The following is a 56958-nucleotide window of genomic DNA, read 5'->3' as shown; positions in this document are numbered from 1 at the left end:
GTGGGCCGATGACGGCCGTATCCATCCGGGCGGCGTGAACGAAGAAGCCGACGGCCGAGCGCGGGCTTGCGAACCAATGGCGGACGTTTTCCTCCACCGGCAGAACCGCCTCCTTGCCGACGAGCGGCTCGCGGAGAATATTCGAGAAGAAGCCCGAAGCCGCCTTGTTCGGCGCGCCGGGGCGAATGCAGATGGTCGGAAGACGAATGCCGATGCCGTCGAAGAAGCCGCGGCGCGTGTAGTCGGCCAGCAGCAATTCGCAGATCGCCTTCTGCGTGCCATAGCTCGTGAGCGGCGTCGTGAAGAACTCGTCGCCGATCTTCTCCGGGAAAGGCTGGCCGAAGACGGCGATCGACGAGGCGAAGATGAGCCGCGGGAAATAGCGCTGGCGTTGCCCCTGGCGAATCGCGTCGAAGAGCGCACGCGTGCCGTCGAGATTGACGCGATAGCCCTTGTCGAAATCCGCCTCCGCTTCACCGGAGACGATCGCCGCGAGGTGGAAGATGACGTCCGGTCGCGAGGACACGAGCCGTTCGGCGCTGCCCTCCGAAGAGAGATCGATCGCGAGCGTCGCCGACTTGCCCGCGATCGGTGCCGGGATCGGCGGCTCGATGACGTCCACCAATGTCAGCCGGCTGACTTCATAGCCGAGAGCGCCCTCCGCGGCGGCCAGTCTTTCGACGAGTTTCCGGCCGATCATGCCGGCCGCACCGATAACCATGACATGCATTCGCGGCGAACCTCCTCCTGTTCGGCCACACCCGAAATCACTCCGGGTTCAGCGTGCCCTTCTGCTTCTGTTTCCTGCCGCTCGCCGCTCCTTGCATGAGCAGATCTTTCGTCGTCTCATAGATGCGCATGAGGTGCTGGCGGAAGGCGGCGATGACCACATCGCGATCATGCCGCCTCAGGGCCGCGACGATCTCGCTGTGATCCCGGTAGCTCGCCTCGATCGCACCCGCCCGGGACATGGCGCTGCGGCGGTAATCCATCATGTAGGTGTAGAGGTCGGTGACGAAGTCCGAGAGCAGCGGATTGCCGCAGGCACGGTAGATCGCCACGTGGAATTCGCGGTCGCAGATGAGAAAGCGCATTGCGTCATTGCCGCAATGTCTTTGCGTTTCCAACAGGTTTTCGAGCTTACGCAACGTCTCGTCGTCGACGTTGTCGGCGGCATCGCCCACCACCTTAAGCTCGATATGGAGCCGGGCTGCATGGACGTCTTCGAGATCGTAGCTGTCGATGGCGTTCGGCGAGGCGATGGTTACCGTCAGATCGCTGAGATCCACATCGGCGACGCGGCTGCGACTGCCCTGCGACACCTCGATGATACCGCGCGCCGCCAGCGTCCGGATGGCGCCGCGGACAGTCTCTCGGCTGACGTGGAGCACGCTGGCGAGTTCCCGTTCGCCTGGCAGTTCATCGCCCGGCCGCAGCATATTGGTCGCGACCAGCACCATCAGCTTGTCGGCAATCACCTCTCGCGCGGTGCGGCGCTCGAGTGCCCGCCCGATCTTCGGCATCTGCGTGAGGATTGGACTGCCGTTCACTCTCAGCGCCTCCACTGATCTACTGGTTGGTCCACCGGATCAGTGCGACCAATAGAGGGCTCAAGCGGACGTCGGGTCAACCCCTCTTCGTTGCCGCGCCGCACCAAAAATGCGGCGACATCTTGTGCAGCGCATATAGCCCGGCTGAGGGCTCACCCGTGGTCATGCTTCGTGATCTTGGTGAGAGGGCAGTTCGAGGCCGAATGTCTTCACGAGATCGTCGACCTGAGCCGGGGTCAGGTAACGTGGATTGAGATTGCGCAGCAGCAAGTAGAGCTTCGCGGTCTCCTCCAGCTCCTCGGTGGCAAAGACCGCCGCCTCGAGACTGTCGCCCGCAACGACCGGCCCGTGATTGGCCAGCAGCACGGAGGAATATCTTCCGGCGAGCCCGCGGATCGCATCGGCGACCGCCGGATCACCCGGGCGGTAATAGGGCACGAGCGCTGTTTCGCCGGCACGCATGAGGTAATAGGGCGTCATCGGCGGCAGCGCCGCGCGCGGGTCGATTTCGGGCAGCATGGTGAGCGCCACCGCGTGGGTTGAATGTAGATGGACAATTGCCCGCGCGTTGCCGCGCGTCTCATAGAGCGCAGTGTGAAGGGGAATTTCCTTCGTCGGCTTGTCGCCGGAAAGGAGCTGCCCCTGCGCATCGAGCCGCGAAATACGGGCGGGATCGAGGAAGCCGAGCGAGGCATTGGTCGGCGTCACCAGCCAACCGCCGTCGTCGAGGCGCAACGAGATGTTGCCCGAGGAGCCGGGAGTGAGCCCTCGCTCGAATAGCGAGCGCCCGTAGCGGCAGATTTCCTCGCGCAGACGTGTCTCGGACATGGTACATCCTTTCAGGCTCAGACGGTCGCGCCCTCGACAAGTTCGAAGCCAAGGTCGACGACCTGCGGAGGCGCGTTCGCGACGATGAGCTCGGCGGCTACCTGTCCTGACATCACCCGGGGCGTGCGGATGGTCGAGAGCGGCTGTGGCGTTACCCGGCCGATATCGAGACCGTTGTAACCGAAGATTGCCAGTTGCGAGGGGATCGAAATCCCGCGAGCAAGGCAGTGAAAATAGCCGCCGATCGCCATGTCGTCGTTCGAGAAGTAGACGGCATCGAGGTCGGGCGACCGGGCAAGCAGGTGTTCCAGACCGAGCCTCCCGCTTTCTGCGGACGAAGGACCCGCATTGATCTGCCGATCGACGAGCGCGCAGCCGGCCGCCTGCAACGTCTCGGTGAAGCCTGAAAACCGCTTGCCGGCGCGCGTATCGCGCTCGAGATCATGGCCGACGTAGCCGATCCTGCGATAGCCGCGCTTCAGCAGGAACTCGGCACTTGCCCGCCCGGCGGCGCTATTGGAGAAGCCGACCGCGAGATCCACGGGCGTGCCGTCCAGATCGAGCACTTCGGCGATCCGGCAGCCGCTCGCGCGCAGCATCTTCCGGGTACCTTCCGTGTGCTCGAGACCTGCGAGCATCACCGCCGCCGGCCGCCAGGCGAGCATGGCAGCGACGAGCGCCTCTTCGCGCCCCGGATCGTAGTCGGTAACGGCGAAAACGGCCTGGTGCTGGTTTGCCTCCAGCACACCGCTCGCCCCGCGCAGTACGTCGGGGAATACGATGTTCGACAGCGACGGAATGGCGAAGGCGACGAGGCGCGACCCGGCGGAAGCAAGCGTCCCGGCGATCCGGTTCGGCACGTACCCGAGCTGCTCGACCGCCGCCATCACCCGGTCTCTCGTCTTGCGTGAGAAGGAGCCGTGGTTGCGAAGGACACGCGAGACCGTGCTCTCGCCGACGCCGGCCGCCTGTGCGACCTCGGCAAGCGTCACCGTCGCCTGCTGCTTGGAATCGAACGTCACTTACAAACCTGCTTCTGTCTCATGCGACCGCGGCCTACCGGCACCAGCGATCCTCCATTCCATTCAATAGCGATTTTTTTTGGCAGCGCTACCATTTTGTGTTGGCAGCGCTGCCAAAATCAACTAGTGAGAAGATGGCAGCGGGCATCAGGGATCGGCAAAATTCACGACGGGAGGTGCTGTTATGTCAGTGAATATTGAGAATCGCGGATCGAGAGCCGCCGTGATCGGCCTCGGCTCGATGGGCTTCGGCATGGCGCAATCGATGAAGCGCGCCGGCCTCGACGTCACCGGCTACGATATCACCCAGGCCGTCGTCGAGCGCTTCGTCGCCGAAGGCGGCCGCGGTGCGCAAGCGCTGGCGGATGCCGTCGAAGGCGCCGATATCATCGTCTCGGTCGTCGTCAATGCCGCACAGACAGAGGCGGTGCTGTTCGGTCCGGAGGGCATCGCGAGAGCTATGGAGCCCGGCGCCGTTTTCGTTTCATCGGCGACGATGGACCCGGCTATCGCGCGCAGCCTTGCCGAACGGCTTGAAGCCCTGGGCCTCCATTATCTCGATGCGCCGATCTCGGGCGGCGCAGCCAAAGCTGCGAAGGGCGAACTGACGATCATGGCGTCCGGTACGCCCGAGGCCTTTGCCGCGGCGCGCCCGGCGCTCGATGCCATGGCAGCCAAGGTTTACGAGCTGGGTGATGCTGCAGGCATCGGCGCCGCCTTCAAGATGATCAACCAGTTGCTTGCCGGCGTGCATATCGCCGCCGCCTGCGAGGCCATCAGCTTTGCAGCCAAGCAGGGGCTCGATCTCGAGAAGGTCTACGAAGTGATCACTGCCTCGGCCGGCAATTCCTGGATGTTCGAGAACCGCATCCCGCATGTGCTCGCAGGCGATTACACACCGCTCAGTGCTATCGAAATCTTCGTCAAGGATCTCGGCATCGTCCAGGACATGGCGCGGGCAGAGCGCTATCCGGTGCCTTTGGTGGCTGCCGCGCTGCAGATGTATCTCGCCGCCTCCGGCGCCGGCATGGGCCGCGACGACGACTCTTCCCTCGCGCGACTCTACGCGCAGCTGTCGGGCGCCGAGTTGCCAGGCAAAAACAAAGAGCCGAACAAGTCGTAAAGGACAATCGAGATGCCCGCTTTTGCCGCCAATCTGACGATGATGTTCAGCGAGTGGTCGTTCCTCGATCGCTTCGACGCCGCCGCCGAGGCAGGCTTCACCGCCGTCGAATATCTCTTTCCTTATGAGGTGCCGCCGGAGGCGATTGCCGAACGGCTTTCGCGCAACGACTTGCAACAGGCGCTGTTCAATCTGCCGCCCGGCGACTGGGCGGCAGGCGAGCGCGGCATTGCGGCCCTCCCCGGCCGCTTCGACCAGGTGAAGGCGGATGTCGAACGGGCGCTCGACTATGCGGAAGCGACCGGCGTCAAACGCCTGCACCTGATGGCGGGGCTCGCCGATCCTGCCGACGCTTTGGCAGCGGCTGCCTACCGGCACTCCGTGGTCTACGCAGCGGAGCGTCTCTTGGATAGAGGGATCGATCTCCTGATCGAACCCATCAACGGCCGCAACATGCCCGGCTACTTCCTCAAAGATTTCGGCGTTGCCGAGTCCTTGATCACTGAACTCGGCATTGCCAATCTGAGGCTGCAGTTCGACATCTATCACCGCCAGATCATCCATGGCGACGTGACCATGGCGCTTCGCCGCCTGATGCCGATCACCGGGCACATCCAGATTGCGAGCGTGCCCTCGCGACACGAGCCGGATGGCGAGGAGCTCAACTATCCCTATCTCTTCGAAGAAATCGACCGGATCGGCTATAACGGCTTTGTCGGCTGCGAATACACGCCACGCAGTTCGACGCTCGACGGCCTTGGCTGGTTCAAACCTTTCGCAAGGAACTGAACGATGGCCATACTCCTGGGTTCTATCGCCGACGACTACACCGGCGCCTCCGATCTCGCAAACACGCTGACGAAGAACGGGCTCAGCACAGTGCAGACGGTCGGCATCCCCGCCCCGTCACTCGCCTTGCCGGACGTCGACGCCGTAGTCGTATCCCTCAAGATCCGATCCGTCGCCGCCGACGAGGCGGTGGCGGCCGCGTTGAAGGCGGAAAAGTGGTTGCGCGGCCGAGGCGCCGCCCACGTGCTTTACAAGGTCTGCTCGACCTTCGATTCCACCGACCAGGGCAATATCGGCCCGGTGACGGAAGCGCTGAGCGAAGCCGCAGGCGGCGGGACCGTCCTGGTCACCCCGGCATTCCCGGAAACCGGACGTACCGTCTATCTCGGGCACCTTTTCGTCAACGGCCAGCCGCTCAACGAGAGCCCGCTCAAGGACCATCCGCTGAACCCGATGCACGACGCCAATCTGGTGCGGGTAATGGCGCGGCAGTCGCGCGGCGCCGTCGGACTCGTCGACTTCCCGACCGTGATGGCCGGTTCTGATGCGGTGAAGGCACGACTGGATGCGCTAAACGCCGAAGGCGTAGCAACGGCAATTGCCGATGCGGTATCGGAAAGCAATCTCGAGACGCTCGGCGAGGTGGCGTGGCAGACTTCCTCGTCGACGGGCGCATCCGGCCTTGGGCTCGGTCTTGCACGGGCGATCGTTCGTTCCGGCCGCGCATCCTCGTCAGGTGCTGCGGCGGATGACGCCATCCGCCCCGTCGGGGGCCTGGCCGCAATCGTCGCCGGCAGCTGCTCGGCGGCAACGCTGAGGCAGATCGAGGTTGCCGAACGTTCGATGCCGGTGCTGCGGCTCGATACGGAAAGACTGCTTGACGGATCGGACGAGATTGCCGCGGCGATTGCCTGGGCCGGCGAGCGGATCGCGGCCGGTCCCGTCATCATCGCCGCAAGCGCCGCGCCCGATGTCGTCTCTCGCCTGCAGGCGCAATACGGGCGCGAGGCGTCCGGTCACGCCATCGAAGCCGCGACTGCGACCATTGCCAGCGAGCTCGTGGCGCGCGGCGTGAAGCGTCTCGTCGTCGCCGGCGGCGAGACCTCCGGCGCCACCGTCGACAAGCTTGCAATTCCCGCTTTCCTGATCGGCCCGGAAATCGCGCCCGGCGTGCCGGTGCTCCGCACCGTCGGCAATGAGCAGGGCGATATGCTGATGGCGCTGAAATCCGGCAATTTCGGCGGCGAGGACTTTTTTGCTGCTGCCCTCGCGATGATGCGATAGTTGCTTCGGCCATCGGCGACGGCGGTATCTCTAGAGTCCGCTCGAGAGCGGCAGCCTACTCACTCGGCAATTGCCGCGCTGCCCACTCGCTTTTCGGGATCACCTTGCCTATCGCGTAGCTGAAGGAGACGACCGACGTCGTCTCCCCGTCGACCTCGCATTTGAAGTCCACCGCGTACCATTTCGCACGGCTGCGGAAGGCGCCGCCATTGGCGCTCATGCCGTCGGCCGAAACAAATCCGCCTGAGGGACCGAAGGGCACGAGCATGTCCGGAAAGGCATCCGGTCTCTGTCGGCGGATCTGCTCCAGCGCCTCGATGGTGCAGAGCTGAACGATACGCCGCTTTGGCGGCAGCCGTCCGATCGCCTGCTTCACGCGCGGATCGGATAGCGCGTCCTTGTAGTAGAGTTCCTGCGCGTCTTTTAGCGCCGGGCCCTGACGTTCGGATGCGGCCGGCGCGGGTTTCGCCGCGTCTCCAGCCGTGCTTGCCTGGGGCGTTGGCTTTGCTCGGGGAACGGGCGCGCTCGGCGTTGCTGCTTGATCGGCGGCCGCATTGGCCGCGTCTTTGGCCTCAACGCGCAGTTGCGCAGGCGCTGCCCTCGTTTCCGACGGCTCGACCTTTGCAACGCTCTCCGCCGTTGCCGCAGCGGCGGGTGTCTGCTCCGGCTTCGGTCGCAAATCATCGCTCCGCTTCGGTGCCGCCGGAGGCAATTGCGGCTCGGACGGATTCTTCCTGTCGGCCTGCGCCGCCGCGGATTCGAACGCCTGTGGCTGCATGCGGGGCCGTTCCGGCCTCGGCTTGCTGCGTTCCGGCGGCTTCTCCTCCGCTTGCGACGGCGGTGGTACGAGCTCGACTTTCAAGCTCTGTTCCTTGGCCGGCGGGGCGTGCTCTGGCAATCGGACCAGCAGCAAGAACGCCAAGGCCAGATGCAGGGCGAGCGAGGTCGGCATGCCCCAACCGGTTTCCCCCCACATTTTCCTGACGACGTGTTGCATTGCTCAATAGCCCGCGGACGGTACGCGCGGAACCTAGAGCATTTTGCAGTCAGGTGGAATCACCTGGCGACCCGATAGGGCGTATCGAAGAAATGTTCCTCCAGATTGCAACCCTCGCCGCCGCGGTCGATAACGACGAAGTCGGAAACCCCGTGGAGCGGCGTCAGGATGCCGTGCCAGACATTGCGGGCGATATTGACGCCCTGGCCGGGTGCGGTCTCGAAAGCGATCGGCCGACCCGGCCGGCCGCCTTCGTCCGGCGCAACGACGACGAGGAATGTGTTCCTCGTCAAGGGGACGAATGCCTGGCTGCCGAGCGGATGGCGCTCGACCATGGTGAGGGTCAGCGGAAGTTCATAGGGCTCGCCACGCAGCAGGCTGATCAGTACGCGCGCGTCTGGCCCGGCCGTCTCGACGCTGGCAAGATCATGGTGACGGGTGCATTTGCCGCCGTTGATCGGAAAACTCTTTGCCTCGTCCATGGCGATCACATCCCCGAAAGGCGCGAAGGCGGCACGCGTCAGCGACCGGACCGGCAGGGTCGTGCCACTCTCCGGCAATTTTGCTTCTATTTCGCTCATCGGATCAGTATCGCCCTGAAATCATTGACATTGGTGCCCGTCGGCCCGGGTGTGAAGAGATCGCCGAGCAGGTCGAAGGCCGACCAGCTGTCGTTACGGTCGAGCAGTTCCGCCGCATCGATCCCGCGCTCGAGGAGCCGGGGGATCGTGTTGTCGTCGGCGAAGGCGCCGGCATTGTCTTCCGAACCGTCGATGCCGTCGGTATCGGCGGCCAAGGCAGAGATGCCCTGGACGCCATCGATGCCGCGCGCCAGCGACAGCAGGAATTCGCTATTGCGACCACCTTTGCCTGCGCCCCGAACGGTGACGGTGGTCTCGCCGCCGGACAGCAGGACGACAGGCTTTTGAAAGGGCCGCCCTTGCGTCGCCACCTCGCGGGCTATCGCGGCATGGACCAGCCCGACATCGCGGGACTCGCCTTCGATCGAATCCGACAGAATGAGCGCCTCGATCCCGGCGGCTCGCGCCTTGGCGGCTGCGGCTTCCAGCGAAACTCCGGCGGAAGCGATCAGCCGCACTTCGTTGCGGAGAAAGCGCGGATCGGATGGTTTCGGCGCGTCCGCAGCCTTCGACGCCAGCCAACGCAGAACGTTTTCCGGCAGAGATAAGCGATAGCGTTCAATAGTGTTCACGGCATCGAACCGGCTAGAATGGTCGGCAATCGTCGGACCGGAAGCGACGAGGGCCGGGTCGTCGCCGGGGATGTCCGAGACGACGAGCGAAACCACCCGGGCGGGATGGGCGGCCGCGGCCAGCCGGCCGCCCTTGATCATGGAAACATGCTTGCGCAGGGCATTCATTGCCCGGATCGGCGCGCCGGAGGCAAGCAGCGCGCGATTGACGGCAATCTCGTCCGCGAGCGAAAGCCCCGGCGGCGGTGACGGCAGCAGCGCCGAGCCGCCGCCGCAGATCAGGGCAACGACGAGATCATCCTCCGTCAGGCCGCCGACCTCGGTGAGAAGCCGGCGCGAAGCCATTAGACCATTCTCGTCCGGCAGGGGATGTGCGGCTTCGAGCACTTCGACGCGTTCGCAGCGAACGCCGAAGCCATAGCGGGTGACGACGGCGCCGCTCAGCGGCCCCTCCCACAGCCGTTCAAAGGCACGCGCCATCTGCGCGGCGCCCTTGCCGGCACCGACCACGACGGTGCGCCCTTTTGGCCGCTTCGGCAGGTTGGCGCCGATGACGCGCACTGGGTCGGCCGCGGCAACCGCCGCGGTGAACAAGGTCTCCAGGAATGCACGCGGATTGGCGGTAACGGCCATTCATCCCTCCCTTTCGAAAAATATCCGGGCGGCGGCTCCTCCTTCCGCCGCCCGGATGCACGATCGCCAATGGTGGATGGGGAAGCCCGACCGGCGGATCATGCGCTTCGCCGCACTTCACGCGACCGGGTGGTTCGCCATCCGCTCCAGTGCGCGGACCAATCCGGAATGGTCGAGACCGCTATCGCCATTGGCGGCGCAAATGTTGAAGAGTTCCTGCGTCGCCGCCGTATTCGGCAACGAGATGCCGAGGCTCTTAGCGCCCTGCAGTGCGAGATTCAGGTCCTTCTGGTGCAGCGATATGCGGAAGCCCGGTTCAAATGTCCGCTTGATCATGCGTTCGCCGTGCACCTCAAGGATGCGCGAGGAGGCAAATCCGCCCATCAGTGCCTCACGGACGCGCGCCGGATCGGCGCCCGCCTTGGAAGCGAATACCAGCGCCTCTGAGACCGCCTCGATCGTCAGCGCGACGATGATCTGATTGGCAACCTTCGTCACCTGCCCGTCACCGCAATCGCCGACGAGCGTGATGTTCTTGCCCATCAGCTTGAAGAGCGGCAGAGCGCGCTCGAAGGATTCCGGCGTGCCGCCGGCCATGATGCTGAGCGAGGCGTTCTTCGCGCCGACCTCGCCGCCGGAGACCGGCGCGTCGATATAGTCGGCCCCCGTTTCGCGAACCTTCCTGGCGAATTCCCTCGTGTCGATCGGCGAGATCGAGCTCATGTCGATGACAAGCTTGCCCTTGCCGAGTCCGTAATAGACGCCGTTCTCGCCGAAAAGGACATCCTTCACTTCCGGCGTGTCCGGCAGCATCAGGATGATCGTGTCGACGGACTCGGCAAGCGCCTTCGGCGTCTCCACGAGTTCCAGGCCGTGGTCAACGAGTTCCTGGCGCGGCGGGATCACGAATTTCGAGGTGATTATCCTGTGGCCGGCATCCTGCAGGTGACGCGCCATCGGCGTGCCCATGATGCCCAATCCAATGAAACCGATTGTCGCCATTATCTTCAGCTCCTGATCTTGATGATGTCTGCGGATGGCCATCGCTTGCGCTCGGCACTAAGCCAGCCAAGCCCCTCCGCGGTGGTCGTCAGCGGCTTGTACTCGCAGCCGATCCAGCCGTCGTAGCCGGCGGCCTCCAAGGCGTCGAAGACGAACGGGTAGTTGATTTCCCCGGTGCCCGGCTCGTTGCGGCCGGGGTTATCGGCCAGTTGGATATGCGCGATCTTCGCACGGTGGCGCCGATAGGTGCCGATCAACTCGCCTTCCGTGCGCTGCTGGTGGTAGAGATCGTACTGGATGAACAGGTTGTCGCTGCCGACCTCGTCGATGATCGACGCGGCTTGACCGACCGTGTTCAGAAAGAAGCCCGGAATGTCGAAGCGGTTGATCGGCTCGATCAGGAGCCGGATGCCTCGGTTACCGAGTTCGCTTGCCGCGAACCGCAGGTTGGCGACGAGCGTCGTGCGCAACACGTCGCCCGGCACGCCGTCAGGCGCGATGCCGACGAGGCAATTCACTTGGCTGCAGCCGAGCGCCGTCGCATAGTCGATGGCGCTTGCCACGCCCCGGCGGAACTCGTCGATACGATCCGGCAGGATGGCGATGCCGCGCTCGCCGCGCGCCCAGTCACCCGCTGGCAAGTTGTGCAGCACCTGCACGAGCCCGTGGCGATCGAGGGCGGCATGCAGCGCCATTTTCTCGAATTCATAGGGAAAGAGAAGCTCTACCCCCTCGAAGCCGGCCTTGGCGGCGAGCGCAAAGCGATCGAGGAACGGCGCCTCGTTGAAGAGCATGGTTAGATTCGCCACAAATCTCGGCATGGGCTACTCCTCCTTTGAAAATCGTTCAGTCGAGCAGGGCGGCAGCAATCGCGGTCGGAGCGTCCTCGCCTCGTTCGGCGAGTTCCTCGAACTCGACCACGGCATTGATGTCCACACCCATGGCGATGTTGGTGACGCGCTCCAGGATGAATTCGATGACGACCGGAACCTGGTGTTCCCGCATCAGCGCCTCCGCGCGCTCGAAGGCACTGGCGAACTCGTTGAGGCTCTTCACCCGGATCGCCTTGCAGCCAAGCCCCTCGGCGACCGCCACATGGTCGACGCCGTAGCCTTTTTCCGCGTCGCCGTCCGCGTTGATGTTGTCGAAAGCGAGGCTCACCTCGAAATCCATGTCGAAGCCGCGCTGGGCCTGGCGGATCAGGCCGAGATAGGAATTGTTCACGACGACATGCAGGTACGGCAGCTTGTGCTGCGCCCCGACGGCCAGTTCCTCGATCAGGAACTGGAAATCGTAATCGCCGGAAAGCGCCACGATCGGCCGATGGGGATCCGCCGCACGCACGCCGAGCGCTGCCGGCAACGTCCAGCCGAGCGGCCCTGCCTGCCCGCAATTGATCCAGTTGCGCGGCCGGTAGACATGCAGGAACTGCGCGCCGGCGATCTGGCTGAGGCCGATCGTCGTGACATAGCAGGTATCACGACCGAAGGCCTTGTTCATCTCCTCGTAGACGCGCTGGGGTTTCAAAGGCGTCTGATCGAAATGGGTCTTGCGCAGCATGGTGCGCTTGCGCTCTCGGCATTCCGCCGCCCACGCCGACCAGTCCCTGAGCTTGCCGGCGGTCTTCCATTCCGTCGCAACGTCGAGGAAGAGCTTGAGCGCCGCCCCCGCATCCGAGACGATGCCGAAATCCGGCGCGAAGACGCGGCCGATCTGCGTCGGTTCGATATCGACATGGATGAATTTGCGACCTGCCGTATAGGTCGGAATATTGCCTGTATGGCGGTTGGCCCAGCGATTGCCGACGCCGAAGACGAAATCCGACGCCAACAGCGACGCGTTGCCATAGCGATGCGACGTCTGAAGCCCACACATGCCGGCCATCAGCAGGTGATCGTCCGGGATCGTGCCCCAGCCCATCAGCGTCGGGATCACCGGAACGCCGGTGATTTCGGCAAATTCGACGAGCAAGTCGGAGGCATCCGCATTGATGATGCCGCCGCCGGCGACGATCAGCGGCCGCTCCGCTTCATTCAGCATCGCAATCGCCTTTTCGGCCTGCGCACGGGTCGCGGTGGGCTTATAGGGCTGGAGCGGCTGATAGGTCTCCGGATCGAATTCGATCTCCGCAAGCTGGACGTCGACCGGCAGGTCGATCAACACCGGACCGGGCCGGGCCGAACGCATTAGATGAAAGGCCTTCTGGAAGACGAAGGGAACGAGCGCCGGCTCCTTGACGGTGACTGCCCATTTGGACACCGGAGCGGCAATCGCGGCGATGTCGACGGCCTGAAAATCCTCCTTGTCGAGGCGCGCCCTGGGCGCCTGGCCGGTAATGCATAGGATCGGGATCGAATCCGCGGAGGCCGAGTAGAGACCCGTGATCATGTCGGTGCCGGCCGGCCCCGAGGTGCCGATACACACCCCGATATTGCCGTGCTTCGCCCTCGTATAACCCTCCGCCATATGCGAGGCGCCCTCGACATGGCGGGCCAGGATGTGGCGGATCGAGCCACGCGCCTTCAGCGCCGAATAGAGCGGATTGATGGCGGCACCAGGCACACCGAAGGCACAATCGATTCCTTCCTTCTCGAGAACGTGAACCGCCGCATCGATGGCGCGCATCTTGGTCATGGCAACTCCTCCTGTTCGAGTGAGATGCTAAACCATTCGGCGGCTCGATCAATGCAATTGTGGAAATCATTCTCATTATATGGAAATAAGGATTTTCAAGAAATTTGGGAAAATCGAACGCAATCGCTGTAGACCATGATGAGCGGAGCGGTTTGGAGTAAGCCATGGAATCGACGGTGAAAGGAAAGCGTGGGCGCAAGGCGGCGGTAAACTCGGTTCCGTCCTCGGTCCAGGTGCTCGACCGCGCTCTGTCGCTGCTCGCGATCATTGCCGAAGGCGATGGCGCGACACTGACATCGCTCTCGGAACGCACAGGCATGGCGCCATCCACGATACACCGGCTGCTGACCTCGCTTGCCGGCCACGGGATGACGACGCATGACGGCGACACCAGCAGTTGGACGATCGGCGTCAAGGCTTTCGAGATCGGCAATGCTTTCCTGCGCTTTCGCAAGCTTGGCACGATCAGCCGGCCCTACCTGCAGCACCTGATGGAGGAAAGCGGCGAAACGGCAAATATCGGCATCGAGGACGACGGTGAGGTCGTCTTCATCTCGCAGGTCGAGAGTCACGCGCCAATGCGCGCCTTCTTCCGGCCCGGCCGGCGCGGGCCGATTCACGCGTCGGGCATCGGCAAGGCGATCCTTTCCACCTGGTCCGATACGGAGATCGCCGCGGCATTGAGCGGCAGGGCGCTCGCACGCTTCACCGATGGCACGCTCAACACGCTGTCGTCCCTCATAGCCAACATCAAAGAAATCCGCTATCGCGGCTGGTCGATCGACGACGAGGAGCATACGCTCGGCATGCGCTGCATCGCCGCCCCGATCTTCAACGAATATGGCGAGGCGATCGGCGGCATTTCGGTGTCCGGCCCGACGGTCCGCATCGACGATAAGAAGCTCGCCAGCCTTGGTCCCGTCGTTCGCCGTACCGCGGACGAATTGACGCGCGCGATCGGCGGCCACAGACCGGAGGAGAGCTAACCGATATACAAGAGAGCATATTGACCCCGTGCGATCGGAACATCTCCCGACAGGGCGGGAGATGGCCGACAGGCCAGAGGGTCTAGCCGCCCTTCACAAGGGCGGCAACATACTCTTCCCAGGTTCAATCAGCGGGATCGGAAGATTCCGACCTTAACAGCGACTTCGACAGGCGAATAAAAATGAAGAGCAACTACTATTTTCCGGAAGGCGGGCACCCGCCGCAGACAAATCTCCTGACCGACCGAGCCGTGTTCACCGAAGCCTATGCGATCATCCCGAAGGGCGTGATGCGCGACATCGTCACGAGCTATCTGCCATTCTGGACGAATACGCGGCTTTGGGTGCTCTCGCGGCCGATGTCGGGCTTCGCCGAGACTTTCTCGCAATATGTCATGGAGGTCGGCCCATCCGGGGGAAGCGACCGGCCGGAAACCGACCCGCGCGCCGAGGGCGTGCTCTTTGTCGTCGACGGCGAGTTCCGCTTGACGATCAAGGGTCAGGCGCACCGGATGCAGCCCGGCGGCTATGCCTACATCCCGCCCGGCAGCGAATGGAGCCTGCACAACGACGGAACCACCGCCACCCGTTTCCATTGGATCCGCAAGGCCTATGAGAAGGTCGAGGGGCTTCCCGTGCCCGATCCGATCGTCACCAACGAACGCGAGATCGCGGCGACGCCGATGCCGGGCACGGATGGCCGATGGGCGACCACCCGTTTCGTCGATCCCTCCGACATGCGCCACGACATGCATGTGACGATCGTCACCTTCGAGCCGGGCGGTGTCATCCCTTTCATGGAAACCCATGTGATGGAGCATGGGCTTTATGTGCTCGAGGGCAAGGCGGTCTACCGCCTCAACTCCGACTGGGTCGAGGTCGAAGCCGGCGACTATATGTGGCTCAGGGCCTTCTGCCCGCAGGCCTGCTATGCCGGAGGGCCGGGAAAATTCCGCTACCTCCTCTACAAGGACGTTAACCGCCACATGGCTCTCGGAACCCCCGCTCGTTTCGCCTGAGGTCACTCACGGCGGGGCAAAAGCGCACCGCCGTTACGCCGGGATATTGCAGCCAGTGCAGTTCGGCCATAGCCTTCGAGGCATGGCGACACCGAAGCTTGAGACCTATCGCAAGAAGCGGGATTTCTCGAAAACGCCGGAGCCTGCCGGCAGCCTTGCCGGCGACGGCAATCGCTTCGTCGTGCACAAGCACCATGCGACATCCGACCACTATGATCTGAGGCTGCAGGTCGGCGACGTTCTGAAAAGCTGGGCGGTGCCGAAAGGACCGTCGCTCAACCCCGCAGACAAGCGGCTCGCCGTCGAGACCGAGGACCATCCGCTCGACTATATCGATTTCGAAGGCGTGATCCCCGAGGGCGAATACGGGGGCGGACCGATGATCGTCTGGGACATGGGAACCTGGGCGCCGATGGAGGACGTCGGGACGAGCTTGGAAAAGGGCGCCTTCAAATTCCGCCTCGCCGGCGAAAAGCTCAAGGGCGGCTGGATGCTGGCACGGCTGAAGCCCAGGCCCGGCGAAGAGGAAAAGCGCCACTGGCTTCTCTTCAAGGAACGCGACCCTGCCGCCGACTCGTCCACGGACATCCTCGCCGCCCGGCCGGAAAGCGTCAAATCCGGGCGGCGGATCGAGGAATTGGTCGAGAAGCCGAAACCGCCCGCCACACCCGCCAAGCTCAACCCCGGCGCTCTCCCGGGAGCTGTCAAAGGGCCGATGCCGGCGAGGATCGAACCGCAGCTTGCCACGGCCACTGCCACCCCTCCGGACAGCATCGAGAGTCGCGAGATCTGGCTGCACGAAATCAAGTTCGACGGCTATCGGACCATGGCGTACAAGGCCGGAGACGAGGTGCGCCTGATCACCCGCGGGGGCCTTGATTGGACGAAGCGCTACGGCGACCTGCCGGAGGCATTCCGCCGCTTGCCCTGTCGCGAGGCCCTCATCGACGGCGAGATCGTCGTGCTCGATGATCAGGGCATCAGCCACTTCGCGCTTCTCCAGGAGGCACTCTCGAACGGCGCAGAGAACAGGCTGGTCTTCTATGCCTTCGACATCGTCCATCTCGACGGCTGGAATCTCATGAACGTCCCGCTCGAAAGGCGCAAGGAACTCTTGAAGCAATTGCTCGAGGCGCACGTCTCGAGAAGCTGCGCCATCCAGTACAGCGACCATGTCACCGGCGAAGGCCGTGCCTTTTACGCGCAAGCCACCGAGTTGGGCCTGGAAGGGATCATCTCCAAGCGTGCCTCGGTGCCCTATCAGAGCGGTCGCTCCAAGACCTGGACCAAGACCAAGGCGCTCAAGGCGGAAGATTTCGTCATTGCCGGCTTTACCCTTTCCAAGCCCGCCGAAGGCATCGGCGCGCTGGCGCTGGGCGAATGGGTGGATGGGGAGCTGCAATATCGCGGTAAGGTCGGCACCGGCTTCGACGCCGCTATGCTCATGCAATTGCGGGAGAGACTGGAGCCGCTACGCGAAGGTGCGGCAAAACTCGAAGGGGCGCCGAAGGAAATCATCTGGGTGCGGCCGGTCACAGCGGCACGCATCCATTACGGCAACCGCACCGCGGACAACATACTCCGCCACCCCGTATTCAAGGGACTGCGCGAGGTCGAGCTTTCGGCACCTGCGGCCACGGGCCGCAAGCGCCTGATCTCCGACGCCGATCTCGCCGGAATCTCGATCACCAATCCGACCCGCCGGCTGTTCGGCAGGTCCGGGCCGACCAAGCTCGATGTCGCCGTCTATTATGCCGCGATCGGCGACTTCATGCTGCCGCACATCCTCGACCGCCCGGTCTCGCTCGTCCGCTGCCCGACCGGCAGACCCGAGAACTGCTTTTTTCAGCGGCATCCCTTCACCGGCATGCCGCGCTCGGTCGGAAGCTTCCAGGCGATGAGCTCGGAAGGCGAGCCGAAGACCTACCTCTCGGTCGACAATGCCAAGGGCTATCTCGCGCTGGCGCAATTCGGCGTGGTCGAGTTCCATGCGTGGGGCTCGCGACGGAAGCAGCTCGAAGAACCAGACCGCGTCGTCTTCGATCTCGATCCCGGCGAGGGCATCGGCTGGCGCGAAGTGGTCGAAGCGGCCGTGCACATCAAGGCCGAGCTCGAGGCGCTCGGCCTGGTTCCCTATGTCAAGACCTCCGGCGGCAAGGGCATACACATCGTCGTCCCCATCAAGCCTAGATTGGATTGGAAGAAGGTCCACAAATCAACCGGCGACATTGCCACCCGCCTCGCGGCCACTGCACCGGAAAGCTTCATCACCACGATGAGCAAGGGCAAGCGCGCCAGGAGGATTTTCATCGACATCCATCGCAATGCCCGCGGGCATACTGCCGCAGCTCCCTATTCCTTGCGTGCCCGGACGAACCTGCCGGCTTCTACCCCGCTCAGCTGGGCCGATCTTGAAACTATCGACGCTCCGGCGGATTTGAACTATTCTTCGCTGCCGGGCCTGCTGGCCACATCGGGCGATCCCTGGGCCGACATGGACGAACAGGCCAGGGACTTGCCGCTGCTGTCCAAAGCGGGGAAGTAACGTCATTACCGCACGGAGACGATTATGGCACCGAGGGCAAGTTGGAAAGGCTATTTGAGGTTGAGTCTCGTGAGCTGCCCGGTTCGGCTCTATCCCGCCACCAGCACGAAAGATCGCATCACCTTCAATCAGCTCCACAAGGATACGCATAACCGGATCAACATGAAGCCGGTGGATCCGGAGCGGGGCGTCGTCGAGCGGTCCGATCTCGTCAAGGGTTACGAATACGAAGACAAGAAATACGTCATCATCGAAGACGCCGACATCGAGAGCGTCAAGATCGAATCCAATCACACGATGAACATCGAAGCCTTCGTCGATGAAGGATCGGTGGATGTCATTTACCAGGACACGCCCTATTACCTGGCGCCGGACGGAGCGATGGCGGAAGAAACCTTCGTCGTTCTGCGCGAAGCCCTGCGGCGGACCGGCAAGCTCGCCATCGCGCGTCTCGTGCTTTCCAGCCGCGAACGGGTCATCGCCATCGGCCCGCGGGACACCGGCATGTTCGTCTGTACCCTGAGGAACCCCAACGAGGTGCGCGGCACGGCCGAGTATTTCGACAATATACCTGACGGAAATCCCGATCCCGAAATGCTGCAACTCGCCGAAGCGCTGATCCAGCAGAAGACCACGAGCTTCGATCCGAGGAATTACGAGGACCGTTACGAGATCGCGCTGATGAACATGATCCGTGAGAAGCTCAAGGGCCACAAGCCGGTCATTGCGGCAGCTCCCGAACGTGGCAACGTCATCAACCTCATGGATGCTCTGAAGGCGAGCCTCTCTCAGGCGAAACCCCCCGCGAAGAGCAAGCCCAAAGCCGAACAGGCGGCAAAACCGGCCGCCAAGGGCGCCACTTCCAAACGCGCCGCGGCAAAACCCGCCGGCAAGAAGAACGCCTGATGGCGGTTGCAGGCAAGACATTCGGCATCGTTGGCGCGCTTTCCGTCTTTCCACGGCGGCTTATCGCCCGGGAGGTCGAGCGCCAAGGCGGGAATCTCAGACGCGGGGTCACGCGGCAGACCACCCATGTCGTCTTCGGCCGGCGGCTGCTTACAAACGCGGCCGAGGCGGAGATCGAGGCGCGCTTCGAGCGGGAGATCTGCCACGGCCGGCGTGTCCTCAGCGAGAACGGTTTTCTGAGAGCTCTCGGCCTGGCAACCGGACCGGAAACCTCCGCGCTGACGCGCCAGTCGCTCATCGAGCAATCCGCGCTTGCACCGCGCCTTTTCGATCTCCTTTCGCTATTCGACGCCTTCGAGCATGACAGCGAACCCTATTCGTTCCGCGACCTGATCCTCGCCCGCAAATATGCGGGGCTGATCGCGAGCGGCGCCGGCTGGGGAGCGATCGCACGCTCGGTCCATCGCTCCGGCCACGTGGCCTCGTTGACAGCGCTCTCGCTGCACCACGAAGGCATGGACACGATTTATGCGCGCCTCGCTGAGGGCTTGAGCGAGCTCGACGGGCAAATGCTGCTCGGGCTCGATCTGCCTGGTGACGCAGAGCTCGAGGAGCTTTTCGTCGAGGCAGAGGCGGCCGAGGAGACCGGCGATTACGATGCAGCGGCCGCCTTCTACCAGCGCTATCTTGCAATCGACCCTACGGATTCCGTCACGGCTTTCAACCGCGCCAACTGCCTGCGCGCGGCCGGCCGTGACGCAGAGGCCGTGCACGAATATGTCCGGGCGCTGAAGCTCGATCCCTCCTTCGCCGAAGCCTGGTTCAATCTCGGCGGACTTATCGGCGAAGAGGGGCACGTCGGTTCGGCCCGCCGTCACCTCAAGAAGGCAATCGAACTGGACGCCGATTTTGCGGACGCGATATTCAACCTGGCGAAACTGGAATTCGATGCCGGAAACCTCCTCGAAGCGCGCAGCTTGTGGGAGCGCTATCTCGAGCTCGACAAGGATTCGGAATGGGCCCGCATGGCGGAGCGCGGCATGCAGTTCGTGAACCTTCACCTGTTATCCAAGACGGCCGGCTAAGATGGCCGGAAATTTCCTCTTCGACGGTCCTGAGGACGCGCCCGTCACCATTCTTCTCGCCCATGGCGCCGGCGCGCCGATGGACTCAACCTCGATGACGGCGACGGCTCTGGCGCTTGCCGGCGCCGGCTTCCGCGTCGCCCGCTTCGAATTCGGCTACATGGCGGCGCGGCGGGTATCTCCAGATCGCAAGCCGCCGCCGCGCGCCGAGACGCTGAATCCGGAATATTTGTTGGCCATTGCCGACCTCGGTGCAAAGGGCCCGCTCGTCATCGGCGGCAAATCGATGGGCGGGCGCGTCGCCAGCATGGTCGCCGACGCGCTTCACGCCGAAGGAAAGATCATCGGGCTCCTGTGCCTCGGCTATCCGTTCCACCCGCCGGGCAGGCCCGAACAGCTTCGCACCGGGCACCTTGCCGAACTCAACACACCGACGCTGATTTGCCAGGGCACCCGCGACGAGTTCGGCACGCCCGACGAGGTCAAGGGGTATGCGCTCTCGGACCAGATCGAAATCCTGTGGTTCGAAGACGGCGATCACGACCTCAAGCCGCGCAAGCGCGTCTCCGGTTTCTCGACCGCCGATCACCTGAAGACGCTCGCCGAGACGGTCGCTCGCTGGGTCGGCAGGCTCGCTGAGCGAGCCAGATGAAGCTTGCGACCTTCAACATCAATGGCGTGAACAAGCGGCTCGCTAACCTCCTCGCCTGGATTTACGAGGCCGAACCGGACGTCGTCTGCCTGCAGGAGCTCAAGGCCACGGACGATCAATTTCCAAGATCGGCGATCGAGGCTGCCGGCTACGGCGCAGTATGGCGTGGACAGCCGGCGTGGAATGGGGTTGCGATCCTCGCCCGTGACGCGGAACCGGTTCTGACACGCAGCACTTTGCCAGGCGATCCGTCCGACACGCAGGCCCGCTACATCGAAGCGGCCGTGAACGGCATCCTCATCGCCTCGCTCTACGCCCCGAATGGAAATCCACAGCCGAGCCCGAAATTCACCTACAAGCTCGCCTGGCATCAGCGCTTCGCCCGACATGCGGCAGAACTGATCGAGAGCGGCCTGCCAGTCGTCCTTGCCGGCGACTACAACGTCGTTCCCGAGCCGCGCGATATCTATTCGACCCGCTCCTACGACGACAATGCCCTCGTCCAGCCGGAAAGCCGCGCGGCCTTCCGAGACTTGCTCGAACAGGGCTGGACCGACGCCCTGCGCAAGCGCTATCCGAATGAAGAACTCTTCACCTTCTGGGACTATCGCCGCAACCGGTGGGAGCGCAATGCCGGCCTGCGCCTCGACCATATCCTGCTCAGCCGCAAGCTCGTGCGGCGTCTGACCGCCGCCGGCATCGACCGAGAGGTCCGCAGCCAGGAAAATGCCAGCGATCACGCCCCGGTGTGGGTCGCCTTGAGGGATTAGGTGCGCCCTGCTGCATGTCTCCTCAAATCGTTCTCGGTTTAAGGACAAAGACATGCAGCAACTCAAAGTTCTACAGCGACCTTTGCGCGTCTGACAAGACGCGCGGCGCTGTAGGGGCCGCATTTTTGTCTGGCGATCCCGCGCCAATGGTGCACGATAGCGTCGAGCGAAAATGGAGGCGAGCAATGACGAAGGCGAAGGTGGGTTTCATCGGGCTCGGGCTGATGGGCCAGGGCATGGCGGCGAACATCCTGAAAAAAGAATGGCCGCTTTCAGTCATGGCGCACCGCAACCGCGCGCCGGTCGAGGCGCTCGTTGCGGAGGGCGCGGAGGAGGTGAAGACGCCCCGCGAAATGGCCGAGCGGTGCGAGATCATCGTGCTCTGCGTCACCGGCTCGCCGGAGGTGCTCGCGGTCGTCGAAGGCGCGGAGGGCATCGCGGCTGCAGGGAGGCCGACAATCATCGTCGATTGCTCGACCTCCGACCCCTCGGTGACGACGAAGCTCGCCGCCGATCTAGCCTCGAAGGGCATCACGCTCCTCGATGCGCCGCTGAGCCGCACGCCGGCGGACGCCGCCGCTGGGACGCTGGACGTCATGGTCGGCGGTGCGGAGGAGGACGTGCGCCGCATTTTGCCGGTGCTCGAATGCTTCGCCGGCCGCATCATCCATACAGGGCCGACCGGCACCGGCCACACCATGAAACTGCTCAACAATTTCCTGTCGATGGGTTATGCCGCACTCTATTCCGAGGCGCTGATGCTCGGGCGCAGGGCTGGACTTACGCCGCAAGTCTTCGATAGCGTCATCCGCGGCGGACGCATGGATTGCCCGTTCTATCAGACCTTCTTCCGCTGGGTGCTGGAGCGCGACCCGAATGCGCACAAGTTCGCGATCCGCAACGGCTTCAAGGACATGAGCTATCTCGCAGCCTTCGCCAATGCCGCAGGCGTTGCCAACCCGATCGGCGCGGCGGTCCGCAACTCCTTCGCCCAGGCCGTCGGCGCCGGACGCGGCGATGACTACGTGCCGATGCTTTCGGATTTCATCGCAGAGGCGAATGGGACCAGCTAGCGCATCGGCCCCAAAAATCGGAGCGGATGTTCGGAAAGCTCGATGCGCAGTTTCAAGGACCATCAGCGATGTTCGCGCATCTGAAAAGACGCGCGGCGCTGTAGCCCCCGTCGTAGACAAAGGAGCTTCGAGCAGTGCTTCCGAGGGGCCCCTGCCGGTCGTGGGGTCGTGCCTCCAATCAGGCCGTGCGGCAAAGCGCGTTACGGCTCAGGAGAATGCTCCTGTTCTGATGCAGTGATGACAGAATTCCATCATCTCAGCCGTGCAATCTCTCAGGAATGCAAGGCCACCCTCCCTCTGCGGCTTTGACTGCACCCGGCCAATTGGCGAATGTGTCTCCGAAATGGAACAAACGTTCCGATCACACCAGTCATTCCAAGCTTTCGTGGAGGAGACATTCCGTGACCGCCCTGCCATTCGCGCTCAACCATATGACCGCTCCGGGCCTGCCGCTCGACGCGTTCTTCGCCCTTGCCAAATCGCTCGGCATTTCGGCCGTGGAGATTCGCAACGATCTTACCGGCAACGCCATTCTCGATGGAACGGAGCCTGCCGAGGTGAAGGCACTTGCCGAAAAACATGGGCTGACGATCCTATCGATCAATGCGCTGCAGCGCTTCAACGAATGGAACGAAGCGCGCGAGGCGGAGGCGAAGGAACTCATTTCCTATGCGCGCGACTGCGGAGCCAGGGCCCTGGTGCTGGTGCCCGTCAATGACGGCAGCGGCCAGGCAGATGGAGAGCGCCAGGCACATCTGCGCGCCGCATTGAAAGCGGTCAAGCCTCTGCTCGACGCCGCCGGTATCATCGGTCTCGTCGAGCCGCTCGGCTTCGAAATCTGCTCGCTGCGTTCGAAAACCGAAGCCGCCGAAGCGCTTCGGGAGATCGGCGGATCGTCCTTCCGGCTGGTGCACGACACGTTCCACCATCATCTTGCCGGCGAGGACGCCTACTTCCCGGATCTGACCGGTCTCGTACATATTTCCGGCGTCAGCGACGCGGGCGTTGCCGTCGCCGACATGCGCGATCCGCACCGTGTCCTAGTCGATTCTGACGATCGGCTCGACAATGCCGGCCAGATCCGCCGCCTTCGCGTTGAAGGCTACAACGGCCACTTCTCATTCGAGCCTTTTGCGCCTTCGGTGCACGGGCTGAGTGACCCGGAGAAGGCTGTCCGCAAGAGCATGGACTATCTCCGGTCGCAGGCTTGAGCGCGTGCGCTGAGGAAAGCGTGGAATCCGTCCGGACGCCGCAAGATGTGCTTGACGTCGCCCGGATAAAATGGAATACATATTCCGTAATGACAAACGACTAGTTTGTTTGTTCCGTTTTCATCGGGAGTGAGAAGGAACGTTGCTTCCGGGTGGGATGAGTTTGATCTGCAAGGATCGAATTTCCGGCCAGAGAAAATGGGGTGTAGCCGGGCACCGAATGTGGAGGAGAAAGAAATGAGGAAATTTATCCTGGGCACAGCGATGGCCGTCCTGATGTCGACGGCGGCGCATGCGGAGACCATCGGCGTTTCGATGGCGCTCTTCGACGACAACTTCCTGACGGTGCTTCGCAACGGCATGCAGGACTACGCCAAGGCGCTCGACGGCGTCGAACTGCAGGTCGAAGACGCCCAGAACGACGTCGCCAAGCAACAGAGCCAGATTCAGAACTTCATCGCCGCCGGCGTCGACGCGATCATCGTCAACCCGGTCGATACCGACGCCACCGCCGCCATGTCGAAGATCGCGGCCGATGCCGGGATTCCGCTCGTCTATGTCAACCGCGAGCCGGTGAACATCGACTCGCTGCCGGACAAACAGGCCTTCGTCGCTTCGAACGAAGTTGAATCCGGCACGCTGGAGACGCAGGAAGTCTGCAAGCTGCTCGGCGGCAAGGGCAAGGCCGTCGTGATGATGGGCGAATTGTCCAACCAGGCTGCCCGCATGCGCACCAAGGACGTCCACGATGTCCTCGCCACCGATGCCTGCAAGGGCATCGAGATCGTCGAGGAGCAGACCGCCAACTGGTCGCGCACCCAGGGCTCCGACCTGATGACCAACTGGCTCTCCGCCGGCGTCGAGTTCGATGCGGTCATCGCCAACAACGACGAAATGGCGATCGGCGCCATCCAGGCCCTGAAGGCTGCCGGCCGCTCGATGGACTCCGTCGTCGTCGCCGGGATCGACGCCACCCAGGACGCGCTCGCCGCCATGGCTGCCGGCGACCTCGACGTGACGGTGTTCCAGAACGCCGCCGGCCAAGGCAAGGGCTCCGTCGACGCCGCGCTCAAGCTCGCCAAGGGCGAACCGGTCGAAAAGAAGGTTTACATCCCCTTCGAGCTCGTCACCAAGGATAATCTCGCCGAGTACCAGGCAAAGAACTGACGCTCCTTCGGGGAGCGCGGCAGTACCGCGCTCCCCTTCGAAACAAGTCCCGCTCGAGGCCCTGGTTGGGCCGCACCACTAGAAGGCATCTTCCGCCCGCCGCGAGGACGTTCCGGTCGATTCCGGAAAATGGGAGGCAATGAGAATGACGCTCAGTCCCACAACGATGGCAGCCGTGCGCGCCAGCGGTGCCGTGCCCAATGCCGAATTTCTGCTGACCGCAGAAGGCGTACGCAAGGAATTCCCCGGCGTCGTCGCGCTCGATGACGTCCAGTTCAAGCTGAGGCGCGGCACCGTCCATGCCTTGATGGGCGAAAACGGCGCCGGCAAATCGACGCTCATGAAGATTCTCGCCGGCATCTATCACCCCGATCTGGGCGTGGTGAAGCTCAGGGGCGTCGATATCCAGCTGAAGTCGCCGCTCGACGCCTTGGAGAACGGCATCGCCATGATCCATCAGGAATTGAACCTGATGCCCTTCATGACGGTTGCCGAAAACATCTGGATCCGCCGCGAACCGAAGAATCGCTTCGGCTTCGTCGACCACGGCGAAATGCGCCGCATGACGGCGAAGCTCTTCGAGCGATTGAAAATTCATATCGACCCGGAAATCGAGGTCCGGCACCTCTCCGTCGCCAACCGGCAGATGGTGGAGATCGCCAAGGCGGTCTCTTATGAATCCGACGTGCTCATCATGGATGAGCCGACCTCGGCGCTGACCGAGCGCGAAGTCGCGCATCTCTTCGAGATCATCCGCGACCTGCGCTCCCAGGGCATCGGCATCGTCTACATTACCCACAAGATGAACGAGCTGTTCGAGATCGCCGACGAATTCTCGGTCTTCCGCGACGGCAAATATATCGGCACGCATGCCTCGAGCGACGTGACCCGCGACGACATCATCCGCATGATGGTCGGCCGCGAGATCACCCAGATGTTCCCGAAGGAGGAGGTGCCGATCGGCGACGTGGTTCTATCTGTCAAGAACCTGACGCTCGACGGCGTCTTCCACGACGTCTCCTTCGATGTGCGCGCGGGCGAAATACTCGGGGTCGCGGGCCTCGTCGGCTCGGGCCGCTCCAACGTCGCCGAAACCCTGTTCGGGGTGACGCCGGCAAGCTCCGGCACCATCTCGATCGATGGCAAGGACGTCGTCATCGACAGCCCCAACACGGCGATCCGCAACCGCATGGCTTTCCTGACCGAGGACCGCAAGGATACCGGCTGCCTGCTGATCCTCGATATTCTAGAAAACATGCAGATCGCCGTGCTGCAGGACAGGTTCGTCAAGAGCGGGTTCGTCACTGAAAAGGAAGTCACCGCCGCCTGCGAGGAGATGAGCCGCAAGCTGCGCGTCAAGACCCCCAACCTGCATGAGCGCATCGAGAATCTTTCGGGCGGCAACCAGCAGAAGGTGCTGATCGGCCGCTGGCTGCTCACCAATCCGCGTATCCTCATCCTCGATGAGCCGACACGCGGCATCGACGTCGGCGCGAAGGCTGAAATCCACCGCCTCGTCACCGAACTCGCCCGCAACGGCGTCGCGGTCATCATGATCTCGTCGGAAATGCCGGAAGTGCTTGGCATGAGCGACCGGATCATGGTCATGCACGAAGGCCGCGTCACCGGCTTCCTCGACAGGGCAGAAGCTACCCAAATCAAGGTCATGGAACTTGCGGCGCGCTGAGGCGCGCGAATGCTGACCGCAGGGAGGAACGAAAATGGACACTAACATTGCCGCACCCGGCGCGACCCCACCCCTGGCAGCGACGAGACGGCGCCTGCCCCCCGAACTGAACATTTTCCTGGTGCTGATCGGGATCGCACTCGTCTATGAGATTCTCGGCTGGCTCTTTGTCGGCCAGAGCTTTCTGATGAACTCGCAACGTCTGACGATCATGATCCTGCAGGTGTCGGTCATCGGCATCATATCGGTAGGCGTCACCCAAGTGATCATCACCGGCGGCATTGATCTCTCCTCGGGATCGGTGGTCGGCATGACGGCGATGATCTCGGCGAGCTTGGCTCAGGCATCCACCTGGCCGCGCGCGCTCTATCCTTCGCTGACCGACATGCCGGCAATCGTGCCGATCGCCCTTGGCGTCGGTATCGGCCTCGCTGCCGGTTTCATCAACGGACAACTGATTGCAAGGACCAAGATTCCGCCGTTCATCGCCACCCTCGGAATGATGGTGTCTGCCCGCGGCATCTCGAAATGGTACACCAAGGGCCAGCCGGTCTCAGGGCTTACCGAAGACTTCAACTTCATTGGCACGGGCATCTGGCCGGTCGTCGTCTTCCTCGTCGTCGCCCTCATCTTCCATGTCGCGCTCCGCTACACCCGCTATGGCAAGTTCACCTATGCGATCGGCGCCAATGTCCAGGCGGCGCGGGTCTCGGGCATCAATGTCGAAGCGCATCTGATCAAGGTCTATGCGATAGCCGGCATGCTGGCCGGTCTTGCCGGCGTCGTCACCGCCGCCCGCGCTCAGACCGCGCAGGCCGGCATGGGTGTCATGTACGAACTAGACGCGATCGCTGCGGCCGTCATCGGCGGCACCTCGCTGACCGGCGGCGTCGGCCGCATCACCGGCACGGTGATCGGTACGATCATTCTCGGCGTGATGACCTCCGGCTTCACCTTTCTGAGGGTCGACGCCTACTACCAGGAGATCGTCAAGGGCATGATCATCGTCGCCGCGGTCGTCGCAGACGTCTATCGCCAGAAGAGCCGAAAGAAGGCGTAAGGGCTAATCTCTCCCAGCGCAGTGCCTGGCCGGGGTGAAGAAATTCATCCCGGCTTTTTTCGCTGAATCAATGCCCGGCTCCGACGGCATCATGATGCAGGAAACGTCACGACGACCTTCAGCCCTCGACCGCCCGCTCCGTCTTCCAGCCGCATCGCTCCGCCGTAAAGCGCGGCGATCTCCTCGACGATCGGCAGGCCGAGCCCGGTGCCCGGCGACTCGTTGCCGCCGCCGCGGCGGAACCTCTTGAGCACGGCTTCGCGCAGGTCCGTCCTGATGCCGGGTCCATTGTCCTCGACTTCGAGCGCGACAAGACCGTCTCGACCTTCGACCCGCACGGTCACCTCCGCGCCGCGACCGGCATAGAGGAGCGCATTTCCGATGAGATTCTTCAACAACTCTCCGACGAGCAGCGGTTCGGCCCGGATGCAATGCTCGCCCTCGCCGGCGAAGCCGAGATCGATGTCAGCATCGCCCGCCGCAGGAACATGCTCGGCGGTGACCGCGCGCGCGAGCCCCGCAAGTTCGATGCGCTCCGTCCCACGCGCCTTTTCCTTCGCCGCCGCGTCGATCTTCGCCATCAGGAGCAATTGCGCGAGAATGCGCTCGGCGTTGGCGACCGCCTCGTCCGCCTTGAGCGCCGCGCCGCGTGCTTCCTCGAGGGTCGCCGCGCGCCGCGCCAGCGCAATCTGCGTCCGGATGATCGCAAGCGGGGTGCGCAATTGGTGGCTGGCATTGCCGGTGAAGTTGCGAAGCGCGTCCAGCGCCGACTGCAGGCGCACCATGAAGGAATTGACCGTGTCCACCAGCCCCTGCACCTCGTTCGGCACGCGCTCGCCGATCGGGTGGAGATCGTCCGGGCTGCGCTCGGCGATCGCATCGCCAAGGCGATAGAGCGGCCGCAGCGAGACGGTGACCGCAATCCAGACGATCACCGCGGCGCCCGCGATCATCAGCCCGAGGCGCAACGCGGAATGCAGCAGGATCGTCTGGGTGAGCTGGCGCCTGGCGATCGTCGTCTCGGCTACGGTGACGACGAAGGGTACAGAGTTGACCCCGGTCGAAGCAGAGCGTCGAAGCACTGCGAGCCTGATCGGTTCGCCGCGGAAAACCGCATCGGCGAAGCTCGTCGACGACTGCGTCCCCGTCTCCGCGAGCGAAGGCAGCGTCTGATAGCCGGTGATGAACTCACCCGGCGGACCGTCCACCCGGTAGAAAACCCTGTCCTGGGCCGCCGAAGTCAGCATTTCGAGCGCCACGTAGGGAATATCGACCTGCAGCGAGCCGTCCTCGGCGACCACGACTCGCTCCGCGATCGCCAGTGCCGAGCCGGCAAGGACTCGGTCTGACACGACATTCGCCGTTTTGACGGCTTCCCGATAGGTGTCCATCAGGGCTATGACGCCGATGACGGCGGTCGAAAAGAGGAGCCAGCCGAGCAGCCTGCGCCTGAGCGAATAGACCATGGTCCTCATTCGGCGCTGGCCGTCTTATCCAGGTAATAGCCAATGCCGCGGGCGGTGCGCACGGTCAGGCCATAGGGTGCCAGACGCTTGCGTAGCCGGCTCACATATTGCTCGATCGCATTGGCGCTCAAATCGTCGTCAAAGCCGGTGAGCGATTGCACGATCGCATCCTTGGCGACCACCTTGCCGGCGCGCATGAAAAGAAGTTCGAGCAATCCGAGCTCGCGCGCGGGAATTTCGATCGGCATGCCGCCAGCTGAAAAGCTGCGGGCGGTGAGGTCCAGAGAGACGTTGCCATAGCTGACGACGGAACTGCGCAAACCGGCCTGCCGGCGCAACAGCACGCGCACGCGCGCCTCGAACTCGCCGATATCAAAGGGCTTGATCAGATAGTCGTCGGCACCAAGGTCAAGTCCCTTCACCCGTTCCTCGGGCGAGCCGCGTGCCGTCAGGATCAGGACCGCTGCCCGGTTCTGGCGGGCGCGCATCGCGCGCAACACCTCAAGCCCGTCCATTTCCGGCAGATTGAGGTCCAGAATCACGAGATCGAAGTTCTCGGCTGCGGCGACCGCGTGCGCGGAAGCGCCGTCGCGCACTATGTCGACGGCATAGCCGCTGCCCCGCAACAGCGCCGAAAGGCCCTCCGCCAAGGCCTTGTTGTCTTCAACGAGCAAGATACGCAAATCGTCGCCTCCCCACTTCACTCTATCGGCCGCGCGCTTGCTTGTGAACGGCGGCGGCGTCAGGCATTGTGGAATTATGCGCTACTTGATTTCTTTCGCTTTTTGGTTGCTGCTCGCGCCATTTACGTCTGCTGCGCCGGTGCTCTTCCCGGCGGCTTCGGGAGATCCCACCGCACCCGTTCTCGTCGTCTATTCCTCCCTCGACGAACCGCTGGCGCGACCGATGATCGTCGGCTTCCAGAAGGCCAATCCGGATGTGGCGGTGCGCTATGAAGACATGCTGACCGGCGAGATCTACGACCGCATCGTCAGCGAGACGGACGCCGGAAGGAAGACGGCCGATTTCGCCTTCTCCTCGGCCATGGATCTCCAGGTCAAACTCAGCAATGACGGCTATTCGCAGCGCAGCGACCTGCCGATGAGCAGCCGCTGGCCGGCATGGGCGAACTGGCGCAACACGGCCTATGCCCTTACCTTCGAACCTGCCGTCTTCGTCTATCACAAGCCGAGCTTCGCCAACGAGACGCCGCCAGCCACACGCGCGGAATTCGTGGACTATCTGACGCGACAGGGCAGCGCCGTCTTCGGCCGCGTCGGCACCTACGACATCGAGCGATCGGGCGTCGGCTTCCTCTTCATGGCGCGCGACCAGGAACAGTTCGGCGACATCTGGAGCGTGATCCAGGCCATGGGTGCGGCCGGCGTCAAGCTCTATTCGACCAGCCAGGCGATCCTGGAGCGCGTTGCCGACGGGCGCTTCGTGCTCGGCTACAACATTCTCGGCTCCTATGCCGCCGACTGGGCCTCCCGCCATCCCGATGTCGGCATCGTTCTGCCAAAGGACTACACCGTCGTGATGTCGCGCATCGGCCTCGTGCCGCAGGCGGCCGCCTCTCCGGAGCTCGGCCGGCGCTATCTCGAGTTCTTCATGTCCAAGGAGGGCCAAACGATCATGGCGCGTGAACTGCAGATCCCCGCGGTCAGCCCCGAGGTTGCCGGCGAGAACACGGCCAATACGATGCGGGAGATGCTTGGGGGGCAGTTGAAACCCGTGCCGGTCAGTCCCGGCCTGATGGTCTATCTCGACCAGGTGAAGCGCGCCCGCCTGATCGCTCGCTGGAACGAAGCGCTCAGACAGCAGTGAAAAAATCAGCCGTCGCAACAAAGCGTTTACGCGGAGCGAAGTTGATGTCAGGTTAATGTCAGCTTTCTATGATGGGTTTACGTCGTCGGCGAGCCGTGGAGGCGGATTGCCGGCGGCGCATCGGGAGGAAGGCGCCATTCCGGTCGAAGACTTCCGTTCTGAGGTCAGCTGTCCGTTCTCCCGTTGGCAAAGAAACCACACGCGCGGGAATGAACTGCGCTCACGGAGGACCGACCTTGAAACACTTTTTCCTGGCATCCATTCTCGCCGGCGCATTGGCGCTGCCGGCCTACGCCGCTGACTACACCATCATCGCGCCGGCAAATCCTGGCGGCGGTTGGGACCAGACGGCCCGTTCGTTGCAGACCGTCATGCAGCAGGAGGGCGTTTCCGGCAACGTGCAGGTGCAGAACGTTCCAGGCGCAGGCGGCACCATCGGCCTTGCGCAGTTCGCGAGCCAGCAGAAGGGCAATCCGAATGCGCTGCTCGTTGGCGGCTACGTCATGGTCGGCGCCATTCTCACCAACAATTCGCCAGTCACACTCAAGGACGTGACCCCGATCGCCCGTTTGACCGGCGAGTACGAGGCGATCGTCGTTCCGGCCGCTTCCGAAATCAAGACCATGGCTGACCTGATCGAAGCGCTCAAGAAGGATCCGGGGGCCGTCTCCTGGGCAGGTGGTTCGGCCGGCGGCACCGACCATATCGCGGTTGGCCTGATCGCCAAGGCTGCCGGCGTCGACCCGACGAAGATCAACTACATCGCCTATTCCGGCGGCGGCGAAGCGCTTGCAGCGATCCTCGGCAGCCAGGTAACCGCCGGCATTTCCGGCTACGGCGAGTTCGAATCCCAGATCAAAGCCGGTGCTCTCCGACTGCTTGCCGTCTCCAGTGCCGAGCGCATCCCCGGGATCGAGGCTCCGACCCTCAAGGAATCGGGCGTCGACGTCGTCGTTGAAAACTGGCGCATGGTCGCGGCCGCTCCCGGCCTTACCGAAGAGCAGAAGGCCGCCGTCGAAGCCGACATCGAGAAGGTCGCCAAATCCGCCGCCTGGCAGGAAGTCCTGAAGACCAAGGGCTGGCAGGACACCTACCTCGCCGGCGAGGCCTTCGAAGAACAGCTCGCTAAGGATATTGCTGCCACCGAAGCCGTGCTTAAGGACATCGGACTGGTAAAATGACCAAGGGAACCCACCCTTCGACCCAGACGCGCCGCCCCGATTGGGCGGCGCTCACTATCGCCGCCGTCCTGGCGGTCGTCGCGGGCCTCATCTTCTGGGACGTTTCCCGCCTGATCGGTCTTGCCGGCTACTCCCAAGTCGGCCCGACCACAGTGCCTTATGCGATCGCCTGCTGTCTCATCGGCCTGGCGGTCTGGACTGCGGCCGAAGCGCTGAGGGGGGACTTCCCCGAGCGCGACCATCAGGAGATCGGCCCGGTCGCCTGGATCGTCGGCGGGCTCGCAGCGCAGATGCTTCTGCTCAACACGCTCGGCTTTTCGATCGCCACCGGATTCCTCTTTGCCCTTACGGCGCGCGGCTTCGGCAAGCGCAAGCTCTGGCTGTCGGTGCCGATCGGCATCGCCTTCAGCTTCGTCGTCTGGGTGATCTTCGCCAAGCTCCTGCAATTGTCGCTGCCGGCAGGACCGCTTGAACGCCTGTTCTTCTAAAGGGGCCCGACGACCATGGGTACTTTTGACTTCCTCTTGCAGGGGCTGTTGGTTGCTGCCCAGCCGATGAACCTGCTCTACGCGCTCATCGGCGTGACACTCGGCACCGCCGTCGGCGTGCTGCCGGGCATCGGCCCGGCGCTCACGGTCGCGCTGCTGCTACCGGTCACCTACCAGCTTGACCCGGCCGGGTCGCTGATCATGTTCGCCGGCATTTATTATGGCGGCATGTATGGCGGCTCGACCACATCGATCCTGCTCAATACGCCGGGCGAGAGCGCCTCGATCGTCACAGCACTCGAGGGCAACAAGATGGCGCGCGCCGGACGCGGTGGACCGGCGCTCGCAACGGCGGCGATCGGTTCCTTTGTCGCCGGCCTGATTGCGACGATGGGGCTTGCCTTCATTGCTCCCTACATCGTCAAGCTTGCGCTCGTTTTCGGCCCCCGCGAATATTTCGCGCTCATGGTCCTCGCCTTCGTCACCGTGTCCTCGGCCTTCGGCGACTCGGCGCTGCGCGGCCTCACCTCGCTTTTCGTCGGCCTCACCCTCGCCCTGATCGGCATCGACCAGTTGACCGGACAGACGCGCCTCTCCTTCGGCGTGCCGGACCTCCTGGACGGCATCGAAGTGACGACGGTTGCCGTTGCCATGTTCGCGATCGGCGAGAGCCTCTTCATCGCCGCCCAGGGCGATCGCGGGCCGGACAAGGTCGAGGCGGTCCGCGGTTCGGTATGGATGAATGCCGCGGACTGGGCGCGCTCCTGGAAGCCGTGGCTGCGCGGCACCTTCATCGGCTTTCCCATCGGCGCGATGCCGGCGGGCGGCGCGGAAATCGGCACCTTCCTCTCCTACGCCACCGAGAAGCGCCTGACCAAGCATCCGGAAGAGTTCGGCAACGGCGCAATCGAAGGCGTGGCCGGTCCGGAGGCTGCCAACAACGCGTCGGCCGCCGGCACGCTGGTACCGCTCCTCACGCTTGGCCTGCCGACCACGGCGACCGCCGCGATCATGCTCGCCGGCTTCCAGCAATTCGGGCTTCAGCCGGGACCGCTGCTCTTTGCCACCAACCCGCAGCTCGTCTGGGGCCTCATCGCCAGCCTGCTCATCGCCAACTTCATGCTGCTGGTCTTGAACCTGCCGCTGATCGGCCTCTGGGTGAGACTTCTGACGATCCCGAAGCCATGGCTCTACGCCGGCATCCTGTTGTTCGCCACGCTCGGCACCATCGGCGCCAACCCGTCCGTCTTCGAGCTCGGCATGCTGCTTGCCTTCGGCCTGCTCGGCTATGTCATGCGCGTCTTCGGCTATCCAATCGCGCCGGTCGTCGTCGGCCTCATCCTCGGACCGCTCGCCGAACAGCAACTGCGTCGAGCACTGTCGATCAGCCAGGGTGATGTCACCGTGCTCTTCACCTCGCCGATCGCGGCAGTGTTGCTGGTGATCGCGGCGCTGGCCTTCCTCGTGCCGCTGATCATGCGGGCACGCGGCCGCGGCGAAGTGCTGACGCAGCTCGCCGCCAGCGAAGACTGAAATCTCGCCTATCTCTGTTGCGGGCCCGGGTGGTCGACCGCCATCCGGGCCTGCTTTCATTGCATGGCTGGGCTGAGGTTTTGTGCATTGCGAAACATGCCTGCCAGACCCATCTTTTGCTCATCGAAGAGAAAGAAAGTGAGCAAAGAGATGACGAGCAACAACCGCATGGGCTTCATCGGCCGCGCTTTTGCCGTTCTGGGCGCTGCGACTGCCGCAGCCGCTGCCGTCGAAGGCCACCGCCGCCCAAGGGCACGGGATCTCCGCACCCTCGGAATCGACCCGGCAAACTTCCCGGACACGAGCCGCGGCTAACCGCGCGACGCGGCAGTTGCGCGGTTTTCCGTTGGCGGTGATCCGCCGCAACGAGATCCGCTAGCCAACGCCGTGCCCTGATCTGCCCTACACTTCGCGTATAGAGGAACAACTGCTGCCACTGGCTCGTTGAAAGGGACGGCCGCTCGACGGGCGGTCCCGAGCGAAGAGAGCGCCGTCATTCTCATGTATGATTGTGTGGTTGTGGGCGGAGGCCCCGCCGGTCTGGTGGCCGGCATCTATCTGGCGCGGCTCAATCGCCGGGTGGTCATCATCGATGGTGGGGAAAGCCGCGCGAGCCTCATTCCGCGATCCTACAATCATCCGGCGTTTCCGGATGGGATCCCGGGGCAAGTTTTGCTTCGCCGGATGTATGATCAGGCCAGCAAATTCGCCATAGAGCATGTCATTGGTCGCGCCGATGCAGTCGAGCGACGAGATCACTGCTTTGAAACGGCAGTCGCGGGGCGCAACCTGCTCAGCCAATCGGTGATCTGTGCGACCGGTCTTCTTGACATTCTTCCCCCCTGGCCGGACGCGACGAAGCTCGTGCGGAACGGCAATCTACGGCTTTGCCCGATCTGCGACGGATACGAGATCAATGGTGCGCCGGTCGTCGTCCTGGGAAATACCCGACGCGCAGTAAGGGAAGCGGAATTTCTGTTGTCATTCAGCGATAAGGTGACCATCGCCACCATGGGGGCCGAACTCGATGGGGTGAGCGAGGCCGACCTTGAGACATCCGTCCGGCTGGTCACGGATCGCCTTGCATCCCACCGCCCGGCGGCCGAAGATCGCCTTTCGCTGGAGTTCGTGGGCGGCTCTCGGATGGAGGACGTGGCGGTCTATTCCGCGCGCGGCTGCAAACCGCAATCCGATATCGCTCGGGCCGTCGGGGTCGAACTCGACGAAGAGGGACGAATACCGACCGATCAACATCAGCGCACCAACGTAGAACGCTTCTATGCGGCCGGCGACGTGGTCACGGGTCTGAACCAACTCGGCGTTGCGATGGCCCAGGCGGAAATTGCGGCCGTTGCTGCGCACAACGATCTGCGAAGGCTTTAAGAGCGCCAGTCCCAATTCGGGTTGTTAGTCACGGCTCATCAGGGCACCCTGACCTTGACCCGCCATGTCGCCATGGCATCCTGTCCGGATGATCAAGGCTGTGCTTCTGGATCTTGCCGGGGTCGTCTATGACGGCGAGAAAGCAGTGCCGGGCGCAACGGCGGCTGTTGACCGCTTGCGGGAAGCTGGCCTTCCCGTCCGCTTTGTCAGCAACACCACCCGCGCGACGAAGGCAGCCGTTCTTCAGCGCCTGGCGAGGCTCGGGATTGTAGTCGGGGGCGACGAGCTGTTCACGCCGGCCGAAGCCGCGTGTGGCTGGCTTCGCCAACATGGCCGGTCGCCGCACCTGCTCGTTCACCCCGATCTCGTTTCGGAGTTCCAGGACATTCCGCCCGCGGTCGGCAAGGCGATCGTCGTCGGCGATGCGGGTGACGCCTTCGACTACCGTGCGCTGAATGCGGCGTTCCGGGAACTCGTCGACGGCGCGGAATTCCTGGCGCTCGCCCCGAACCGGACCTTCAAGGACGCCGATGGAAAGCTGAGCCTGGATGCCGGAGCATTTGTCGCCGCACTGGAGTTCGCCAGCCAGAAGAAGGCGATCGTCCTCGGTAAGCCGGCAGGTGATTTTTTCCGCTCCGCTCTAGCTACCATACCCTGCGCGGCAATTGACGCGGTGATGGTGGGCGATGACGCGGAGACGGATGTCGCCGGGGCATTGAGAGCGACTATCGGTGACGCCCTCTTGGTACGCACTGGCAAATATCGGCAGGGGGACGAGGCTCGTTTCGAGCCGGCGCCAACGGCGACTCTCAACGATATTTCGGCGGCGGTGGAGTGGATTCTCGCGAAACGAAGCTCCTGCATGTCTCCTTAAATCGACCTCGATTAGACGAGACATGCAGCAATTCAAACTGTAGGCCGCCAGAAAAAAGCATGGCGCCGACCGTGAGGTCGACGCCATGAAGGCCTTGGGAGTATTTAAGCTACTTTGGAAACTTCCGTCGGGACGGAAGTAATCGTCTTCAGAACGCGGGAGGCGATCTGGTAGGGGTCGCCCTGGGAGTTCGGGCGGCGATCTTCGAGATAGCCACGGTAGCCATTGTTGACGAAGCTGTGCGGCACGCGGATCGAAGCGCCGCGGTCGGCAACGCCGTAGCTGAACTTGTTCCACGGCGCCGTCTCGTGCTTGCCTGTCAGGCGGAGGTGGTTATCCGGGCCGTAGACGTCGATGTGTTCCTGCAGGTTCTTGTCGAACGCAGCCATCAGCGCCTCGAAATAGTCCTTTCCGCCGACTTCGCGCATATAGGCGGTGGAGAAGTTGCAGTGCATTCCGGAGCCGTTCCAGTCGGTGTCGCCGAGCGGCTTGCAGTGCCACTCGATGTCGATGCCGTACTTTTCCGTGAGGCGCTGCAAGAGGTAGCGCGCCATCCAGACCTCGTCAGCGGCCTTCTTGGAGCCCTTGCCGAAGATCTGGAATTCCCACTGGCCCTTGGCGACTTCGGCGTTGATGCCTTCATGGTTGATGCCGGCAGCCAGGCAGATGTCGAGGTGCTCTTCGACGATCTGGCGTGCGACGTCGCCGACGTTCTTGTAACCGACGCCGGTGTAGTACGGGCCCTGCGGCGCCGGGTAGCCCTGCTCCGGGAAGCCGAGCGGGCGACCATTCTTGTAGAAGAAGTATTCCTGCTCGAAGCCGAACCAGGCGCCTTCGTCGTCGAGGATCGTGGCGCGGCTGTTCGAAGGATGCGGTGTCTTGCCGTCCGGCATCATGACCTCGCACATGACCAGCACGCCATTGGTGCGGACCGGATCCGGGTAAACGGCAACCGGCTTCAGCACGCAATCCGAGCTGCGGCCTTCGGCCTGATTCGTCGAGCTGCCGTCGAAACCCCAAAGCGGAAGCTGTTCGAGCGTCGGAAACGCGTCGTATTCCTTGATCTGCGTCTTGCCGCGGAGATTTGGTACGGGCGTGTAGCCATCGAGCCAGATGTACTCGAGCTTATACTTGGTCATTAGCGAATCTCTCTAACGTGGTGCTGCGAGGTTTGAGCAAATCCTGAAGCGGCTTCGAGACGAAATGCGCGTCTCGAACGCCAGGGATCGATCCCATGAAAGCATTAAGCGTGCCAATTCGCCGGCGGCCTCGACTCTTTTTTCGGCAGACGGTTCGATTGCGCCGGATCGCGGCGGCCGTACGTTGGCGAAAACGGTCGGAGAAAACCGAAATTCCATTGCCGGCCTCCCCTATGATTCTCCCGACAAGCTTGATTTTGCTGCGTATCCGGAGACGCCTGCTTCAGGAGCGGAGGAGCCAGCACTGCCCCAAAATGCGTCAGGCGCATGCTATTGCCTAAAAAATCACTCCATCAGGCAGCTCGCGGCTACACAGATTGCCCGATGCTCGCGAATCCGGCATCGATTTGAATATTTTTTCGGCATTTCGCGCAAATCATGTGCAATTTCCAGCGTGAGGTACTATGTTTTCGACAGGAACTCACGGGAGACCTGAGCATGGCGACGAATTTGCACGGCAAGTCCGCGACGATCCTGCAGTTTCCAAAAAGGATTCCGCGCAAGCCGGACGAGCGCTGGACGGAGGCAAAGGGAACGATGGACTTCGCTTCGTCGGAAGTATGCGCCGCGATCGACGGCTGCTGGTACCACGAAGACGCGTTGCGGGAGGAAACTACCAAACATTGAGCGAAGGGCCGATCCTGAGGACCCGCCCTTTAGGCGTGCCACACATGGCGCCGCCCCTCACCGCCGCCCGCCCAACTCGTCGATATGAGCGAGCATGTCGGCGGGATCCTCGAAGATCCGGTAGGCGCCTGCATCCCTCAACTCCTCACGCCCGTAGCCTCCACTCAAGAGGCCGATCCCGAGCGCCCGGCAGCGCACCGCCGCCAGCATGTCCCAGATGCTGTCCCCGACAACCACCGCGGCTTCGATCCGAACGCCCAGCTGCTCGGCAGCGGCGAGGAAAAGATCGGGATCAGGTTTGGCATATCTGACAAGGTCGCGCGTGACGACCGGGACGACAGCCGGGTCTGCGTCGAGCGCGGCGAGGTTGACGGCAGCCGTCTCAAGCCGACCGCTGGTCGCGATGGCGAAAGGTATCCTCGCATCGGTAAGCCAGGTCAGCAATTCGCGGGCGCCCGGAAGCGGCCGGATACGGTCCGCCTGCCGCTTGTAGGCCTCGGCGTGACGTCGGCGCAGGCGCGCCACCAGCTCTTCGTTGATCTCCAAAGCCGTCTCGCGCAAAAGCTGGTTGGTGAAGAGCCCGCCGCTCATGCCGATCTTACGGTGGATCCGCCAGACCGAAAGATCGATCCCTTCGTCGTCGAGCGCCTCCTTCCAGGCAAGGACATGCTGATAGACGCTGTCGACGAGCGTGCCGTCGAGGTCGAATAGGAACGCTGTTTCAACCCGCATACTGCTTCTCCCGCTTTTCCAATGGAGCCACTGGAGATATGGGGCAGCGTGCCCGCAAGAACAGGAGAAAACCGGGCTAGTCGCGGCGCAGAAAATGAAGATTGCCGGCGAGATCGGAGACCACCAGCTGGCGAGCATCCCAGAGGATCACGGAAACCGGCCGGGTCAGGCCGGCGAGAACGACGGTTTGTGCGCCTGACGGCCGGTCCACTCTCATCAAGCGCCCGCTCTCCTTCCGGAAACCTTGACCCTGTTCGTAAATCCCGTGCTCAAGCACCAGCATCGCGCCGTCCTGCTCGAAGCCGATCGCCACCGGCGCATTCAGTCCGTCGACTTCGACTTGCGGCTCCCCTCCGGTCGTCGGCACGGACACGATCTTTCCCGCGCCCGGCAGAAAAGGAAAGCCGCCGAAGAGCGCCACATGAAGGCGACCGTCGTGAAGGGCAATGCCGGTGGGTACGGCATCGACGTCATAGCTGCTGCCCTCCCCGAACTCCGTCGGCGAAAGGCTCTGCATGGCGCCCGCCGGCTGTCGAAGACGGCGGAACATTGCAAGCGTTTTCCTGCGGCCGTCGGGCTGCAGGTGCTCGACGCTGTTTCGCGCGGCGTCAACGACATAGAAGCCACGATCTGCCGGGACGAAGTCGAACGGGTTCCAGAAATCATTGCTGATCACACGAATCTCACCGGCGGTACTGACCGAGACCAGACTGTGATCGAGAGGGCTCTCGACCGATTTGACCGGAGTCCACCCCTGAGCGACAACGAACCCGTCGTTCAGTCGCATCACGCGGTAGGGCCCGGTCGGGTCGCCGATCACATCAAGTCCATGAGGGAATACCGGGCCGAACGCCAGGAGTTCGCCCCCTGGACCGCGCCGGTAGAGGCGTCCCGTTCGAAGATCGGTGACGAGCAATGCGTCGCCGTCGCGGGCAAGGCCGGAGAAGGCGGCGCCCGGAACGTGAACCGTCTCGAGCCGGTAGCCCGCCGCGACCGAGGGCCCGGCATTGGCGGCTGGTGCCAGGAACAGGAAGCCGGAAGCGATCAGGGCAAAGAGCGCACGCATCGAAAGCCGCCATTGGCTGCAAAACGGAATTCGGGATCATAGGCGAGACGATAGGTCGTCGTCAGATGGCGCGGGTCGCTGTTCCAGGAGCCGCCCCGAAGCACGCGATAATCCCCGCCCGTTGCGGATCCTTCCGCATAGGGCGCATAGACATCGCTCGTCCATTCCCAGACATTGCCGACGAGGTTGAGCACCCCCTCCCTGCTCGCACCCGCTGCAAAGGAATCGGCCGGCGCGGTCACCAAATAGCCGTCGCGGTCATCGCCGCCGCAGCAGCGATCGGCGCCGCCATTGGCGCGCATGTCGTCGCGCGGCATGTCGCCCCAAGGAAAGCCGTTGCCCTTCGTCCCCCGCGCGGCCCGCTCATATTGCTTTTCCGTCGGCAGCGTCAGGCCATGATGCCGGCAAAAGGCGTCGGCGTCGGCCCAGCTGACGCCGACGGCCGGTCGATCGTCGAGGCCCAGGACCGGGTGGCCGGCATAAAAGGCGGGACGGCGTCCGGTCTGCTCGACGAAGCTTGCATATTGCCGGTTGGTGATCTCGGTGCGGTTGATGGCAAAGGCGCGGCCCTCGACGACGCGACGGGGGCGCTCGTTCTCAGGGCCGTCGTCGCGGCCGAAGATGAAGGTGCCGGCGGGGATTTCTATCAGCGGATTGCCGGCGATTGGGCCGGTGTCGCCGGCGAGCGCCCGGGAAGCCAAGAGGAGAGCGATCGCCGCTGCTCGTGTGCAAGTGGGTTTCGGGCGAAAGGCGAAACCCCTCCCCACCCCCTCCGGCGGAGGGGCTCCGCCGCAGCACCGCCTCGCCCCTGTCGACGGATCCACAAGTGATTGGAACAATGGCAGTGTGCGAAGGGCGCGGCAATGTAGCGCCTCCCGCTTGTCGGGAGGGGTTGGGGAGGAGTTTGCCGCCGGGCGCAAGCGACAGGCACCCGGCGCCTTAGCTATCCGGCTGGAAATCCACACGTTGCTCGGTCTCCGCATCGAACAGGAACATGCGATCCTCGGCAATCCGGACGCCGACCCGCTGATCTATCGCGCCGGCGAAATTCTTGTCGGCGCGCAGCGTCAGTAGTTGCCCGCCGAGTTGCAGATTGACGAGCGTGTTCTCGCCGGTGAGCTCCACCGAATAGATCGGCGCCACCAGATTGATATCTTTATCCTCGGGGCCGGCGACGTGGACGTCTTCCGGGCGCACGCCGAGCACGGCAAGCCTGACATTGACGTGGCCGGCACCCTCGACCCTCAGACCCGCGCTGGCGAACACCCCGTCCTTCGCTTCGCCGGGAATGAGGTTCATCGACGGCGAACCGATGAACCCGGCGACGAAAAGCGTGCGCGGGTCGTTGTAGATCTCCCGCGGCGTCCCAAGCTGCTCGATCACGCCCCTGTTCATCACCGCAACGCGGTGGGCGAGCGTCATCGCCTCGATCTGGTCGTGCGTCACATAGATCGTGGTCACCTGCAACTCGTGCTGCAGGTGCTTCAACTCCGCCCGCATCTGTGTCCTGAGCTTCGCGTCGAGATTGGAGAGCGGCTCGTCCATCAGGAAGACCCGCGGGGTGCGCACTATGGCGCGGGCGAGCGCCACCCGCTGGCGCTGGCCGCCCGAAAGCTCCTTGGGCAGGCGCTTCAGCATGGTGTCGAGCTCGACGCGCCGCGCCACCTCGAGGATGCGACGCTTGTATTCGTCAGGCGGCACTTTGCGGATCTTCAGGGGGTAGCCGATGTTGTCTTCGACGGTCAGGTGCGGATAGAGCGCGTAGGATTGGAAGACCATCGCCACGTCCCGATATTTCGGCAGGACGTCGTTGATACGATCGGAGTCGATGTAGATGTCGCCGGACGTCGGTTCTTCGAGGCCCGCGACCATGCGCATCGTCGTCGTCTTGCCGCAGCCCGAAGGCCCGAGCAGAACGAGGAACTCCTTGTCCCTGATTTCCAGGTTGACGTCGGCGACGGCGACGAAGTCGCCGAACTTCTTGGTCACGTTGTCGAACTTGACGGATGCCATGAGCCTCAACCCTTGACGGCGCCGAGGGAGAGGCCTCGGACGAGATGCTTCTGGACGATGAAGGCGAAGATGACGATCGGGATGCAGGCCATGAAGCCGGCGGCGCTGATTTCGCCCCAATAGGTGGTGTACTGCGTCACGCGGCCGGCAATGCCGATCGGCAGCGTTTGCGACTGCTCCGTCAGCGTGATGACGAGTGACAGCAGGAACTCGTTCCAGGAGATGATCAGGCAGAAGATCGCAGTTGCCGCAAGTCCGGGGCGGGCAAGCGGCAAGGCGACATGCAGGAATGCCCCCCAGCGCGTGTCGCCGTCGACGATCGCCGCCTCTTCGAGCTCGACCGGGAGATCCTGGAAATAGCTCTTCATCATCCAGGTCGCAAAGGGCAGGTTGAAGGCCGTATAGGCGATGATCAGCGCCGACTTGGTGTTCAGCATGTCGAAATAGTTGAAGGCCAGGTAAAGCGGAATGATGCTGACGATGGGCGGCATCATGCGCGTCGAGAGGATCCAGAAGGAGACATGCTTGCGCCATTGCCAGGGATAGCTGAAGCGCGCCAGCGCATAGCCAGCCATGGTGCCGAACGTCACGGCTATCGCCGTCGTGCCGATCGCGACGAGGAAGCTGTTCAGCGCGTAGCGGAGGAACGGGCGCTCGATGAAGGCCTGGTCGTAATGCTTCAGAGTTGGGTTGCGCGGGACCCATTCGGGCGGCACGGCGAAGATGTCGATGTCGAACTTGAACGAATTCGCCGCGATCCAGTAGACGGGAAAGAGCGTGAGCACCAAAGCGAGGAGAATCGTCGCATAGGCCGAGAGGCGAAGAAGCGTCTCTCGGCTACGGCTGCGGGTTCTCAACGTCGTCGCCATATCACTCCACCAATCGCATGCGCTTCATGAACCAGGTGCTGAGGATCAGCGTCACGAACAGCACGAACAGCGATATCGCCGCCGCATAGCCGGGATCGGCGAAGCGGTATGCGACCTGATAGATGTAGAGGCTCAACACCTTTGTGCGATCCGCCGGACCGCCTCCGGTCAGGATGAAGACCAGGTCGAAGAGTCGCAGCGCGTCCATGACGCGCAACAAGAGCGCGATAGCGATGACCGGCTTCAGGAAGGGAATGGTAAGGTCCCAGAATTGTCGCCAGGAGGACGCGCCGTCGAGCTCGGCTGCCTCGTAGGGCTCGACGGGCAGGCTGGCGAGGCCGGCCAGCATCAGAAGGAAGATGAACGGCGTCCACTGCCAGACGTCGGCGACGATGATTGAGAGCATCGCCAGGTCGACGTCTCCCGCCCAGGCTTGGGTGGGCAGGCCGAGGCGGTACATGATTTCGTTGAGGACCCCGAATTGCGGTTCATAGATGAGCTTCCAGGTGATCGCCACTGCAATTGGCGGCAGCATCATCGGGATCATCAGCACCGTCTTCAGGAAAGTGAGCCGCCGGATATATTTGTCGAGCAGCAACGCCAGCCCGAGGCCGAGAGCGAATTCAAGCGACACGGCAATTATCGTGAAGACCGCAGTATTGCGCAAAGCCACGTGGAATTGGCCGTCGGAAAAGAGCCGGGCAAAGTTGGCGGTGCCGACGAATTGCCAGGGCAGTTCCGGATTGGGACTGATCCTGTGGACCGCGGCATAGAACATGTAGAGGCTCGGAAAGATCGTCAGCGCCAGGAGGATCACGACTGCGGGCGCAAGCATCAGATAGCGCAGCCGGCGCTCCGCCCAATGCTCGAACCCACCTCCGATTTCGAACAGCGCGGCAGATTTGCCCTTCTTCAGCATTGGTCCTCCGACGGAACCTCTTGCCTGGCAGCTACGCCCGCGCGGAACCTCCGGCGCGGCCGCGACAAGCGGGGCCAGACGCCCCGCCCGACACGCGCGGCTATTTGAGACCGGATATCTGTTCGACCGCGGCCTGCGAGTTCTTCAGCGCCTCTTCCGGCTTGATCGTGCCTGCGACCGCCTTGGAAAGCTCGATCCCGAAGGCGTTCTCAATCTCGGGCCACTTCGGATGGCGCGGCCGCGGCGTTGATGCCTCGATCGCCTCCATCAGCACCGGATAGTGGCGGAATTTTTCCTGCTTTGTCATTTCGGGGTCGGTGAAGACCGAACGCCTGACCGGCGGATTGCCACGTTCCGCTGAGATCTTGATCTGCTCCGGCGAGGTCGCCCACAACATGAAATCAAAGGCCTCCTGCTTGTTCTTGGCAGCCGACATGATGCCCATCGTCCAGTGGCCGATTTCCGAACTGCCCGGCTCGGTGCCGTCCGGTATGGGGCTGTAGGAGATCTTGCCCACCATCCTCGATTGGCTCGGATCCTCGAAGGTCGCCACCCAGTTCGGCCAGTTTATCGAGGATGCCGCGGTGCCCGCTGCCATGGCAGTGCCAACTTCGTTGGCGTTGTAGCTTTCGACGCCCTTCGGCGACACGTCGCGCAGCGCCATGAACATCTTCATGGCCTCGGCCCCCTCCGGCGTGTCGATCGTCACCTTGGTGCGGCCCTCATCGAACATGTCGGCCCCATAGGACCAGAAGATCGGCATGAAGTCCGCGACCACGGGATTGCCCTGGCCACCGCGGAAGACATAGCCGAAATAGCGGCCGCCGCCCTGCTCGGTCAGCGCCTTGGCTGCTTTCAGCACATCGTCCCAGGTCTCGGGCGACTCCACCCCGACTTCCTTGAACTTCGCTGCGTCGTAGAAGAACATCTGGGCGTTGCCGACATAGGGAAGGCAGACATAGGGCCCCTCATTATAGGGGTTGCGGCAGATCGCCCGGGACTTCGAAAGGAAGTCGTCGTCCGGCCCTTCCAGGCCGGCATTCTTGAAATAAGTCGTCAATTCCTCGAGATGCCCGTTTTCGGCAAAGAACGGTATCCACGGATCATCCATCAGAATGATATCGAAAACGCCGGACTTGGTAGCGCCGGCATTGGCGCCCTGTTCGAATACATTGGCGTAGGGCGCCTGCACGATCTCCACCTTCGTACCCTTCAGCTTGGCGTAGTCGGCGGCGGCGGCCCTCAGCCCGTCGCCTTCACTGCCCGAGGGAACGAGGATCGTTATGTCGGCCCAGGCAGACGCACCCATTGCCAGCGTCGATGCCGTGACAGCCAAAGCGAGACACAGTTTGCGAAGCATAAGACACCTCCCAATCCGAGCACATCGCGGGGCCACACTCATGGTGGTCCCGCCCGATTCGGCCTGGCGGAGACCCTGCAGCGCCAGGCGTCTTGTCAGACGCGCAAAGGTCGCTGTAGCACTTTGAATTGCTGCATGCCTTTATCCTAATCGAGGTCGATTCGAGGAGACATGCAGTAACGCAACGTCGATGAAAACCGACCCGTCGGGTCGGACCGTCATCGGGCTCCTCCACAAGCCGACGTTGCTCTCGGCTAAATCTAGCACATCATGTGATGTTTAGAGAGGTGTGTGTTAGTAATTACTTAGGTGGCGCGTCACCCCATCACATAGCGAATCGTCTTCGACAGGCGCGCGAGAAACGCCGGCCTGGAAGAGGCGACGAGTTTCCATGACAGGACTGTCTTGGCCATCCGTCGGGGAAGGAGCCCCACGGCCAGAAACCAGGCGGCGAGCATCGTGCGACGGCGCAAGGAGAAATTCATTTCCATGCTGGCGGCGGCACCGGCGGCACCAAGCGCGAGTCTGGAGTCCTCGGCTATCGGATGCCGGTCGCTGTCGACGCATAAGGAAGCCAATCGCTCCTCGATATGCGCAGGATCATGCAGATTGGCGTCCGGCGGCACCTCCAACCCAAGGTCCTCCGCCTGATCCGCCAGAGCTTGCAACCGGTTGAAGTCGTGTTCGACACGCCAGCGCGCCCTTTGTCCGAGCTTCTCGGCAAATATGGAATGATTGTTTCCATGCAAGCGATAGGCGCCCAGGCAGGAGTCGATCGACCTCACCTCTCCGTAAAGCGGCGCCAGCGTGACCAGATAGCCATCGGCGCCCTGCCGGAAATCGCGCTCCGGTATCGGCATGATCGTGTCGAGCGCCGAACGCGCAAAAGCAAGTCCGCTGGTCACCGTCGTCTGGTAGCGCGCGCGGCGCAACAATTGCGGGGTGACGTCGCCGGAGTCGAAGGGCACCTCGGGAGGCGGAAAGACGTCATTGACAAGCTCGCACTCGTCGACGATGTGCAATCGGGACTGCATCTGGGCCGTATGGCGATCCCACCGATCCAGGATCTTGGACACGGCATTCGGGTAGAGATAATCATCGGCATCGAGGAAGAGCACAATCGCTCCCCGGCTTGCTGCAAATCCGGTGTTGAAGGCTGCGGCGTGACCGCCATTCGCCTCCCGCATACAGGCTTTGATCCGCTTGCTATAGGCAGCGATGACTTCGGCCGAATGATCGATCGACGCGTCGTCGACCACGATCACCTCGACGTTTCCGTAACGTTGGTCGAGCGCGCTCTCGATCGCGCGTGGCAGGAAGCGCGCATAATTGTAGTTGGCGATGATGATGGAGACAAAGGGGCGGTCTTGGATGGGATGCATCGCATTGAACCTCGCAGATCTGCTTTGGTCGCGGCGAACCTTATCATCAGGTTCTTCTGCATGTCTCCTTGGACCGACCTCGACTTAACGAGAAAGACATGCAGCGATTCAAAGTGCTACAGCGACCTTTGCGCGCCTGATAAGACGTGCGGCCTGTAGGGGGATTTTGCCCGCGCCGAATCCGCAGACGGTTTGCGGATGCAATTGGCCTCGATGGCAAGACGGGCGGCGAAGATCGTGCTCGATCTGACGATCGGGAGCCTCTTCAACTATTATGGCGATAGGATGTCCTTCAGCGCCGCAGGCAAAGGTTGCTGTTTCATTGGGGCCGGCGCGCACCGGCCTCGTCCGCAGTCAGCGCCCTCTCGCGAGTGCCGGAAACGATGATCTCCAGCACTTCGTGCTCGTCGGTGTTCCTGATGTAGCGGTCACCGACATATTCGCCGCGCTTCAGCACCATGACGCGGTCACCGACGGCGAAGATGTCGACGAGGCGGTGCGAGATGATGATCTGGGCTACTCCCTGCCTCTTCAGTTCCAGCATGGTTTCGAGCAGTCGCTCGGTCGCCATGGCAGAAAGGTTGGCGGTCGGCTCGTCGAGGATGACGACGCGCGGCTCGAAGGAGATGGCGCGGGCGATCGCCACCGATTGCTGGCGGCCGCCCGAAAGGCTTTCGACCTTCTGATAGACGGAGTTCACGTCGACCTTGAGCCGCTTCAGCACACGGTCCGCTTCCGCATACATCTTTCCGCGATCGACGAAGGGCCCCTTGAGTGGCCACCGGCCGAGGAAAATGTTCTGGCCGACATCCATGTTTCCGCAGAGGGCGAAGTCCTGATAGATCATCTCGATACCGGAATCGCGGCTCTCATGCGGGCTCTTGAATTGCACCGGCTCACCCGCCACCAGGATTTCGCCGCCGTCGCGCTGATAGGCGCCGGTCAGGATTTTCATCAGCGTCGATTTGCCCGCCGAATTGTCGCCGACGAGGCCAAGAATTTCGCCGGGATAAAGAACGAGATCGACGCCGCGGAGCGCCTGCACGGCTCCGAAAGCCTTGTCGATGCCCCGCATCTCGACGATCGGTCGAGGCAGTGGCGCGTCGGTCATGAGCTCCTCCTCCTGGTCTTGCCACCGCCCGCAAGATGGGCTCGCAGGCGGCCGAGGATGTTGGCCTGGCGCACCCATATGTCGATCAGCACGGCAATGATGAGGATGGCGCCGATGAAGACGTTGATCCAGTGCTGCGGCATGGTGAAACCCTGCACGTTCAGTTGCAGGAGCGCCCTGACCAGCGTGATCACCGCGGCACCGGCAAGTGCGCCGATCATGGTGCCGTGGCCGCCGAAGATCGAGCCGCCGCCGATGATCACCGAGGCAATGGCGTCGAGTTCGCGGAACTGTCCCGCGACCGGATTGAAACTGCGGAAATAGGCGATGTTGATGAGGCCCGCCATCGTCGCGCAGAGCGCCGCCAACATGAGCGAAAGGAAGCGAACGCGATTGGTATTGATGCCGGCATAGGCGGCGGCTCGCAAGTTTCCGCCAGTGGCGCAGACCTTCAGCCCGAACGGCGTGTAAGCGAGCACGATACCGGCGAGCACCGCGACGAAGAACATCCAGAGCGTCTGGATGCTGACGACCTCCGCCACGCTGCGCAGCAGGCCCGGCGGCAGCACCAGTCCGAAATGGAGGAGCACGTCGTTCACCTTGCGACCGAGGAGATTGTAGGTTTCGCTCCAGCCGGTCAGTTGTTGCCCGGCGACGAACCAGGCGGCAAGGCCGCGGGCCATATAGAACATCCCGAGCGTGGCGATAAAGGCAGGCAGCTTGAAGCCGACCGTGAGCGTGGCGTTCACGAGCCCGGCGGCCATGCCGGCGACGAGCCCCATCGCGATCGCCGTCATCGGATCGGCGCCCAACACCTTGAGAAAATAGGCCGCCGTACTGCCCGCAAGCGCCAGTACCGCACCGACCGAAAGATCGATGTCGCCGGCCGCGATCACATAGGTGAGGCCGATGGTGATCAGCGCCAGCTCGGTAAAGTTGAGAAGGATGGCGAAGGTGTTGGAGAGGTTCCACCAGTAGTCCGGCCTCAGCGCAACTCCCGTCAGCCATAGGGTGGCGGCCAGCATGATCGCGAGCGCATCCCGCCGGGCAAGGAACCTGCCGAGGCCCTTGGTCGACAGTATCGCGTCGCTCGCCATCGCGCCCTTGGTCTGGACGCCTTCGAGAGCAACGCCGCCGACCTCGAGCGCCGGCGGCGGCGCCCGGCCGCGAATCCAGGCCCAGAAGCGGGCGGCGACCTGGCGACGAATGAGATAGGGCTCGATGAGGACCGCAATGACCAGCAGCAGGCCGAGAAAGACGAGGACCGCTCCGGCCGGCAGCGTATATCTGGCGCTGACTTCGATGCTCTCGCCATCGATGACGACGGTGCGCGTGATCGGCCAGCCCTGGCGCAGGACCTTGTCGATCAGCACGACGAGCGCCGCGCCGAGGCAGGAGCCGATCACCCGCCCGCGGCCGCCGAGGATGGACGCGCCGCCGATGATGACGGAGGCGATGACGGTCAGTTCCCAGCTCACCCCGTAAAGCGGAGTTGCCCCCTTGTCCTGTGCGGCCGCCAACAGCGCGGAAACTGTCGCCGCAAGCGACGAGATGAGATAGGCGCGCACGCGCACCCAGTTCGTCGGAATGCCCGCATAGACGGCCGCCTGCTCGTTGCCTCCGGTTGCGAATGTCTCGTAGCCCCAGCGCGTCTTGGCAAGAACGAGAGCGCCGACGAGGGCGACGATGGCGAAAACGGCGATCTGATTGTTGAACCCGAAGGCATTCGTCTCGCCGAGGTAGAAGAACAGCGGGTAATCCCTGGCCTTGCCGGAATAATAGATCGCTTGGCCGTGCGTCAGCGCGAGCACGAAGCCGCGGCCGATGAAGAGCATCGTCAGCGTCGCGATGAAGGCGGGGACTTTCAGAAGCGTCACGAGCACGCCGTTGACGAGCCCGATCGCGGCGCCCAGGGCCAGGCAGAGGAGCACCGTGCTGACGACGCCGAGGTCAAGGACATTCGAGGCGAAGAGCCGCGCGAAGACGACCGCGATCAGCCCGTAGGTGGAGCCTACGGAAAGATCGAGATCCTTGTTGGCAATGACGAAGGTCATGCCGACTGCAATGATGCCGACACGCGAGGTATCGCGGAGAAGCGCGTGAAGCGCTTCCGTTGAGCCGAAGAAGGTCGGGTTGACCACCGCCCCGGCTACATAGAGCAGGACGAGAAAGATCAGCAGCCCAGCTTCCCAGCCACCGGCGAGTTGAGGCGGGGCCCGGCCGGGCGATGTCGTCATGGGTGTCATGTGGACGTCATCCGGTTTGCCCCTCGCCTAGATGAGCGCCCCACCCCTCTGCTAAGGGTTGGACCAAGCGTTTTCGGACAAGGCCCCTCCCCAATCCACAAGGCGGATGTGCTGCATTGCCGCGCTCTCCCTACGCTGCCTTTGCTCCAATTACTTGCGGATCCGTCGAGTGAGACAAGGCGGCGCCACGGCAGAGCCCCTCCCCTTTGTGGGGAGGGGTTGGGGAGGGGCTTGTGCGGAATCTCCCCGTTGTGGGCGCTTATGGACAGGCCATAGGGGGCAGAGCTTGGCGCCATCATTCCAGCTCAGTTCTCGAAGCGCTTGCCGACCTTCTCCACGTTCTCCTTCGTCACGAGTTGGGCGCGCGTGTCGAGATTGGCGGCAGAGATGCCGCGGTCGATCTGCAGGTAAAGCTGCATGACCGGCCAGAAGCCCTGCAGGAAAGGCTGCTGCCCAAGCGAACCGGTGAGATTGCCCGCGGCTATGCCTTCCTGCTGCGCCGGACCGAGGTCGAATCCGAAGGCGCAGAACTTGCCTGTCCAGCCCATCTGCTCGACCGCCTTGACGAGCGGCGGCGTGAAGACGTTGTTCGCGGTAAACGCGCCGACCACATCGCCCCGCGATTCGAACAGCGACACGAGCGCATTGACCGGGTCGTTCGGATTGGTGTCGATGCCGACATTCTCCGGACCGGCGTCGACCCTGAAGGCCTCGAGCTTGCCCGCATCCTTCAAGGTCTTGACGATCGCGTTGAAGGCGGCGGTCACGCGGTTGTTGACCTCGATATTGCCCATCGCGGTCGATGACGGCAGCAGGATCGAGCCGCTCGTCTTACCGCTGTCGAGCACGCATTTGGCAAGGGCTTCGCCGCCGATCGCCGCCGCCGAGGCATCCTGCCCTGTATGGCTGATGCTGCTGCGGTTCATCAGCGTGCCGTCGAATGAGTTGGTCGTCGCCACCGGGATGCCTGCCTCTTCCGCCGCCTTGACGATGTCGTTATAGGCGCCGACCTGCGGTGTCGTCATGATGATGCCGTCGATCTTCGGATCACGGACGATCTGGTTGAGGATTTCGATCTCGCGTGCCGGGTCGTCGACCGGCGATTCCGAGCCGAGCAGCAGGACCTCGGCGCCGATCATGTTGGCGGCCACTTTCGCGCCTACATAGACCGGATCGAAGAAGCCGTTGCCCGCCGTGTGGGTGACGATCGCGAAGGTCAAATGACCGTCGGCCGAGTGAAAATTCTTTGTCTCCGGGGCCTCCTTGGCCGCCTCGTCGAAATCATACCCGCCGACGGCCCTTTCGACTGCGCCCGATTGCGCGAATGCGGATGACATGCCTATTGACAAAGCCGCGGCCGAGACCGCGGAGAACAGAATCCGGTTCATTGCTTTCCTCCCTCGGAGTGGTGCCGGCCTCCAGCAGCGGAACCCGCGTGATCGCTTCCCATCGGCTAGCGCGGCACCAGGATTTTAGGTCCGACCTAAAATCATCGTGATCTAGAGTGGGATACGGGCGGAAAACCGCGGACACTTTGCCCCTCCCGCTCCAGTTGTCAGCGGGCGAAAGTCGTTCGAGCGCGATCGTCGAGAGGGCGCCGAACGCTTCCTCCCTCGCGCTATTCTCTGCGCAGTTCCGGCACAAGTAAATGGCGAAACGTATTACAAATGCGAGGGCTGGTTCTGCGGCAGCATACTTCCTCTGCACGAGCCTATCCGTTTCACACATCATCTGCTTGACCTTCGTCATTCCGACAGTTGTTGGACAGGTTCGAAAGCACAACATCCCACCGCCGCGGGGCATGTCTGCTCGCGCTCAATCGAAAAGGAAGAAGGAAGAATGGAAAGGCGTGATTTCCTCAGGAGCCTGGCGCTGCTTGCAGCCTGCCCCCTCTGCGTCAAGACGGCATATGCCGCGGAAGGCGTCCACTGGAGCTATGAAGGCCAGGAGGGACCAGAGCATTGGGGTTCGTTGAGCAAGGAGAACAGTGCGTGCTCCGCCGGCTCGCAGCAGTCGCCCATCGACATCCGCGGCGCTATCAAGGCCGACCTGCCGGATCTCGGACTTGACTGGAAGAGCGGCGGCAGCATCGTCAATAACGGCCATACGATCCAGGTGAAGGCGGCTCCCGGCGGTACGCTGAAGCACGGCGACAAGACCTACGATCTCGTGCAGTACCATTTCCATGCGCCAAGCGAGCATCTGGTCGACGGCAAGAACTTCGCCATGGAAGTGCATTTCGTTCATAAGCACGCCGAAAGCGGCGCGCTCGGGGTGTTCGGCGTGTTTATCACGTCCGGAGCGACGAACGAGACCTTTGCAGAGCTCGCCGCGAAGTTTCCGCAAAAGGCCGGCGAGGAACTGGCGCTCGACGCCGTCGATCCGGCCGGCCTGCTGCCGCGCTCGCTGAAATATTGGGCCTATGAAGGGTCGCTCACCACCCCGCCCTGCAGCGAGATCGTCGACTGGATGGTAGCGATGGAGCCGATCGAAGTGGCTGCCGCCGACATCGAGAAATTCACCGCGCTCTATTCCATGAATGCGCGCCCGGCGCTCTCCGCAAATCGTCGCTACGTTCTAAGCTCCAGCTGATCGCAGGATCTTGGCGCGGGATGGGCGTGCGCTTTCCGCCCACATCCCGCGCGAGGCGCACGCAACACTGCAGAGAACCGCCCCGGCAAGGCATGGACTGGTTCGGGTGGTAGCGTCGCCGGCCACGGAGGTTCCACAAGGCTTGCGTCAATCGTCCGTCGCTGCAAATGTCTGCACCGACGAAAACGAGCGGCGAGGCAAGCGATGTTCGATCTTACCGGCAAAACCGCCCTGGTCACCGGCGGCGGACGCGGACTCGGTTTGGAAATGGCGAAGGCGCTCGCAAAGGCTGGTGCCTGGACGGTGATCAACGGTCGCAACCGACAAAGCCTCGAGGAGGTGCGCGAGCGTCTTGCCGGCGAGGGAATATTGGTCGGTATCGCGGCCGGCGATATTAGGCGCGAGATTGGCGGCATCCTCACCCAGGCGACCGAAAGGACCGGTCAGCTCGACATCCTGATCCATTCCGTCGGCGAGCGCGATCGTCGCGGCACGCGAGAGATGGAGCCGCACGAGTTCGCGGAACTTCTGAATACCGATCTGACCGCAGCCTATTCCGTCGCAAGAGCTGCACTGCCGTTTCTGCTGCGTTCCGCCGCCGGCAGGCTGATTTTCGTGACCTCGATCGCCGCCTTCGCGGCACGGGCCGGCGACCCCGCCTATACGGCGGCCAAGGGCGGACTTTCGGCGCTGACGCGCTCGCTCGCGGTCGAACTCGGCTCGGACAATCTCACCGTCAATGCCATCGCGCCGGGCTGGTTCGCAACGGAGACGAACGCCCATCTCGCGGCGGACCCGGCGCTCCAGGCTTTCGTCGAACTCCGCATTCCGCTGAAGCGCTGGGGACGGCCGGAGGAGATCGCCCCGGCGGCTGTCTTCCTCGCCTCTTCGGGAGCGAGCTTCGTCAACGGCATCACGCTTACGGTCGATGGCGGCATGACGGTGCAGATGTGAGCTAGAGCCTTTCCGGGTTAAATGGAAACATTCTGCCGGAGCAGGTTTTCGTCAGGGCAGAGGCGATTGCCGCAGGTCGTACCCGGAGGTACGGCCGAGGCGATCGCCTCTGATCCTGGCGGAAAGATGCCCGGCCCTGCGGGTTGGCTGAAGCGGGCGGCCTGTTTGCCCGGCTGGCTTGGCCGTATGCTTTGGCTACGCCGCGCGCCAGCCGGGCAAACATTCCGCTCCGCTTGAGCCAACAGAATTGTTTCCATTTAACCCGGAAAGGCTCTAGCCCGCCGCCGCCTCCCCTGTTCCGCGCAACATACGGATCAGCGCGGAGAAATCCTCGCCGCCATGGCCGAGCTTCTCGAAGAGGCTGTAGAGCTGTGCCGCCTGCGCCCCCATCGGCGTCGCCGCACCGCTGGCGCTTGCCGCCTGCTGCGCGAGCTTCAGGTCCTTGAGCATAAGGCTTGCCATGAAGCCGGGCTGGTAATCGTTGTTTGCGGGAGAGGTCGGCACGAGTCCGGGCACCGGGCAATAGCTCGTGAGCGACCAGCATTGGCCGGAGGAGGTGGAGGCGACTTCGAAGAGCGCCTGATGCGATAGGCCCAAACGTTCGGCAAGCACAAAGGCCTCGCAGACCGCCGCCATGGAAACGCCGAGGATCATGTTGTTGCAGATCTTCGCCGCCTGGCCGGCGCCCGCTTCGCCGCAATGGACGATCTTCTTGCCCATTGCTTCGAGAATGTGCTTGCCGCGGGAGAAGGCACCGTCGCTGCCGCCGACCATGAAGGTGAGCGTCCCCGCAGCGGCACCGGCCGTGCCTCCCGAGACAGGCGCATCGAGGGAGAGGCAGCCGGCCGTGTCGGCGAACCCATGGACCTTGCGCGCGCTCTCGACATCGATCGTCGAGCTGTCGATCAAAAGGGTGCCCGGGTCGACAAAACCGAGCAATTCGTCCCAGACATAGAGAACATGCGAACTTGCCGGCAACATCGTGATAACGCATTCGGTCTCGCGCACCGCCTGGGAAATCGATCCGGCAATGGAAACGCCCGTCTTTGCCGCCGCATTGCGCGAGCCCTCCGACAGATCGAAACCGGTGACGGCGTGGCCCGCCTTCACCAGATTCGCGGCCATCGGCCCGCCCATATTGCCAAGCCCGATAAAGGCGATCTTCGTCATTTGCGTCTCCTCCTCCACTCCGTATTCCGCCCCGGTACCGCGCGCCCTTCTCATTCATCCGCGGGTAAAGAGCCGCGCGCCCTCATGGCCCTCGAAACGGGCCAGCAGTTGCGGCGTCACTTCCTCAAGCCCGACCGACCATTTGGGGTTGCGATCCTTGTCGATAACCGCGGCCCTGACCCCCTCGTAGAAGTCCGGGTTCGAGAGCATCGCCGCGCAGGCGGCGTATTCCCGCTCCAGGCATTCGGCCAGCGTCGCGCTGGCACGCCCGGCTCTGAGCAGCTTGAGCGTCAGTTTGAGGCTGATGCCCGACCTGCTTTTCAAGAGCTGCAGCGTCTCGCGCGCGAAATCCGAGCCGTCTTTCTCGAGCGCGTTCAGGATCTCCTCGACCGTATCGGAGGCGAAGCAGCGGTCGATAAGCGCTGTATGGTCGAGAAGGGCAGAAGCAGGCGGTGCGCTGGAAAGTGCCCCGATTGCCGCGGAGAAATCTTCTGCCTCGGCCGTCGCGGGGAGCCTGGTGAGGGAAGCGACAAGCGCATCGATTTTGTCCGAGGAAACGAAGCTGTCGGCAAGCCGCGCGTGGATTGCCGCCGCCGCACCGATGTCGCGCCCCGTCAGGCCAAGATAGGTGCCGAACTCTCCCGGTGCCCGCGACAGCAGCCAGGTTGCGCCGACATCGGTGAAATAGCCGATGCCGGTCTCCGGCATGGCGAGCCGGGTCCTCTCGCTCACGATCCGGTGGCTGCCATGAGCGGAGATACCGACCCCGCCGCCCATGACGATACCGTCCATGACTGCAATATAAGGCTTGGGATAGGCGGAGATACGGCTATTGACGATGAACTCCTCTCGCCAGAATTGCGTCCCTTCTTCCGGGCGTTCGCGGCCGCTCTCGTAGATCATACGGATGTCGCCGCCAGCGCAGAGCCCGCGCTCGCCTTCACCAGTAACGAGCACGGCGGCGATCGAGGGATCGCGCTCGAACTCGGTCAGCGCCTCGTCGATGGCACGGATCATGACGGCGTTCAGGCTGTTCAGCGCGCGCGGCCGGTTGAGCCGGAGCCTGCCGATCGCGCCGTCGCCCTCGACGATGACCTCCGGTTGAGCGGTCTGCATCTCCATGGAGTGTCCTTCCTATTTCCGGCCCATGATCGCCCGTGATACGATGAGCCGCATGATCTCGTTGGTGCCCTCGAGTATCTGGTGCACCCTGAGGTCCCTGACAATCTTCTCGACACCGTAATCGGCAAGATAGCCGTAACCGCCGTGCAGTTGCAGCGCCTCGTTGGCGACAGCAAAGCAGCGATCCGTGACAAAGCGTTTGGCCATGGCGCAGAGCTTGGTTGCCTCAGGATCCGCCGCATCGAGCGCGGCGGCCGCCCGCCAGAGGAAAGTGCGAGCGATCTCGAGATCGGTCGCCATGTCTGCGAGGCGGAACTGCAGCGCCTGGAATTCGCCGAGCGCACGCCCGAAGGCACGCCGCTCCTGCACATAGGCGAGCGCCTTGTCGAAAGCGGCCTGCGCGCCGCCGAGCGAGGCGGCGGCGATATTCAGCCGGCCGCCGTCGAGGCCGGCCATGGCGATCTTGAACCCCTCGCCCTCCGCGCCCAGGCGGTCATCCACCGGCACGCGGACATTGTCGAGCATCACCGCCCGGGTCGGCTGGACGTGCCAGCCCATCTTCTTTTCATTGGCGCCGAAACTGAGGCCCTCCGCCTCCTTCTCGACGATGAAGGCGGAAATGCCTTTCGGCCCCTCCTCGCCGGTGCGGGCCATGACGATATAGAGGCCGGATTCACCGGCGCCGGAAATGAACTGCTTCTGCCCGGTCAAGAGATAGGCGTCGCCATCGCGCTCAGCCCTGGTCTTCAGCGCCGCCGCGTCCGAGCCGGAGCCGGGCTCCGTCAGGCAATAGCTCGCCAGCGTCTCCATGGTCAGAAGCCGCGGCAGGAAGCGCTGGCGCTGCTCCTCCGTGCCGTAGCGATCGACCATGCCGGCGCACATGTTGTGGATCGAAACGAAAGAAGCGATCGACGGGCAACCCGTCGCCAGCGCCTCGATGATCATCGCCGCATCGAGGCGCGTCAGCCCCGTGCCGCCGATATCGTCGCGCACGTAGATGCCGGCCATGCCGAGTGCGGCGGCGGCGCGCAATGTCTCCACCGGAAAATGCTTCTGCTGATCCCAGTCGATCGCGTGCGGCGCGAGTTCGTCCCGCGCAAAATCGAGCGCCATCGCGCGGATGGCCTCCTGCTCCTCCGACAGGCGAAAATCCATATGCATGTCCTCCCTGACCCGCATATTGATACTGTGTCGTGTAGTTACACGAAATTCCGTGCAGCCACAGATGCAAATCCTAGCTTCTGTTCAACGAAACCGAACAGGTATTCGCGTGAGCGAGGCGCAGTTCTCGCCAAAACGATACGGCAGAGCGCCGCGCATGTCATGATCGACAATCAGCTATGCTTGAGCGGCGCCACAGTTGCGAAGTTCTTGTCCTCACATAGACGAAGGTATCGGCTGGAGATTTACGTTTAGAAAGTTCTATGTTCCACATCGTACATGATCGGCCGTTTGCCGGCACGCGTTCGAGGCTATTGCGATCCTTGCGAAGCCTCTGCACAATCAGCAAAAAATGGGAGGAGAGCGATGCGCGCGATACTGGAACAGGTCGAGGTTCGCCGGGCTCAGGCGCGGGCCGGCGGAGGGGAGCGCCGAATCGCCGCTCAG

The 56958-nt window shown here is 63.1% G+C and carries 53 protein-coding genes (2 of these 53 only partly in view); 26 read left to right on the top strand and 27 right to left on the bottom strand.

Features of this window, described 5'->3' with window-relative positions:
- The 4 genes from denD to J2Z31_RS03510 form a co-directional block, all read right to left on the bottom strand.
- On the bottom strand, positions 1-730 hold the 5' portion of the coding sequence (gene denD / locus J2Z31_RS03525) for a D-erythronate dehydrogenase (RefSeq protein WP_209600489.1). It extends 251 nt beyond the left edge of the window; 730 of the gene's 981 nt are visible here — the first part of the coding sequence; it begins with the start codon at positions 728-730; its stop codon lies beyond the left edge, outside the window.
- 37 nt (positions 731-767) lie between these two features.
- The gene (locus J2Z31_RS03520; protein ID WP_209600488.1) at positions 768-1550 is read right to left on the bottom strand and encodes a FadR/GntR family transcriptional regulator; all 783 of its coding nucleotides are present in this window, start codon (positions 1548-1550) and stop codon (positions 768-770) included.
- Positions 1551-1712: 162 nt separating this feature from the next.
- A complete protein-coding gene (gene otnC, locus J2Z31_RS03515) occupies positions 1713-2378 on the bottom strand; it encodes a 3-oxo-tetronate 4-phosphate decarboxylase (RefSeq protein ID WP_209600487.1) in 666 nt (221 codons plus the stop codon).
- A gap of 17 nt (positions 2379-2395) precedes the next feature.
- Positions 2396-3400 (bottom strand): LacI family DNA-binding transcriptional regulator, encoded by a 1005-nt coding sequence (locus tag J2Z31_RS03510; RefSeq protein WP_209600486.1) that lies wholly within the window; start codon positions 3398-3400, stop codon positions 2396-2398.
- A gap of 184 nt (positions 3401-3584) precedes the next feature.
- On the opposite strand from J2Z31_RS03510, the gene ltnD reads away from it, so the two are divergent.
- The 3 genes from ltnD to otnK are packed head-to-tail and all read left to right on the top strand — an operon-like array spanning position 3585 to position 6596.
- Positions 3585-4523 (top strand): L-threonate dehydrogenase, encoded by a 939-nt coding sequence (gene ltnD, locus J2Z31_RS03505; protein ID WP_209600485.1) that lies wholly within the window; start codon positions 3585-3587, stop codon positions 4521-4523.
- Positions 4524-4535: 12 nt separating this feature from the next.
- Positions 4536-5312: a 2-oxo-tetronate isomerase gene (otnI, locus tag J2Z31_RS03500; RefSeq protein ID WP_209600484.1), complete on the top strand. Its 777-nt coding sequence runs from the start codon at positions 4536-4538 to the stop codon at positions 5310-5312.
- Between the two features lie 3 nt (positions 5313-5315).
- Positions 5316-6596: a 3-oxo-tetronate kinase gene (gene otnK, locus J2Z31_RS03495; RefSeq protein ID WP_209600483.1), complete on the top strand. Its 1281-nt coding sequence runs from the start codon at positions 5316-5318 to the stop codon at positions 6594-6596.
- Positions 6597-6651: 55 nt separating this feature from the next.
- Here otnK and J2Z31_RS03490 read toward each other — a convergent pair whose 3' ends face one another.
- The 6 genes from J2Z31_RS03490 to gcl form a co-directional block, all read right to left on the bottom strand.
- Positions 6652-7593 carry a DUF930 domain-containing protein gene (locus tag J2Z31_RS03490; RefSeq protein ID WP_234939233.1) on the bottom strand — a complete coding sequence of 314 codons (942 nt, stop codon included), beginning with the start codon at positions 7591-7593 and terminating at the stop codon, positions 6652-6654.
- Between the two features lie 59 nt (positions 7594-7652).
- On the bottom strand, positions 7653-8174 hold the full coding sequence (locus J2Z31_RS03485) for an ureidoglycolate lyase (protein ID WP_209600482.1): 522 nt from the start codon (positions 8172-8174) through the stop codon (positions 7653-7655).
- Positions 8171-9439, bottom strand: coding sequence for a glycerate kinase type-2 family protein (locus J2Z31_RS03480; RefSeq protein ID WP_209600481.1), 1269 nt, complete (start codon positions 9437-9439; stop codon positions 8171-8173). The genes J2Z31_RS03485 and J2Z31_RS03480 overlap by 4 nt, the downstream gene beginning before the upstream one ends.
- Before the next feature lie 117 nt (positions 9440-9556).
- Positions 9557-10441 (bottom strand): 2-hydroxy-3-oxopropionate reductase, encoded by an 885-nt coding sequence (locus J2Z31_RS03475; protein ID WP_209600480.1) that lies wholly within the window; start codon positions 10439-10441, stop codon positions 9557-9559.
- A 5-nt stretch (positions 10442-10446) separates the two neighbouring features.
- Positions 10447-11262 carry a hydroxypyruvate isomerase gene (gene hyi / locus J2Z31_RS03470; RefSeq protein ID WP_209600479.1) on the bottom strand — a complete coding sequence of 272 codons (816 nt, stop codon included), beginning with the start codon at positions 11260-11262 and terminating at the stop codon, positions 10447-10449.
- Positions 11263-11287: 25 nt separating this feature from the next.
- A complete protein-coding gene (gcl, locus tag J2Z31_RS03465) occupies positions 11288-13075 on the bottom strand; it encodes a glyoxylate carboligase (protein WP_209600478.1) in 1788 nt (595 codons plus the stop codon).
- A 164-nt stretch (positions 13076-13239) separates the two neighbouring features.
- On the opposite strand from gcl, the gene J2Z31_RS03460 reads away from it, so the two are divergent.
- The 12 genes from J2Z31_RS03460 (at position 13240) to J2Z31_RS03405 (ending at position 27236) form a co-directional block, all read left to right on the top strand.
- Positions 13240-14061: an IclR family transcriptional regulator gene (locus tag J2Z31_RS03460; protein WP_209600477.1), complete on the top strand. Its 822-nt coding sequence runs from the start codon at positions 13240-13242 to the stop codon at positions 14059-14061.
- A 182-nt stretch (positions 14062-14243) separates the two neighbouring features.
- Positions 14244-15080, top strand: coding sequence for a bifunctional allantoicase/(S)-ureidoglycine aminohydrolase (locus tag J2Z31_RS03455; protein ID WP_209600476.1), 837 nt, complete (start codon positions 14244-14246; stop codon positions 15078-15080).
- Between the two features lie 82 nt (positions 15081-15162).
- Positions 15163-17625 carry a DNA ligase D gene (ligD, locus tag J2Z31_RS03450; protein WP_209600475.1) on the top strand — a complete coding sequence of 821 codons (2463 nt, stop codon included), beginning with the start codon at positions 15163-15165 and terminating at the stop codon, positions 17623-17625.
- Between the two features lie 24 nt (positions 17626-17649).
- Entirely contained in the window at positions 17650-18531 is an 882-nt protein-coding gene (gene ku, locus J2Z31_RS03445; protein WP_209600474.1) for a non-homologous end joining protein Ku, read from the top strand.
- Positions 18531-19616: a tetratricopeptide repeat protein gene (locus J2Z31_RS03440; protein WP_209600473.1), complete on the top strand. Its 1086-nt coding sequence runs from the start codon at positions 18531-18533 to the stop codon at positions 19614-19616. Before ku ends, J2Z31_RS03440 begins: the two co-directional genes overlap by 1 nt.
- 1 nt (position 19617) lies before the next feature.
- Positions 19618-20268 carry an alpha/beta hydrolase family protein gene (locus J2Z31_RS03435; RefSeq protein ID WP_209600472.1) on the top strand — a complete coding sequence of 217 codons (651 nt, stop codon included), beginning with the start codon at positions 19618-19620 and terminating at the stop codon, positions 20266-20268.
- Positions 20265-21038: an exodeoxyribonuclease III gene (gene xth, locus J2Z31_RS03430; RefSeq protein ID WP_209600471.1), complete on the top strand. Its 774-nt coding sequence runs from the start codon at positions 20265-20267 to the stop codon at positions 21036-21038. Before J2Z31_RS03435 ends, xth begins: the two co-directional genes overlap by 4 nt.
- Before the next feature lie 185 nt (positions 21039-21223).
- Positions 21224-22111, top strand: a complete 888-nt coding sequence (locus J2Z31_RS03425; protein ID WP_209600470.1) for an NAD(P)-dependent oxidoreductase — start codon at positions 21224-21226, stop codon at positions 22109-22111.
- Positions 22112-22512: 401 nt separating this feature from the next.
- Positions 22513-23322, top strand: coding sequence for a TIM barrel protein (locus J2Z31_RS03420; RefSeq protein WP_209600469.1), 810 nt, complete (start codon positions 22513-22515; stop codon positions 23320-23322).
- Positions 23323-23559: 237 nt separating this feature from the next.
- Positions 23560-24489, top strand: coding sequence for a sugar ABC transporter substrate-binding protein (locus J2Z31_RS03415; RefSeq protein ID WP_209600468.1), 930 nt, complete (start codon positions 23560-23562; stop codon positions 24487-24489).
- A gap of 145 nt (positions 24490-24634) precedes the next feature.
- Complete coding sequence (locus tag J2Z31_RS03410; RefSeq protein WP_209600467.1) at positions 24635-26176, top strand: sugar ABC transporter ATP-binding protein; 1542 nt, start codon at positions 24635-24637, stop codon at positions 26174-26176.
- 34 nt (positions 26177-26210) lie between these two features.
- Positions 26211-27236, top strand: a complete 1026-nt coding sequence (locus J2Z31_RS03405) for an ABC transporter permease (protein ID WP_209600466.1) — start codon at positions 26211-26213, stop codon at positions 27234-27236.
- Between the two features lie 89 nt (positions 27237-27325).
- On the opposite strand, the gene J2Z31_RS03400 is transcribed toward J2Z31_RS03405, so the two are convergent.
- The gene (locus tag J2Z31_RS03400) at positions 27326-28711 is read right to left on the bottom strand and encodes a sensor histidine kinase (RefSeq protein ID WP_209600465.1); all 1386 of its coding nucleotides are present in this window, start codon (positions 28709-28711) and stop codon (positions 27326-27328) included.
- Positions 28708-29385: a response regulator gene (locus J2Z31_RS03395; RefSeq protein WP_209600464.1), complete on the bottom strand. Its 678-nt coding sequence runs from the start codon at positions 29383-29385 to the stop codon at positions 28708-28710. Before J2Z31_RS03395 ends, J2Z31_RS03400 begins: the two co-directional genes overlap by 4 nt.
- A 76-nt stretch (positions 29386-29461) precedes the next feature.
- Here J2Z31_RS03395 and J2Z31_RS03390 point away from each other — a divergent pair, with 76 nt between their 5' ends.
- The 7 genes from J2Z31_RS03390 (at position 29462) to J2Z31_RS03360 (ending at position 35988) form a co-directional block, all read left to right on the top strand.
- Entirely contained in the window at positions 29462-30529 is a 1068-nt protein-coding gene (locus tag J2Z31_RS03390; RefSeq protein ID WP_209600463.1) for an ABC transporter substrate-binding protein, read from the top strand.
- Between the two features lie 236 nt (positions 30530-30765).
- Positions 30766-31710, top strand: a complete 945-nt coding sequence (locus J2Z31_RS03385) for a Bug family tripartite tricarboxylate transporter substrate binding protein (protein WP_209600462.1) — start codon at positions 30766-30768, stop codon at positions 31708-31710.
- Positions 31707-32198 (top strand): tripartite tricarboxylate transporter TctB family protein, encoded by a 492-nt coding sequence (locus J2Z31_RS03380; protein ID WP_209600461.1) that lies wholly within the window; start codon positions 31707-31709, stop codon positions 32196-32198. Before J2Z31_RS03385 ends, J2Z31_RS03380 begins: the two co-directional genes overlap by 4 nt.
- A gap of 15 nt (positions 32199-32213) precedes the next feature.
- On the top strand, positions 32214-33731 hold the full coding sequence (locus tag J2Z31_RS03375; RefSeq protein WP_209600460.1) for a tripartite tricarboxylate transporter permease: 1518 nt from the start codon (positions 32214-32216) through the stop codon (positions 33729-33731).
- Between the two features lie 138 nt (positions 33732-33869).
- Positions 33870-34046, top strand: a complete 177-nt coding sequence (locus tag J2Z31_RS03370; RefSeq protein WP_209601096.1) for a hypothetical protein — start codon at positions 33870-33872, stop codon at positions 34044-34046.
- 186 nt (positions 34047-34232) lie between these two features.
- On the top strand, positions 34233-35114 hold the full coding sequence (locus tag J2Z31_RS03365) for an NAD(P)/FAD-dependent oxidoreductase (RefSeq protein WP_209600459.1): 882 nt from the start codon (positions 34233-34235) through the stop codon (positions 35112-35114).
- Positions 35115-35202: 88 nt separating this feature from the next.
- Positions 35203-35988, top strand: a complete 786-nt coding sequence (locus J2Z31_RS03360; RefSeq protein ID WP_209600458.1) for a TIGR01458 family HAD-type hydrolase — start codon at positions 35203-35205, stop codon at positions 35986-35988.
- Between the two features lie 104 nt (positions 35989-36092).
- Here J2Z31_RS03360 and J2Z31_RS03355 read toward each other — a convergent pair whose 3' ends face one another.
- Positions 36093-37127 (bottom strand): glutamine synthetase beta-grasp domain-containing protein, encoded by a 1035-nt coding sequence (locus J2Z31_RS03355; RefSeq protein ID WP_209600457.1) that lies wholly within the window; start codon positions 37125-37127, stop codon positions 36093-36095.
- A 498-nt stretch (positions 37128-37625) separates the two neighbouring features.
- Between J2Z31_RS03355 and J2Z31_RS03350 the strand changes: the two genes are divergently transcribed.
- On the top strand, positions 37626-37814 hold the full coding sequence (locus tag J2Z31_RS03350) for a DUF2735 domain-containing protein (protein WP_209600456.1): 189 nt from the start codon (positions 37626-37628) through the stop codon (positions 37812-37814).
- Positions 37815-37871: 57 nt separating this feature from the next.
- On the opposite strand, the gene J2Z31_RS03345 is transcribed toward J2Z31_RS03350, so the two are convergent.
- The 11 genes from J2Z31_RS03345 to J2Z31_RS03295 all read right to left on the bottom strand — a co-directional run bounded on the left by J2Z31_RS03345 (position 37872) and on the right by J2Z31_RS03295 (position 50900).
- On the bottom strand, positions 37872-38546 hold the full coding sequence (locus tag J2Z31_RS03345) for an HAD family hydrolase (protein WP_209600455.1): 675 nt from the start codon (positions 38544-38546) through the stop codon (positions 37872-37874).
- Positions 38547-38622: 76 nt separating this feature from the next.
- Positions 38623-39612, bottom strand: coding sequence for a ScyD/ScyE family protein (locus tag J2Z31_RS03340; protein WP_209600454.1), 990 nt, complete (start codon positions 39610-39612; stop codon positions 38623-38625).
- Positions 39591-40313: a formylglycine-generating enzyme family protein gene (locus J2Z31_RS03335; protein WP_234939232.1), complete on the bottom strand. Its 723-nt coding sequence runs from the start codon at positions 40311-40313 to the stop codon at positions 39591-39593. Before J2Z31_RS03335 ends, J2Z31_RS03340 begins: the two co-directional genes overlap by 22 nt.
- A gap of 238 nt (positions 40314-40551) precedes the next feature.
- Positions 40552-41625, bottom strand: coding sequence for an ABC transporter ATP-binding protein (locus tag J2Z31_RS03330; protein ID WP_209600453.1), 1074 nt, complete (start codon positions 41623-41625; stop codon positions 40552-40554).
- A 5-nt stretch (positions 41626-41630) separates the two neighbouring features.
- Entirely contained in the window at positions 41631-42494 is an 864-nt protein-coding gene (locus J2Z31_RS03325; protein WP_209600452.1) for a carbohydrate ABC transporter permease, read from the bottom strand.
- Between the two features lies 1 nt (position 42495).
- The gene (locus tag J2Z31_RS03320) at positions 42496-43413 is read right to left on the bottom strand and encodes a carbohydrate ABC transporter permease (protein WP_209600451.1); all 918 of its coding nucleotides are present in this window, start codon (positions 43411-43413) and stop codon (positions 42496-42498) included.
- Positions 43414-43513: 100 nt separating this feature from the next.
- A complete protein-coding gene (locus tag J2Z31_RS03315) occupies positions 43514-44773 on the bottom strand; it encodes an ABC transporter substrate-binding protein (RefSeq protein WP_209600450.1) in 1260 nt (419 codons plus the stop codon).
- A 317-nt stretch (positions 44774-45090) separates the two neighbouring features.
- Positions 45091-46155 carry a glycosyltransferase family 2 protein gene (locus J2Z31_RS03310; protein WP_209600449.1) on the bottom strand — a complete coding sequence of 355 codons (1065 nt, stop codon included), beginning with the start codon at positions 46153-46155 and terminating at the stop codon, positions 45091-45093.
- Between the two features lie 319 nt (positions 46156-46474).
- Positions 46475-47266: an ATP-binding cassette domain-containing protein gene (locus tag J2Z31_RS03305; protein WP_209600448.1), complete on the bottom strand. Its 792-nt coding sequence runs from the start codon at positions 47264-47266 to the stop codon at positions 46475-46477.
- Positions 47263-49512: an ABC transporter permease gene (locus J2Z31_RS03300; protein ID WP_209600447.1), complete on the bottom strand. Its 2250-nt coding sequence runs from the start codon at positions 49510-49512 to the stop codon at positions 47263-47265. Before J2Z31_RS03300 ends, J2Z31_RS03305 begins: the two co-directional genes overlap by 4 nt.
- Positions 49513-49817: 305 nt before the next feature.
- Positions 49818-50900 (bottom strand): substrate-binding domain-containing protein, encoded by a 1083-nt coding sequence (locus J2Z31_RS03295; RefSeq protein ID WP_209600446.1) that lies wholly within the window; start codon positions 50898-50900, stop codon positions 49818-49820.
- 451 nt (positions 50901-51351) lie between these two features.
- On the opposite strand from J2Z31_RS03295, the gene J2Z31_RS03290 reads away from it, so the two are divergent.
- Together J2Z31_RS03290 and J2Z31_RS03285 are read left to right on the top strand one after the other, a co-directional pair.
- Positions 51352-52104 (top strand): carbonic anhydrase, encoded by a 753-nt coding sequence (locus J2Z31_RS03290; protein WP_209600445.1) that lies wholly within the window; start codon positions 51352-51354, stop codon positions 52102-52104.
- A 204-nt stretch (positions 52105-52308) separates the two neighbouring features.
- Positions 52309-53058 (top strand): SDR family oxidoreductase, encoded by a 750-nt coding sequence (locus tag J2Z31_RS03285; RefSeq protein ID WP_209600444.1) that lies wholly within the window; start codon positions 52309-52311, stop codon positions 53056-53058.
- A 273-nt stretch (positions 53059-53331) separates the two neighbouring features.
- On the opposite strand, the gene mmsB is transcribed toward J2Z31_RS03285, so the two are convergent.
- Genes mmsB through J2Z31_RS03270 form a run of 3 tightly spaced genes read right to left on the bottom strand, consistent with a single transcriptional unit; the run spans position 53332 to position 56505 of the window.
- Positions 53332-54228 (bottom strand): 3-hydroxyisobutyrate dehydrogenase, encoded by an 897-nt coding sequence (gene mmsB / locus J2Z31_RS03280; protein WP_209600443.1) that lies wholly within the window; start codon positions 54226-54228, stop codon positions 53332-53334.
- Between the two features lie 54 nt (positions 54229-54282).
- Positions 54283-55350 carry an enoyl-CoA hydratase/isomerase family protein gene (locus J2Z31_RS03275; RefSeq protein WP_209600442.1) on the bottom strand — a complete coding sequence of 356 codons (1068 nt, stop codon included), beginning with the start codon at positions 55348-55350 and terminating at the stop codon, positions 54283-54285.
- 12 nt (positions 55351-55362) lie between these two features.
- Positions 55363-56505: an isobutyryl-CoA dehydrogenase gene (locus J2Z31_RS03270; protein WP_209600441.1), complete on the bottom strand. Its 1143-nt coding sequence runs from the start codon at positions 56503-56505 to the stop codon at positions 55363-55365.
- Between the two features lie 372 nt (positions 56506-56877).
- Here J2Z31_RS03270 and J2Z31_RS03265 point away from each other — a divergent pair, with 372 nt between their 5' ends.
- On the top strand, positions 56878-56958 hold the 5' portion of the coding sequence (locus J2Z31_RS03265; RefSeq protein WP_209600440.1) for an acyl-CoA carboxylase subunit beta. 1452 nt of this gene lie beyond the right edge of the window; 81 of the gene's 1533 nt are visible here — the first part of the coding sequence; it begins with the start codon at positions 56878-56880; its stop codon lies off the right edge, out of view.

Source organism: Sinorhizobium kostiense, assembly GCF_017874595.1.
GTDB classification, from domain to species: domain Bacteria; phylum Pseudomonadota; class Alphaproteobacteria; order Rhizobiales; family Rhizobiaceae; genus Sinorhizobium; species Sinorhizobium kostiense.
This window is presented reverse-complemented; position numbering and strand designations above follow the sequence as displayed.

Excerpts from the sequence above, each read along its gene's own strand:
- J2Z31_RS03315 (WP_209600450.1), bottom strand. The coding sequence starts at position 44,773 with ATGCTTCGCAAACTGTGTCTCGCTTTGGCTGTCACGGCATCGACGCTG.
- otnK (WP_209600483.1), top strand. The coding sequence starts at position 5,316 with ATGGCCATACTCCTGGGTTCTATCGCCGACGACTACACCGGCGCCTCC.
- J2Z31_RS03475 (WP_209600480.1), bottom strand. The coding sequence starts at position 10,441 with ATGGCGACAATCGGTTTCATTGGATTGGGCATCATGGGCACGCCGATG.
- ku (WP_209600474.1), top strand. The coding sequence starts at position 17,650 with ATGGCACCGAGGGCAAGTTGGAAAGGCTATTTGAGGTTGAGTCTCGTG.
- ligD (WP_209600475.1), top strand. The coding sequence starts at position 15,163 with ATGGCGACACCGAAGCTTGAGACCTATCGCAAGAAGCGGGATTTCTCG.
- J2Z31_RS03330 (WP_209600453.1), bottom strand. The coding sequence starts at position 41,625 with ATGGCATCCGTCAAGTTCGACAACGTGACCAAGAAGTTCGGCGACTTC.
- otnI (WP_209600484.1), top strand. The coding sequence starts at position 4,536 with ATGCCCGCTTTTGCCGCCAATCTGACGATGATGTTCAGCGAGTGGTCG.
- J2Z31_RS03490 (WP_234939233.1), bottom strand. The coding sequence starts at position 7,593 with ATGCAACACGTCGTCAGGAAAATGTGGGGGGAAACCGGTTGGGGCATG.
- J2Z31_RS03305 (WP_209600448.1), bottom strand. The coding sequence starts at position 47,266 with ATGACCGACGCGCCACTGCCTCGACCGATCGTCGAGATGCGGGGCATC.
- mmsB (WP_209600443.1), bottom strand. The coding sequence starts at position 54,228 with ATGACGAAGATCGCCTTTATCGGGCTTGGCAATATGGGCGGGCCGATG.
- J2Z31_RS03310 (WP_209600449.1), bottom strand. The coding sequence starts at position 46,155 with ATGCATCCCATCCAAGACCGCCCCTTTGTCTCCATCATCATCGCCAAC.
- gcl (WP_209600478.1), bottom strand. The coding sequence starts at position 13,075 with ATGACCAAGATGCGCGCCATCGATGCGGCGGTTCACGTTCTCGAGAAG.
- J2Z31_RS03480 (WP_209600481.1), bottom strand. The coding sequence starts at position 9,439 with ATGGCCGTTACCGCCAATCCGCGTGCATTCCTGGAGACCTTGTTCACC.
- ltnD (WP_209600485.1), top strand. The coding sequence starts at position 3,585 with ATGTCAGTGAATATTGAGAATCGCGGATCGAGAGCCGCCGTGATCGGC.
- J2Z31_RS03400 (WP_209600465.1), bottom strand. The coding sequence starts at position 28,711 with ATGAGGACCATGGTCTATTCGCTCAGGCGCAGGCTGCTCGGCTGGCTC.
- J2Z31_RS03380 (WP_209600461.1), top strand. The coding sequence starts at position 31,707 with ATGACCAAGGGAACCCACCCTTCGACCCAGACGCGCCGCCCCGATTGG.
- J2Z31_RS03295 (WP_209600446.1), bottom strand. The coding sequence starts at position 50,900 with ATGAACCGGATTCTGTTCTCCGCGGTCTCGGCCGCGGCTTTGTCAATA.
- J2Z31_RS03270 (WP_209600441.1), bottom strand. The coding sequence starts at position 56,505 with ATGGATTTTCGCCTGTCGGAGGAGCAGGAGGCCATCCGCGCGATGGCG.
- hyi (WP_209600479.1), bottom strand. The coding sequence starts at position 11,262 with ATGCCGAGATTTGTGGCGAATCTAACCATGCTCTTCAACGAGGCGCCG.
- J2Z31_RS03405 (WP_209600466.1), top strand. The coding sequence starts at position 26,211 with ATGGACACTAACATTGCCGCACCCGGCGCGACCCCACCCCTGGCAGCG.
- J2Z31_RS03425 (WP_209600470.1), top strand. The coding sequence starts at position 21,224 with ATGACGAAGGCGAAGGTGGGTTTCATCGGGCTCGGGCTGATGGGCCAG.
- J2Z31_RS03320 (WP_209600451.1), bottom strand. The coding sequence starts at position 43,413 with ATGCTGAAGAAGGGCAAATCTGCCGCGCTGTTCGAAATCGGAGGTGGG.
- J2Z31_RS03340 (WP_209600454.1), bottom strand. The coding sequence starts at position 39,612 with ATGCGTGCGCTCTTTGCCCTGATCGCTTCCGGCTTCCTGTTCCTGGCA.
- J2Z31_RS03390 (WP_209600463.1), top strand. The coding sequence starts at position 29,462 with ATGCGCTACTTGATTTCTTTCGCTTTTTGGTTGCTGCTCGCGCCATTT.
- J2Z31_RS03350 (WP_209600456.1), top strand. The coding sequence starts at position 37,626 with ATGGCGACGAATTTGCACGGCAAGTCCGCGACGATCCTGCAGTTTCCA.
- J2Z31_RS03285 (WP_209600444.1), top strand. The coding sequence starts at position 52,309 with ATGTTCGATCTTACCGGCAAAACCGCCCTGGTCACCGGCGGCGGACGC.
- J2Z31_RS03355 (WP_209600457.1), bottom strand. The coding sequence starts at position 37,127 with ATGACCAAGTATAAGCTCGAGTACATCTGGCTCGATGGCTACACGCCC.
- J2Z31_RS03360 (WP_209600458.1), top strand. The coding sequence starts at position 35,203 with ATGATCAAGGCTGTGCTTCTGGATCTTGCCGGGGTCGTCTATGACGGC.
- J2Z31_RS03300 (WP_209600447.1), bottom strand. The coding sequence starts at position 49,512 with ATGACACCCATGACGACATCGCCCGGCCGGGCCCCGCCTCAACTCGCC.
- J2Z31_RS03365 (WP_209600459.1), top strand. The coding sequence starts at position 34,233 with ATGTATGATTGTGTGGTTGTGGGCGGAGGCCCCGCCGGTCTGGTGGCC.
- J2Z31_RS03345 (WP_209600455.1), bottom strand. The coding sequence starts at position 38,546 with ATGCGGGTTGAAACAGCGTTCCTATTCGACCTCGACGGCACGCTCGTC.
- J2Z31_RS03375 (WP_209600460.1), top strand. The coding sequence starts at position 32,214 with ATGGGTACTTTTGACTTCCTCTTGCAGGGGCTGTTGGTTGCTGCCCAG.
- J2Z31_RS03325 (WP_209600452.1), bottom strand. The coding sequence starts at position 42,494 with ATGGCGACGACGTTGAGAACCCGCAGCCGTAGCCGAGAGACGCTTCTT.
- otnC (WP_209600487.1), bottom strand. The coding sequence starts at position 2,378 with ATGTCCGAGACACGTCTGCGCGAGGAAATCTGCCGCTACGGGCGCTCG.
- J2Z31_RS03410 (WP_209600467.1), top strand. The coding sequence starts at position 24,635 with ATGACGCTCAGTCCCACAACGATGGCAGCCGTGCGCGCCAGCGGTGCC.
- J2Z31_RS03275 (WP_209600442.1), bottom strand. The coding sequence starts at position 55,350 with ATGGAGATGCAGACCGCTCAACCGGAGGTCATCGTCGAGGGCGACGGC.
- J2Z31_RS03290 (WP_209600445.1), top strand. The coding sequence starts at position 51,352 with ATGGAAAGGCGTGATTTCCTCAGGAGCCTGGCGCTGCTTGCAGCCTGC.
- J2Z31_RS03440 (WP_209600473.1), top strand. The coding sequence starts at position 18,531 with ATGGCGGTTGCAGGCAAGACATTCGGCATCGTTGGCGCGCTTTCCGTC.
- xth (WP_209600471.1), top strand. The coding sequence starts at position 20,265 with ATGAAGCTTGCGACCTTCAACATCAATGGCGTGAACAAGCGGCTCGCT.
- J2Z31_RS03460 (WP_209600477.1), top strand. The coding sequence starts at position 13,240 with ATGGAATCGACGGTGAAAGGAAAGCGTGGGCGCAAGGCGGCGGTAAAC.
- J2Z31_RS03435 (WP_209600472.1), top strand. The coding sequence starts at position 19,618 with ATGGCCGGAAATTTCCTCTTCGACGGTCCTGAGGACGCGCCCGTCACC.
- J2Z31_RS03415 (WP_209600468.1), top strand. The coding sequence starts at position 23,560 with ATGAGGAAATTTATCCTGGGCACAGCGATGGCCGTCCTGATGTCGACG.
- J2Z31_RS03455 (WP_209600476.1), top strand. The coding sequence starts at position 14,244 with ATGAAGAGCAACTACTATTTTCCGGAAGGCGGGCACCCGCCGCAGACA.
- J2Z31_RS03485 (WP_209600482.1), bottom strand. The coding sequence starts at position 8,174 with ATGAGCGAAATAGAAGCAAAATTGCCGGAGAGTGGCACGACCCTGCCG.